This is a genomic window from Parafilimonas terrae (genome assembly GCF_900115755.1).
In the GTDB taxonomy this organism is placed as follows: domain Bacteria; phylum Bacteroidota; class Bacteroidia; order Chitinophagales; family Chitinophagaceae; genus Parafilimonas; species Parafilimonas terrae.
The window spans coordinates 57,672-98,545 of record NZ_FOXQ01000017.1 but is presented as its reverse complement, the minus strand read 5'-3'; the positions used below and the strand labels follow the sequence as shown (position 1 = coordinate 98,545).

33 protein-coding genes (1 of these 33 only partly in view) are annotated in these 40,874 nt (G+C 40.7%); 10 read left to right on the top strand and 23 right to left on the bottom strand.

What is annotated here, in order from left to right; genetic code table 11:
* Positions 1 to 364 precede the first annotated feature (364 nt).
* From BM015_RS19920 to BM015_RS19895, 6 genes are all read right to left on the bottom strand, one after another.
* A complete protein-coding gene (locus BM015_RS19920) occupies positions 365 to 6,685 on the bottom strand; it encodes a fibronectin type III domain-containing protein (RefSeq protein WP_090662870.1) in 6,321 nt (2,106 codons plus the stop codon).
* 329 nt (positions 6,686 to 7,014) lie between these two features.
* The gene (locus BM015_RS19915) at positions 7,015 to 7,524 is read right to left on the bottom strand and encodes a GNAT family N-acetyltransferase (protein WP_090662868.1); all 510 of its coding nucleotides are present in this window, start codon (positions 7,522 to 7,524) and stop codon (positions 7,015 to 7,017) included.
* Between the two features lie 27 nt (positions 7,525 to 7,551).
* On the bottom strand, positions 7,552 to 7,758 hold the full coding sequence (locus tag BM015_RS19910; protein ID WP_090662889.1) for a putative signal transducing protein: 207 nt from the start codon (positions 7,756 to 7,758) through the stop codon (positions 7,552 to 7,554).
* Between the two features lie 7 nt (positions 7,759 to 7,765).
* Positions 7,766 to 8,023 carry a hypothetical protein gene (locus tag BM015_RS19905; protein WP_090662866.1) on the bottom strand — a complete coding sequence of 86 codons (258 nt, stop codon included), beginning with the start codon at positions 8,021 to 8,023 and terminating at the stop codon, positions 7,766 to 7,768.
* Between the two features lie 114 nt (positions 8,024 to 8,137).
* Positions 8,138 to 9,520, bottom strand: coding sequence for a sugar porter family MFS transporter (locus tag BM015_RS19900; RefSeq protein ID WP_090662864.1), 1,383 nt, complete (start codon positions 9,518 to 9,520; stop codon positions 8,138 to 8,140).
* Between the two features lie 165 nt (positions 9,521 to 9,685).
* Positions 9,686 to 10,012: a hypothetical protein gene (locus BM015_RS19895; RefSeq protein WP_143075930.1), complete on the bottom strand. Its 327-nt coding sequence runs from the start codon at positions 10,010 to 10,012 to the stop codon at positions 9,686 to 9,688.
* A 239-nt stretch (positions 10,013 to 10,251) separates the two neighbouring features.
* Here BM015_RS19895 and recA point away from each other — a divergent pair, with 239 nt between their 5' ends.
* Positions 10,252 to 11,283, top strand: coding sequence for a recombinase RecA (recA, locus tag BM015_RS19890; protein WP_090662860.1), 1,032 nt, complete (start codon positions 10,252 to 10,254; stop codon positions 11,281 to 11,283).
* Positions 11,284 to 11,423: 140 nt separating this feature from the next.
* On the opposite strand, the gene BM015_RS19885 is transcribed toward recA, so the two are convergent.
* The 9 genes from BM015_RS19885 to BM015_RS19845 all read right to left on the bottom strand — a co-directional run bounded on the left by BM015_RS19885 (position 11,424) and on the right by BM015_RS19845 (position 19,734).
* Complete coding sequence (locus tag BM015_RS19885; RefSeq protein WP_090662858.1) at positions 11,424 to 11,894, bottom strand: RrF2 family transcriptional regulator; 471 nt, start codon at positions 11,892 to 11,894, stop codon at positions 11,424 to 11,426.
* A 68-nt stretch (positions 11,895 to 11,962) separates the two neighbouring features.
* Positions 11,963 to 12,523 carry a BrxA/BrxB family bacilliredoxin gene (locus BM015_RS19880; RefSeq protein WP_218148576.1) on the bottom strand — a complete coding sequence of 187 codons (561 nt, stop codon included), beginning with the start codon at positions 12,521 to 12,523 and terminating at the stop codon, positions 11,963 to 11,965.
* Between the two features lie 145 nt (positions 12,524 to 12,668).
* On the bottom strand, positions 12,669 to 12,980 hold the full coding sequence (locus tag BM015_RS19875) for an SUF system Fe-S cluster assembly protein (protein WP_090662885.1): 312 nt from the start codon (positions 12,978 to 12,980) through the stop codon (positions 12,669 to 12,671).
* A 116-nt stretch (positions 12,981 to 13,096) separates the two neighbouring features.
* Positions 13,097 to 13,534 carry a SufE family protein gene (locus BM015_RS19870; protein ID WP_090662855.1) on the bottom strand — a complete coding sequence of 146 codons (438 nt, stop codon included), beginning with the start codon at positions 13,532 to 13,534 and terminating at the stop codon, positions 13,097 to 13,099.
* 270 nt (positions 13,535 to 13,804) lie between these two features.
* On the bottom strand, positions 13,805 to 15,049 hold the full coding sequence (locus BM015_RS19865; RefSeq protein ID WP_177191975.1) for an aminotransferase class V-fold PLP-dependent enzyme: 1,245 nt from the start codon (positions 15,047 to 15,049) through the stop codon (positions 13,805 to 13,807).
* A gap of 177 nt (positions 15,050 to 15,226) precedes the next feature.
* Positions 15,227 to 16,528 (bottom strand): Fe-S cluster assembly protein SufD, encoded by a 1,302-nt coding sequence (gene sufD / locus BM015_RS19860; RefSeq protein ID WP_090662851.1) that lies wholly within the window; start codon positions 16,526 to 16,528, stop codon positions 15,227 to 15,229.
* A 98-nt stretch (positions 16,529 to 16,626) separates the two neighbouring features.
* Positions 16,627 to 17,385: a Fe-S cluster assembly ATPase SufC gene (sufC, locus tag BM015_RS19855; RefSeq protein WP_090662849.1), complete on the bottom strand. Its 759-nt coding sequence runs from the start codon at positions 17,383 to 17,385 to the stop codon at positions 16,627 to 16,629.
* Positions 17,386 to 17,496: 111 nt separating this feature from the next.
* Positions 17,497 to 18,945 carry a Fe-S cluster assembly protein SufB gene (sufB, locus tag BM015_RS19850; RefSeq protein WP_090662847.1) on the bottom strand — a complete coding sequence of 483 codons (1,449 nt, stop codon included), beginning with the start codon at positions 18,943 to 18,945 and terminating at the stop codon, positions 17,497 to 17,499.
* 66 nt (positions 18,946 to 19,011) lie between these two features.
* On the bottom strand, positions 19,012 to 19,734 hold the full coding sequence (locus BM015_RS19845; protein WP_245751515.1) for a DUF72 domain-containing protein: 723 nt from the start codon (positions 19,732 to 19,734) through the stop codon (positions 19,012 to 19,014).
* Between the two features lie 145 nt (positions 19,735 to 19,879).
* On the opposite strand from BM015_RS19845, the gene BM015_RS19840 reads away from it, so the two are divergent.
* A complete protein-coding gene (locus BM015_RS19840; protein WP_090662845.1) occupies positions 19,880 to 20,206 on the top strand; it encodes a DUF6496 domain-containing protein in 327 nt (108 codons plus the stop codon).
* A gap of 94 nt (positions 20,207 to 20,300) precedes the next feature.
* On the opposite strand, the gene BM015_RS19835 is transcribed toward BM015_RS19840, so the two are convergent.
* Together BM015_RS19835 and proS are read right to left on the bottom strand one after the other, a co-directional pair.
* The gene (locus BM015_RS19835) at positions 20,301 to 22,043 is read right to left on the bottom strand and encodes an alpha-L-arabinofuranosidase (protein ID WP_090662881.1); all 1,743 of its coding nucleotides are present in this window, start codon (positions 22,041 to 22,043) and stop codon (positions 20,301 to 20,303) included.
* 102 nt (positions 22,044 to 22,145) lie between these two features.
* Positions 22,146 to 23,624 (bottom strand): proline--tRNA ligase, encoded by a 1,479-nt coding sequence (proS, locus tag BM015_RS19830; protein ID WP_090662843.1) that lies wholly within the window; start codon positions 23,622 to 23,624, stop codon positions 22,146 to 22,148.
* A 77-nt stretch (positions 23,625 to 23,701) separates the two neighbouring features.
* Here proS and BM015_RS19825 point away from each other — a divergent pair, with 77 nt between their 5' ends.
* On the top strand, positions 23,702 to 24,439 hold the full coding sequence (locus BM015_RS19825; protein ID WP_090662840.1) for a hypothetical protein: 738 nt from the start codon (positions 23,702 to 23,704) through the stop codon (positions 24,437 to 24,439).
* Between the two features lie 52 nt (positions 24,440 to 24,491).
* The gene (locus BM015_RS19820; protein ID WP_090662838.1) at positions 24,492 to 26,036 is read left to right on the top strand and encodes a hypothetical protein; all 1,545 of its coding nucleotides are present in this window, start codon (positions 24,492 to 24,494) and stop codon (positions 26,034 to 26,036) included.
* A gap of 93 nt (positions 26,037 to 26,129) precedes the next feature.
* Here BM015_RS19820 and BM015_RS19815 read toward each other — a convergent pair whose 3' ends face one another.
* The 5 genes from BM015_RS19815 to BM015_RS19790 form a co-directional block, all read right to left on the bottom strand.
* Complete coding sequence (locus tag BM015_RS19815; protein ID WP_090662836.1) at positions 26,130 to 26,732, bottom strand: c-type cytochrome; 603 nt, start codon at positions 26,730 to 26,732, stop codon at positions 26,130 to 26,132.
* Between the two features lie 100 nt (positions 26,733 to 26,832).
* Complete coding sequence (locus BM015_RS19810) at positions 26,833 to 27,705, bottom strand: fructosamine kinase family protein (RefSeq protein ID WP_177191974.1); 873 nt, start codon at positions 27,703 to 27,705, stop codon at positions 26,833 to 26,835.
* A 183-nt stretch (positions 27,706 to 27,888) separates the two neighbouring features.
* Positions 27,889 to 29,700: a translational GTPase TypA gene (gene typA, locus BM015_RS19805; protein ID WP_090662878.1), complete on the bottom strand. Its 1,812-nt coding sequence runs from the start codon at positions 29,698 to 29,700 to the stop codon at positions 27,889 to 27,891.
* 606 nt (positions 29,701 to 30,306) lie between these two features.
* Positions 30,307 to 30,807 (bottom strand): thioredoxin-dependent thiol peroxidase, encoded by a 501-nt coding sequence (bcp, locus tag BM015_RS19795; RefSeq protein ID WP_177191973.1) that lies wholly within the window; start codon positions 30,805 to 30,807, stop codon positions 30,307 to 30,309.
* 5 nt (positions 30,808 to 30,812) lie between these two features.
* On the bottom strand, positions 30,813 to 32,519 hold the full coding sequence (locus BM015_RS19790) for a peptidoglycan DD-metalloendopeptidase family protein (protein WP_090662831.1): 1,707 nt from the start codon (positions 32,517 to 32,519) through the stop codon (positions 30,813 to 30,815).
* Between the two features lie 87 nt (positions 32,520 to 32,606).
* Here BM015_RS19790 and BM015_RS19785 point away from each other — a divergent pair, with 87 nt between their 5' ends.
* The 3 genes from BM015_RS19785 (at position 32,607) to BM015_RS19775 (ending at position 36,813) form a co-directional block, all read left to right on the top strand.
* Entirely contained in the window at positions 32,607 to 33,677 is a 1,071-nt protein-coding gene (locus BM015_RS19785; protein ID WP_090662830.1) for a mechanosensitive ion channel family protein, read from the top strand.
* An 89-nt stretch (positions 33,678 to 33,766) separates the two neighbouring features.
* Positions 33,767 to 35,221 carry a Gfo/Idh/MocA family protein gene (locus tag BM015_RS19780; RefSeq protein WP_090662828.1) on the top strand — a complete coding sequence of 485 codons (1,455 nt, stop codon included), beginning with the start codon at positions 33,767 to 33,769 and terminating at the stop codon, positions 35,219 to 35,221.
* Positions 35,222 to 35,391: 170 nt separating this feature from the next.
* A complete protein-coding gene (locus tag BM015_RS19775; protein ID WP_090662826.1) occupies positions 35,392 to 36,813 on the top strand; it encodes an ammonium transporter in 1,422 nt (473 codons plus the stop codon).
* A gap of 86 nt (positions 36,814 to 36,899) precedes the next feature.
* Here the strand turns inward: BM015_RS19775 and BM015_RS19770 are convergent, their stop codons facing one another.
* Positions 36,900 to 37,823: an alpha/beta hydrolase gene (locus BM015_RS19770; protein ID WP_090662824.1), complete on the bottom strand. Its 924-nt coding sequence runs from the start codon at positions 37,821 to 37,823 to the stop codon at positions 36,900 to 36,902.
* A gap of 140 nt (positions 37,824 to 37,963) precedes the next feature.
* On the opposite strand from BM015_RS19770, the gene BM015_RS19765 reads away from it, so the two are divergent.
* The 3 genes from BM015_RS19765 to BM015_RS19755 all read left to right on the top strand — a co-directional run.
* Entirely contained in the window at positions 37,964 to 39,256 is a 1,293-nt protein-coding gene (locus BM015_RS19765) for a flexirubin biosynthesis putative acyl-CoA ligase FlxY (protein ID WP_090662822.1), read from the top strand.
* A 64-nt stretch (positions 39,257 to 39,320) separates the two neighbouring features.
* Positions 39,321 to 39,743, top strand: a complete 423-nt coding sequence (locus BM015_RS19760) for a hotdog family protein (RefSeq protein WP_090662820.1) — start codon at positions 39,321 to 39,323, stop codon at positions 39,741 to 39,743.
* Positions 39,744 to 39,862: 119 nt separating this feature from the next.
* A protein-coding gene (locus BM015_RS19755; RefSeq protein ID WP_090662818.1) for a beta-ketoacyl-[acyl-carrier-protein] synthase family protein crosses the window boundary here: on the top strand, positions 39,863 to 40,874 show its 5' portion. The gene runs 116 nt beyond the window's last position; 1,012 of the gene's 1,128 nt are visible here — the first part of the coding sequence; its start codon is at positions 39,863 to 39,865; its stop codon lies off the right edge, out of view.

Genomic DNA, 40,874 nt, shown 5'->3' with positions numbered 1-40,874 from the left:
GCTTTATTGATCGCACCCAACTCTTAAAACTCGCTGACTACTACTCCAAAAGCGGTTATGGAGAGTATTTGAAAAAATTGAAGCCCTGATTGGTGGTCTGGCTTATTGCTATGAGGTGTGATTAGCTTTACGCTAACGAAGCAGTGATAAAAAGCCACTTTATACCATCATGACATGATTTGGTTTAATCTCCGTCTACATCGTTGTGGTACTAAATCTTGATTCAAGCCTTTTCCAAGCAGTCAGTGCTTGCTATCGTCCATAGCCTGGAACTTGCATTTTCTTTCCCATCTCTGATTTAAATTGATTTGTCCGTTGTAAAAAGGATGGGCTACCTAAACATTGGCAGCCCATCCTTTTTTATTTATTGCTTGAGAAGCTTCATGTACTCAACCTTCTGTGAATTCCTGTAAATAATCTTCAGCATATACACCCCGGAAGTAAGGTTACGACCTGGCGTTAACTGAACGGTATAGTTACCTTTGGGCACCCTGCCTATATTATGCGCAAAAACCGGTTTTCCATTTACATCATACAATTGAACTGTTACCTCATCTTCTTTTGGAGAAGATAGTGATAATGTGAAATTATACAGGAACGGGTTAGGATAAACCGATAAATGGTTACCTTCTGCAGCTTTCGCTGTATTTACCTGGTTAAGAGATGATGCGGTTTTGCTGCTGCTCACAGTGGCCGCCTGGCTTACAGGTGACTGCGGTGGCGAGGGAATATCGTTTGTTGAGGATTCGGTTTCCTGTATCACCAAAGCGCCTAATAAGCCAAACTGGGAATAAATACTATTGGGTGCAATGGTAATGATCGCTTCGCCGTTGTCATCCGGTACCACATCATACAGGGTTACAGTACCATCCGTATTAAGCGAGGCATTTAATACCACTTTTTTATTATTCACTGTATAGGATGTATTCACATCACCACCTATATTGGCGCTGGCAAAAAAGGTCAGGTCATATTTTTTATTCAGGTTTAACCCTTTGAGCTTCATGGTTGCGCTGCCTCCTGCAAATAGGCCATAACAATCAGCTAGCACTTTATCGGGATATACACCGGAATTATTGCCGGTAACTGTTCCAGGCCCATAAATACCTGCAAATAAGCCCGTTTCCTCCAATCTAATACTGGATGGGATACCGGTATCATCCATCAGGTTATTCCATTTGATGCCGATATCCGGTAAAGCGGCAGTATTGTTCCAGGGAGCGCCTGCCAGGTTTGTAAAAGTGAAGTTTACATACACTGCCTGGGTATAGGTGGTTACGGCAACAGGATTGCAGTAGGCAGATTGTGCGTCGGTTTTAACTGCCCTTACAGTGTAATAGTAAGTATGCCCTGCTAATAAACCTGAATCGGCATACCTGGTAACATTGCTGCCCACACTCGCTATCAAAGTATAATGCAGATTGATAGTGTCCTGCGCCCGCCATATTTCAAAACCTGCTTCATCAAAGCTTCTGTCAGCCCATTGAAGGCTGGCGGTAGCCTTTGTCTTGCCGGTAACCCGCAGGTCTGCGGGGGCAAGTAAAGCCTGGCTGCTATTATAACCTTGTATCACTAAGCTGTTCAGGTAAGCATAATCAGCCCCCGCAGCTTTTGCTACTTTGATCATCACGATGCCATTGACATTGGGAATAATGCCATTGATGGCCGCCGTAGTATTGATATTATGCGTAGCATTGAGGTTTACAGTCTGCCCGTTGATCGTGAAATTGGTATTGCCCTTCAGGCCGTCATCATGACTGTTGAAGAATACGAAATTGTATTTTTTATTCTTGTCCAAACCGGATACCTGTATGGAATCTGTTTTTGTGCCGCCTTCGTAAAAACCGGTACGCATCACCGTTTCAGGATAAACCCCTTTGTTATTGCCGGGTTGCATGCCGCCTGCAAAATTTCCCTGGAAACCGTTCATGATTTTTATAGACGCTGCAGTAGTGCTTCCATTATCATTCCTGAGATTGGATAAGGTGGCGCCAGGGGATGGCCATGCTGTAAAATTATTCCAGGGCAACGGCGCCTGGCTGCCATCGGAAAAATTTATATAAACCGATTCCATATTGGCATCGGTAACGGTAATATTGAAGGAAACAGTACTGCCTGAACCGCTGTTATCAGTGGCAGTTATTTTTATATCTTCAAAAACACCGGTTGTGCCGGCAGAAGGTGTTATGGTAATAACCCCGTTGCCGTTGCCGTTATCTGTAAAGCTGGCAAAAGACGGCAGATTAGACACTGTTAATCTTATCTGGTTGGTTATATCGTCATTTGCAGTGATATATACTGTTTGCTGCTGGTTATTTTTAATCAATATGTCTGCAACCGGGGTGATCACCGGCGGTTTATCAGGCGTAAGAATCCCGGCAACATTAGAGGCATCAGAAAGCCCGCTGGAGTTAGCAGCCTTTACGATGTAATAATACCGGGTATTTCCGGCGGCAGAAGTATCTGTATAACTGGTTGAATTATAGGGCAGGCCATCCCTTATGAGAATGAAAGGGCCCGTTGCATTTTCTGAACGGTACACCTGGTAAGCAGTTTCGTTATAGGCTGCATCATTCCAGGTCAGCTCAACGCCGTTTCCGCTGCCGGCTGCAGCAATCAGGGATGTGGGAGCAGACGGCTTCACACTGTCCGCATAAATGTATTGTACTACGATAGCATTAAGATAGCCTACCGGTGTATTATTCCCTTTGGACATTGTGAATGTAACGGTTCCGTCAGTTGAAGGTTGAATATTGCTGAAGTCTGCGGTATTGGTTATATTATTTTGTACGGCCAGGGATTTGGACTGAGACCCAACGGTAAACACAGTGCTGCCATTATTCTCTGCCCCTATCCAGCTACTGCCGGCATAAAAGCTGATACGGTATTGTTTGGAAGCATCTAAACCTGTTAGCTTGCCGGTTACCGTTTCCGGCCCGCCGAATATGCCGAAATAATAATAATCCTTTAATACAGGGTCGGGATATATCCCGGAATTATTACCGGTTTGCGGTCCCTCATGCCAGGTGGCCCACCAGTCGGTTGGCAGGGACAATCCAACAGAAGTTATCCTGTCCAGTTCATCCTTAAACCCTGAAGAAACCGGGCCCGTTACATTATTCCAGGGTGAACCTACCGGGTCGTTTTCCTTAAAACGTATATAAACGGTTTGGGAAGGATCTACATCATTTACCCTCAGGTTGAATTGCCGGGTAGCTGAACCACCATTACCATCGTTAACAGTCACCTGTATGGTATAAGTTCCTGAAGCCCCATAACCAGGTTGCAAAACCAGGTTAGCTTTGCCATGACTCTCAGGTACAATGGAATAAGTGGGAGAACCTGTTACATTAAAGGATAAGCTATCTTCTATATTTTGATCCGTTGCGGTTAAGGGAATGCCCAGTGTCTCACCCTCGTTCATGGTATAGTTGTTTATACTGTCGAGCAAGGGATAATAATTATCATTCACGGTTAGGTTGAAAATAGTACTGTCCTGGCCACCATTCCCATCTCCTACCTTTATTTTGATATTATTATATACTCCCTTTTGTCCTGAGGAAGGATTAAGAATTAAGTATGCCGTGTCTGTTCCATTTTTAATTAAGGTAGCAAATACAGGCAATTTCTGGACGAAAAAGCGTAAAGAATCTGCCTCTGCATCAAAAGCTGTAATGGGTATAATTGTTTGAATTCCAGCTGGTATAATTACATTAGAAAACTTGGCAATTATTGGCGGGTTGTTTTGTGTTTTTGCTCTTCTTGCAGGCTTGTCGGCAGAAACGGAAGCTGCAATGCTAATCGTTCTCACTTTGTAGTAATAGAATGTATTCCCATATAAGCCGGTATCGGTAAAGGAAGTCGAATTGGCGGGCAATACTGCCGCCGGTTTAAAATGAGCAGAATCAACCGCAGAACGGAATACCTGGTAATTGATCTCGGCCGTATCCACATCATTCCAGGTAATTTGTATGGAGGAAGGGGAAAGCGATAAGGCTTTAATATTGGTCGGAGGTTTGGGAACACCCAATTTTAAAGTCTTAATCTTTACATAAGCAGTAAATGCCGAAGTGCCATAATGGTTCACGGCATTTATCTTATAAAAATAAGCCGTATTAGCTTTTAAGCCAGTATCAGTAAACTGAGTAATGTTAGAATTTGCAGTATAAACGATATTATAATCTGTATTAACCTTTGTTGATCTATATATCTGGAAAGCAGTTTCATTATTGCCTTTATCTTCCCAATTAAGCTTTATTTTGTTCCAAGCTACTGCCTGGGCTATAAGGCTGTCCGGCGTTTTTGGGGGAGTGCCAGCAGGTGTATCATCGTCTGAGAAGTATTGATCTTCTATTATGTGAAAATCAGCGTCACCAAGAAACTGCTGATTAGACCATTCTAACTGTATCCTCTTATTATTCTTATTTTGAAAAAAGCCAACAGCAATCGGATAATAGCCTTTTATTAAGCGTATAAAAGCAGTTTTGCTTTTTGAGCTGTTTAAATGGTCATTATTGATTAATGGTATTGAATCAGGATTGTATTTACTTAACCATAATTTGCTGCCATCATCCGAAGTGAGCCTAAATTTATAATTACCAGTGACGGGGGCATAAATAACCCCCTGCCACAGAAAGGAAAATTGAAAATCCCTTTGCTTTGGGTTTAAAGTCAAGTTGGCTGTCACTCCAGTTTTTGCTGGTGTGAGGGCATCAAAATCCGGGAGGCTTGTCCAGGAACCTTCATAATACTTATAAAATAACCCCTTTAAAATGGCAGGTGCACTTACCAGGTTGCTTTGTACGGAATAATTGCCACTTGTGTCAACAGCCTTTACGTAAAATGAATAAATTTTGCCTTGCTCCAGACTGTTAATAATAATTGTTGTGTCAATACTACTGTAGCTCTTAACGCCATTCATATAGACTACATATTTTGCTACCCCTACATTATCCGAGGAACTATTCCATTGCAGTAGCATGGAGGAATTGGTAGTATATATAATTTTTAATGAACCTGGTGCAGTGGGAGGCATTGCGTCTGCACTTGTGGTTGCGCTGGCAATATTTGACATCAAGCCTGCACCGTTGTTGTTAATAGCTCTGATTTTATAGTAATAAATTGTCCCTGGTGTTAACTGTCTATCTCCGAAAGAAAGCGAATCAGCAGGAACCTTTCCTATAAACGAATAATCATCTTCCTGCCTGGTGCTTCTATAAATCTCGAAAAATGTTTCATTGTTCCTCGGGTTAGGATTATCTTCCCAACCAAGCAGGATTTCGGTAACTGATAAAGTAGTTGCTGTTAGTTTTGTAGCCGCATCCGGCGCATTAGAACCCCCTGCATCAATTACATTAAAAGGCTGACTATATATACTGGAGCAACCATATTTTTCCGTAACGGCTGCAATATACTGCCCAGGTTGCGCTGCTTTAAATATTCTCTCTGTCCCTGTCACGGCATCACTTCCCAGCTTCTTCCAAGCATAGCTGGTATAACCGCTGTCCGGCACTTCGAGATTTACATAATTCTTCCCGTCACCCGAAGCCAGCGCATTACTCATTAAACCCGATATAGTTATAGGAGGCGTTACCGTTGGCGGAGTAATATGTATAATCGCCGGGGTATGCGACCAGTCAGACCAGGTAGAACCGCGTAAGACCCTGGCTTCATATTTGCCGAGTGAAGTAACATGGAGAGAATTACCTGTTGCCCCTGCAATCACAACGCCGTTTCTTCGCCATTCATAGTCATTAAACCCGGGCGCCACGCCAATAGTAACATCAATGTGATTGCTGTCACAAAACCCGGTCCTGCCATACAGAACCCAGGGATTGGAAGAATAGGCCCGCAGCATAAAAGGGAAAAAATCCGGTTCGGCGAAAGCGCTGTTCCAGGTACCATGTCCTGCATCAGAATATTCGGTATAAGTATAGTTACTACCTGCTATTAACATGGCGTTATTTACCTGTTGAGCAGTGGAAGCTGCAGGCGAGCCGTCCAATCCTCCCTGGAAATCCCATATAGGAGTAAATTTGACCTGGTTGACAACCGGTGCTTCTTTATACCCGATGGAAATGTTTGACATAGGTAAGGCCGAACTTACATAAGTGTTATAATTAATAACCATATCCCAGCAGGCTTGTCCGCCTGAAGATGGGCCATTTACACTAATATGAAATGGATCAGCCTTATTATTATCCACCATATAATTGATGAGATCAATAATTCTTGTATAAGAAACATTTCCCCAGAGGCCCTGGCTCTGGGGAAATAGGACGTATCCGTCAAAAGTACCGTTATCCACGGCATCCATATAGGGCTGGCCACCATGGTAAAGCTGGCTTTCATTGTCGGTGATAGGCCCGGATTCTCCCCCGCCATGAAACACGATAGCCAAAGGATATTTTTTCCCATCGTTAGCTGCTGGGTTATATGTTTTGGGAAACTTCAGGCGGAAACACATGCCCTCATAGATATAAGCTTTATAGGAATCTGTATTCCACGATACGCCTTTTGTTCTTACCCATTTTCCTATTTGTCCATAAGGCGGTTCTACAGGCGGATTGGAGGGGTCATATTCAACCACCGGGTCATTAGGGTCTAATACAGACTGGGCTGCGGTTTGTTTTTGGCAAAAAACGGCAAAATAAAGCAACAGGGAAAAAAGGTAAATTTTTTTCATCGGACACGATTAATCAACAAATATTCAGTAGTAAGGCAAACCGGTGAACAACATTATCCTGGCGGATACACCACAATAGTTCCGGTAAGACAGACCGGAAGGAAGACCAGGGCACGGATGTTACAATACTGGTTTTACACTTTACGCAATAAAAGTAAGCCTTAGTATTTTTTAGGGTTTGGCAGATTGGCGAGTTAGCGATATTAATCCGTAAACGTGCGATCTGAACCGGTAAATGGCTGGGTTGCCAGTTTGTAAGGAGTGTAGGTAAGGGGCCGGCTATTTTGATTGGATTATTTAAATCCGGGCTCGTCTGATATTTAAGATAATCATCTGTCTAACAATTTCACCCAAACATAATCATCCATTATCATGTTGTTTTTTATAACTCCTTTGCGGCGGATATTTTCAAGATAAAAACCATTTTTGTGCAACACCCGCATGGATGCTTTATTAAATTCAAATACTTCGGCAAATACACGCACAACATTAAATTCTTTTTCAATATAGTTAAGCAGGACGCGCACCGCCCTGCCGGCAATGCCTTTATTCCAAAATGGTTCTCCTACAAAATACCCTATTTCCATGTTTTTACGATGTATATCTGTTTGAGGGGTACAGCCAATACTGCCCGCAAGCTTTTCATTATAAATAATTGCAAAGTTCAATTGCGGTTTTTGCCGCCTGCAATGCGATATCCATGCCTCGGCATCTTTAAGTTTGTAAGGATGCGGCAGGCTGTCCCTTACATTATTCCAAATATTCCTGTTGTTGGCGATTAATGTTAGTTGTGAAGCGTCTTCTTTTCTCCAGGGGCGTAAGTAAATTTCAGAATTCATCAGTTTGGTCCGCTTATATGAATTGAGCTAATTCAACAAAGCATTGTTTAATAAATGCAACGCTATGTCTTTTAAATGCAAAGGCACATATATTTCTATATCACCAAAGGAAAGATAACTGCTGTCCTGCCTGTTTAAAATTACGGCCTGAATGTCATTTTCTTCAAGCTTGCCTTTAATAATATTCGCTTCAAGATAATTTCTTGTACTATATAATTTAAACCAGCCCTGCATAATTTTTTTATGCAATATTCATCATTAAAAGGAAGAACAGGTCAAGAATAATTAAAAATAAAATTATAAGGCTTAATTTATTTTGCGATTTCCTCACTTTAATAAGCTTTTCGCCACGTGTGGTATAAATGCTGTATTGGCTGAAATAAAACCAATCGGCCAGGCTGTTAAATTGTGATTTGGCTAAAAAAAAATAGGTTTTGATAATGATGAAAAATCCAATAATTGCAGAGGTTATGTAGAAAATTGTATAATAGGCGTTCATATAAGCGGTTACATTTTTTCAATTAAACGCAAAGCTATCTATTAGCAGCATATACAATACTAAAGTTTTGAAAAACATTCTTTTAATATTCTGAATACGGAGGAAGGCATTCAGTTATTCAATTCCCAAATCCTTCTGTATCTGTTCCAGCGCCCTTCCTTTAGTTTCGGGCACTTTGGTTAAAACCCAGATAAGCTGCAGCACCATCATAAATGAAAAGAAAGCAAAAATTGGCCAGGGGTTATCCTTAAAAACCCCTTTTTTATCATCAATAAAAATAGGCGATATTAAGGTAATAACGGCAGCGCAAACCCAATGTGTTCCTGCCCCGAAAGACTGGCCCATTGCACGGATTTTGTTCGGAAAGATTTCTGAAATAAAAACCCATATCACTGCGCCTTGCCCTATTGCGTGCGATGCAATAAACATCGCTAAAAATGTAACCAGCAAGCCTGCACTTAAATGGTTATAAAAACACCATGCAACTGCCGCTAAACTTATAATATACCCGATTGACCCGATTAACAGCAAAGTCTTTCTTCCAATGCGGTCAATAAAATATAAGCCCACAAAAGTGAATACAAGATTGGTACCGCCAATTGTAATAGAGCTTTTTAAAGAGTCGTTCGCCGCCAGGCCTGCACTTTCCAAAATGCGCGGCGCATAATATAAAATAAAGTTGATGCCTGAGAACTGGTTAAAGAAAGCAATGAAAAAAGCAAGGCTTAAAATAGTTACATGCTTTTTGCTGAGAAACGGCGTTTTTTTGCCACCGTTATCTTCATGCTGAACGGCATTCCTGATTTGTTTTATCTCTTCGTCTGCATTACTTATACCCAGCTTCGATAATATTTTCCTGGCATCATCATCTTTTCCTTTTGTAACAAGCCAGCGCGGGCTTTCCGGAATGCCTATCACTAAAATTGAATAAATAAGTGATGGTATTGCCATAACGCCAAGCATCCAGCGCCAGTCGTTGCTTCCGCCCACACCTTTTAAAAGATAGTTTGAAATATAGGCTATTAATATTGCAAACACAATATTAAACTGGTACATCGCAACCAATTTTCCTCTTGATGAAGCTGTGGAAATTTCTGAAACATAAGTTGGGGCTGCAACAGATGATGCGCCAATGCCAATACCGCCAATAAAACGAAAGAAAGAAAAAGTGTATGGGTCAGGCGCCAATGCAGAACCAAACGATGATACGGTAAAGAGAATCCCGATCCATATCAATACTTTTTTTCTTCCGAATTTTTGAGTGGGGATGCCGCCGCCCAATGCGCCCAAAACCGTTCCCCACAAAGCCATCGACATAATAAAAAAGCCATGCTGCCACGGCGTTAAATGCCAAAGCTCCTGTATGGGTTTATCAGCGCCGGATATAACCACTGTATCAAACCCAAAAATAAAACCCGCTAATGCCGCGACTAAAGAAATACCAAATAAACTTTTTCCTTTTGCTGAAATACCGGGAGCATCAATATTGGCTTGCATAAAATTTAATTAATGGCTGTAAGCAATATGGTTTGTAAAAGTGCTTTGCCAAAATACAATGTTATTCGCAGCCGGAAATATTTTTTCAATAATAAACAAAATAAAAAACCCGGCCTGGAAAAGCCGGGACATATTTAAATGAGAAAATTGCCTATGTAAAAAAATTTAATTGTAACAATAATTACCGAGCCATGCATGCGGGTCAAGAGAAGTCGTGTTTTTTATGGTTGATGGAAACACACTGTACAATAATTGTATAAAAGAAAAGCCTGGCCTTATCTGCCACAGGTAAAGCTTTGGGTTTTCTGCCGCTTCAAACACTTCCGGTAAAATTTCACTGATCAAACCATTGGCACAAATTTCTTCCATTTGCTCCTGCAACGTCATGTTTGCTGAAGGCTGTATTTCTTTACTGCACCATTCCCGCTGGGCAAAAGAATTATTGGTAACCAGCAGGATTTCTTTTTGTGTAGCATTCGTTTTCATCTTCATGCATTTTATTTATTCGCTAATCAAATTTCATTTTCACGGCCGGCCCGCGAAGCGGTTTGGCCGGGTTCTATAATTCTGTCTGTAAAAATTCAAACGCTTTATTCATTAGACGCTGATTTGTATAAAAGGATACATCAGCAATAAAAAAAATGCGTTAAAAAACAGGTGGTTGTTTGCTAAACTTATGTATGTTTGAAAACTAAATTTCTTAGCTTTGTAATCTTTAAATAATACTACGAATGAAGAACGATAAAGAGAAAGACCTTAGTTCAGATAAACTAAAAGCGCTTAAACTAACAATTGAAAAAATTGATAAAGACTTCGGTAAAGGCAGCGTGATGATGATGAATGAACGCGGCGAGCAACAAATGGAAGTCATTTCAACCGGATCTATTGGTTTGGATATTGCCCTTGGTGTTGGCGGCCTTCCACGCGGCCGTGTAGTTGAAATTTATGGCCCTGAATCAAGCGGTAAAACAACTATTGCCACGCATGTAATTGCACAGGCACAAAAGAAAGGTGGTATTTGCGCCATCATAGATGCGGAACATGCATTTGACAGTGCCTATGCACAAAAACTCGGCGTTGATATTGACAATCTTTTGATCTCTCAACCTGATTATGGCGAACAGGCTTTGGAAATTGCAGACCGCTTAATTCTTTCAGGCGCATTGGATGTAGTGGTAATTGATTCTGTGGCAGCGCTCGTGCCCAAAGGTGAACTGGAAGGTGAGATGGGCGATAGTAAAATGGGTTTACAGGCAAGGTTAATGAGCCAGGCTTTGCGTAAGCTTACTGCCACCATCAGCAAAACCAATACGGTGTGTATTTTCATTAACCAGTTGCGTGAAAAAATAGGTGTGATGTTTGGTAACCCGGAGACAACAACCGGGGGCAATGCTTTAAAGTTTTATTGCTCTGTGAGGTTGGATATACGGCGTACTTCCCAAATTAAAGATGGCGATGAAGCTATTGGTAACCGCGTGAAAGTAAAGGTGGTTAAAAATAAAGTTGCCCCGCCATTCCGCAGTGCGGAGTTTGATATCATTTTTGGTGAAGGCATTAGCAAGGTTGGTGAAATTATAGATATGGGTGTAGAAATGAATATCGTTCAAAAGAGCGGGAGCTGGTTTAGTTACGATGGTAATAAACTTGGCCAGGGCCGCGATGCGGTAAAAAACCTGCTTTCTGATAATGAAGGGCTGGCTAACGAAATTGAAGGAAAAATAAGGGCGCGGCTTATAGAAATGCAAACCGGCGCTGCTGAATAAAAACAATATATCTTTTTATAAAAAACGCTGCAGGCATAAACTGTGGCGTTTTTTTATGACTGTTTATTGCTAATAATAGCATTGATGCTAAAATGTATGCTGAATTATACGCAGTTTATAAAGATGTAGATATGCAAAAATTATTGCTGCAACATTAATTCAGCTTCCAACAAAGCCTGCAGTTTAATTACAGACTCCTCTTTACCGCAGAGATCGGCAAGCGTCATTTTATTTAACACCTGGTCAACTGTAAACTGAATTATTTTCCAGAGAGAACGGGCGGAACAATCAACAGAATTGGTGCAGAGGTTTAAGGCGCCGATATGAGTAGCACAGAATTTATCATCAAACAAAGCGCCGCCCAATGTTTTTAAAACTTCGTTGATATTTATTTCAGGTGTGGGTCTTGAAAGCACATAACCGCCTTTTTGGCCAGGTGTGCTTTTTAAAAAACCACCTAACCGCAACTGCCTCGTGAGCTTGGCAACATAATGCGGTGTTAAGCCTTCCGCTTCACTTATCTGCGGAATACTTAAACCATTTTCATCGCCGCATCTTGCAATGCGTATTAAAATGCGGATGCCATATTCTTCCTGTGCGGTTATTTTCATTTTGTTGAGTTGATTTGTTGAATGGTTGATTAGTTTAAATGTTACTAATCAACCATTCAACTTATGAACTACTGCTGTTGCTGTTCCAGCGAAAGCGGATCAACATCATACGTTGCAATAAAATATTGTCTTAATGCTTCAACGGCAGCATCATCATTCTCTTTTGTACAAATCTTATTGTATTCCTGGATTAATGCATCGGCTATATCGCCGGCTGCACTTCTTTCAATCTGGTAACGGTGTAAAATGAATACCAGTTCTCCATCTTTAAACAAAGAAATGGTTGGCGAACTTGGTGTAATGCCTGGCAAATATTTTGAGCGGAACAGTGCAACTGCATCTTTTTCCATACCTGCAAAAAGCGTAAGCTTTTCATCAGGAACTACCTTGCCAAATAATGATAGCAAAGCACCCGGCCTTGCCACTCTTGCGCCGCAACCGCAAACAGAATTTAATACAACCATTTTTACCTTACCATCGGTTACGCTCAAAGCTTTATCTACTTCTTCTGCAGTAAGCAATTGTGTAAACCCATTATCTGTAAGTTCTTTACGAAATGGTGCGGCTATTTGTTCAGGATATGAAGGGCCGTTATTGCCCATCAAACTATCTACGCTTATCTGTGCCATAAATTTATGAAGCTCATCCTTAAATCCCTTTCCTGCATGAAGAGACTTTGAAGAGCGTTTTGTTTTTATTGTTTAAAAATATATGTAAGAACTTATTCTGCTTTTTAATAATCAGGTCCCTTAAACTCCCTTTCAGGGAATGGGATTACATAAAACCCAGTTCCAGCGCTGCAGCTTCACTCATCATACTTTTATCCCAGGGCGGTGTCCACGTTACCGAAACATGCACATCATTCACACCTTCAATTTCACGTATTTTCTGATCCACTTCAACAGGTATTGTTTGTGCGGCCGGACAACTCGGCGCAGTCAATGTCATTGTTATCTGCACGTTGTTGATGGGCAATACATCTACATTATAGATCAGGCCCAGGTCATAAATATTTACCGGTATTTCCGGGTCATATATTTCCTGGAGTTTTTCTATTACTTTTTCTTTTAACTGTTCTTCGTTCATAACCATCTTCGTTTCCTCTCTGCAAGCCAGAGGTTAAGTTTTTGCTTTTCAATTATCTGTTCCTGCTACCTGCCTGGGCCTTCAAAGCGTATGGGCATGCTCAACCTTTCAACCGATTAACCATTCAACTTCACGTTATACGCTAAAGCATAATGCTTCATCTGTTTCACCATTGAAAGCAAACCGTTGCTGCGGGTTTGCGCCAGATGATTTTTCATTCCAATCTTATCAATAAAATCAAGCCTGGCATCTAAAATTTCCTGTGCTGTGTGGCCGGATAAAACCCTTATCAGCATGCTTACCAAACCACGAACAATCACTGCATCACTATCTGCTTTAAAATAAATCCTGCCTTCTTTTTCATCTGCTATCAGCCAAACCTGGCTTTGACAACCTTTTATTTTATTCTCATCAATCTTAAATTTTGCATCCAGCGGTTCCAGCTTTTTGCCAAGATCAATGATGTATTCATATTTATCTTCCCAGTTATCAAACAATGAAAACTCATCAACAATTTCATCTTCTGTTTCCTGTATCGTTTGAACTGCTTGCATTATCAACTACAAATATTTTAATCTTCAATTTTTTACTCAATCTTCGATTCGTCATGTCGAGGTAACGAGACATCTCATGAAATGAAGTTGTAAAACTTCGGGAGATTTATTTCGGTCATTATTGTTTTTCAATTGTCTTAATGATGCTTCGCATTCTCCTATCGTCGAAATGACGTTCTAAATGATTTATTCTTTCTAAGAACTTAATTATATATACGTTTCAATTTATCAACTGCTTAACCTTTAAACTAATTCCAAATTACCAATTCCTTACTTAAGCATCCCAATCGCCTTCGCTACACCCTTCACCAATTCATCCACTTCTTCTTTTGTATTATACATCGCAAACGATGCGCGTATTGTTCCCGGAATTTCAAACCTGTTCATCAACGGCTGGCAACAATGATGTCCTGTTCTTACCGCAATGCCATAGTTATCTAAAAGAATTCCCATATCCTGCGGATGCACGCCATCAACTATAAATGATACCACGCTGGTTTTATGTTTGGCCGTTCCAATTAAACGCACGCCATCAATTCCTGAAAGCTGTTCCATTGCATATTTTGTAAGTGCTTCTTCGTGCTTTCGAATATTCTCTTTGCCAACTTCAGTTACAAAATCAAGCGCTGCTTTAAATGCAACTGTATCTGCAATGTTTGGCGTGCCAGCTTCAAACTTGTATGGCAATTCGTTATAGGTTGTTTTATCGAATGTTACTTCTTTAATCATTTCGCCACCGCCCATATATGGCGGCATCTCTTCCAGCAATTCTTTCTTACCATATAAAACGCCCACGCCGGTTGGGCCATACACTTTATGGCTTGATATAACGAAGAAATCACAATCCATTTCCTGCACATCAATATTTAAATGAACAGAAGATTGCGCACCATCCACCAATACAACAATGTTGTGCTGATGTGCTATATCAATAATATCTTTTACAGGGTTAATTGTTCCCAGTGAATTAGATGCATGAACAATAGAAACGATCTTTGTTTGTGGCGTGATAAGTTCTTCAAATTCGCTCATCACCAGTTCACCGTTATCATCAACCGGAATAACTTTTAATACAGCCTTTTTTTCCAAACACAATATCTGCCAGGGAACAATATTGGAATGATGTTCCATGCCGGAGATAATGATCTCATCGCCTTCTTTAATATTTTGCCTTCCGTAAGTGGCCGCTACCAGGTTGATGCCTTCTGTTACGCCGCGTGTAAAAATGATCTCTTCACGATGCCCCGCATTAATAAATTCTTTTACCGTATCTCTTGTGGCTTCAAACGCCGCGGTTGCTTCTTCCGCCAATGAATGAATGCCGCGATGAATATTGGCATTGTATTGATGATAATATCTCACCAATGCATCAATTACAACCTGTGGCTTTTGCGCTGTTGCCGCATTGTCAAAATACACCAGGTTCTTTCCTTTTACTTTTCTTTCAAGCACAGGAAATTGCCTGCGTATTGCAGCAACATCAAAAGGTTTTATATCGGTGTCAATTGAAGTCATAATTCAATTGTTATATTTTGTGAACGTCATTTCGATGATAGGAGAATGCGAAGCATCATTAAGACAATTGAAAAACAATAATGACCGAAATAAATCTCCCGATAATCACTTTGCTTCAATTTATAGAGATGCCTCGTTGCCTCGACATGACAATTAATTTCTTAATTCAAAACTTATTTAAAGAACTTCAATATCTAATCTTTCATCTATCTTCTTTTCCAGATAATTTTTCAACACATCAATCTTTACTTGTTCCAAAATATCTGCAGCAAAAGCATGCAGCAACAAAGCCTTTGCTTTCTTTTCACCAATGCCTCTTGCACGCAAATAAAACAATGCATCTTCATCTAACTGGCCAACGGTGCAACCATGCGAACACTTCACATCATCAGCAAAAATTTCTAATTGCGGTTTTGTATTTACAGATGCATTATCACTTATCAATACGTTTTTGTTGCTTTGATAGGCATTTGTTTTTTGTGCATCCTGCCGCACAAAAATCTTCCCGTTAAAAACGCCGGTGGAATTGCCATCCATAATGCCTTTATAAAATTCATTACTGAAACAATTAGGCTTCAGGTTATCAACAATGCTATGATTATCCACATGCGTTTTGCCATTCACCATATACAAGCCATATAAATGGCCTTCGTTGTTTGGCGCTTCCAGGATCATGTTGATGTTATTGCGGATCGTTCCGCCATTCAGCGTAATGGTTACACAATGCGTAAAACATTTACCAACCTGTTGCACATGCGTAGTGCCTACGTGATGACAATTTTCATTTTCATCCTGCACTTTATAATATTCAAGCCTTGCATTTTCCTGCACTGCTATTTCAATAACTTCATTGGTAAAGCTTTCGTGCAAACCATTGTTTTTATATAATTCAACCAATTGCACCTGTGCATTTTCTTCAACCACCAGCAGGCTTCTTGGCTGCACAAAAACGTTATCGTTTTCAGTGCCTGTTATATGATAAATAAAGATTGGATGTTCAACAACCTTATTCTTTTTTACCAGCACAAACAAACCGTTAGCGGTAAATGCGGCATTCAAAGCATTCATTCCATCTTTCATGTATTTGCTGCTCTGGTTTAAATGTTGCTGCACATAAGTTTTATACTCGCTATCTGCAGCTTCATGTAAACTCAAAACAACCAATGCATCGTTTGTAAAAGTTGAAATCTCTTTTACAAAAACACCATTCACAAAAAATAATTCAGCAGCAAATTCAGATTGCAAACGCACATTGTTCAACATTTCTTTTGTTGGTACAACAGCCGTTGTATGCACTGCAAAATTCTTGTTTGTTAAACCTGTCAACCGGGTGTATTTCCATTCTTCATTGCGTGAAGTGGGAATACCCGATTTATTATATAATTCAAAGGCCTTTGCACGGATTGAACCCAGCAAACCATTACCAGCCGCTGCATTCAGTTCGTTGTATTTATCCTGTATCGTTTCTGTTAAACTCATTTTTATTATTATGTTACCAGCTTTTATTTTTATGGCATCACGGTTGTGTCACTCACTTCAACTGATGCATTTCAATCAGCATTGAAACTCCTGAACTCTTAAACTCCTTCCGCAATTGTTTGCTTAATGAAATCGTAACCTTTTTCTTCCAGTTCCAAAGCCAATTCTTTACCGCCCGATTTTACAATGCGGCCTTTATATAAAACATGTACAAAATCAGGCACGATATAATCCAGCAAACGCTGATAGTGTGTAATAACAAGTGTTGCATTGTCTTTACTGCGCAAAGCATTCACACCATCCGCAACAATGCGCAATGCATCAATGTCCAACCCGCTATCTGTTTCATCTAAAATAGCAAGCTTAGGTTCAAGCATGGCCATTTGAAATATTTCATTACGTTTCTTTTCACCACCGCTGAAGCCTTCATTTAGAGAACGGCTCAAAAGCGATTGGTCAATCTTCACCAGCTTCATTCTTTCTTTCATCAGCTTTAAAAAAGAAACTGCATCCAATGCATCCTGTCCGCGATGTTTGCGGGCTTCGTTTACGGCTGTTTTAATAAAGTTCGTTGTGCTCACACCCGGAATTTCAATCGGGTATTGAAAGGCCAAAAACAAACCTTCCCTTGCCCTTTCTTCGGGCGACATTTCCAGTAAATCAACGCCATCGAATTCAACAGTGCCATCAGTAACTTCATAATCGCTTCTGCCTGCGAGTACCGATGCTAAAGTGCTTTTGCCAGAACCATTTGGCCCCATAATAGCATGCACTTCACCGGCATTGATTTGCAGATCGATACCATTCAATATTTTCTTGTCTTCAATCTGTGCGTGTAAGTTGTTAATCGTTAACATAAAAAAAGCCTCTCACTAAATCCTTCTCCGAAGGCGAGGGACTTCGAAGAACGTTTATAATTAAATCTGTAAATAAATTCAAGAACTTGTTAAAGGTTTGGATGGGCTGCTTTATCCCACACTTCCTTCTAAACTAATCGCCAAAAGCTTTTGCGCTTCTACTGCGAATTCCATTGGTAATTGATTCATCACTTCTTTTGCAAAACCATTAATAATTAAGGCAACAGCAGTTTCTGTATCAATGCCGCGTTGGTTGCAATAGAATATCTGATCTTCTCCAATCTTGCTGGTTGTGGCTTCGTGCTCAACTATAGAAGTACTGTTTTTTGTTTCTATATAAGGAAAAGTATGCGCACCGCATTTATCGCCCAATAACAAAGAATCGCATTGCGAAAAGTTGCGGGAGTTATGTGCATTTTTACCCACCTGCACTAATCCGCGATAACTATTCTGGCTTTTGCCGGCTGAAATACCTTTGGAAACAATGCGGCTGCGGGTGTTTTTGCCTACATGCATCATTTTTGTTCCGGTATCGGCCTGCTGATAATTATTGGTAACGGCAACAGAATAAAATTCGCCTGTTGAATTATCTCCTTTTAAAATAACGCTTGGATATTTCCACGTGATAGCGGAACCGGTTTCCACCTGCGTCCATGAAATTTTTGCATTGGCGCCGCAAATGCCGCGTTTGGTAACGAAGTTGTAAATGCCGCCTTTACCTTCTTTATCGCCGGGGTACCAGTTCTGAACTGTAGAGTATTTTATTTCGCCACCATCAAGCGCAATCAGTTCCACAACGGCGGCATGCAACTGGTTTTCGTCACGCATCGGCGCTGTACAACCTTCGAGATAGCTTACATAAGCGCCCTCATCGGCTATTAATAACGTTCTTTCAAACTGCCCGGTATTTTCAGCATTGATGCGGAAATAAGTTGACAATTCCATCGGGCAGCGAACGCCTTTGGGAATATAGCAGAATGAACCATCGGTAAAAACGGCTGAATTCAATGCAGCAAAGAAATTGTCTGTCATTGGCACCACGGAACCGAGATATTTTTTCACCAAATCCGGGTGATCATGAATAGCTTCTGTGATGGAGCAGAAAATAATACCCTGTTCTGCAAGTTGTTCTTTAAAAGTTGTGGCTATAGAAACGCTGTCTATAACGGCATCAACGGCAACGCCTGTTAAACGTTGTTGTTCTTTTAATGAAATACCCAGCTTCTCGAAAGTTTCACGCAATTCAGGATCTACTTCATCAAGGCTTTTTGGCTTAGCTTTTTGCTTAGGCGCCGAATAATATTTTGTGGCCTGGTAATCGATTTTTGGGTAAGAAATATTTGCCCAGGCCGGCTCTTTATCTTCAATACTTCTCCAGTAACGGAAAGCCTTTAAACGCCATTCAAGCATCCATTCGGGCTCTTCTTTTTTTGCTGAAATAAAACGGATAATATCTTCATTTAAACCGAGCGGGGCTTCATCTGCCTCGATATTTGTAACAAAACCATATTTGTAATCACTGAGAGCGGTTTGCTCTAACGTTTCTATCATTTCGCTCATGCTGCAAAAGTACAAATGAATTTGTACAAAAAAGTATAAATTAAATTTATGGCGCTATAAAGCGCGTCAATCAGCCAAAAAATTCTTTAATTCGAAAGCGTTATGTATGGCAGCCATAGTTGCTGTATTATTAAAAAAGATGTAAGCTGTTTTATTGATGGCCTTCTTTTTAAGCTTCATCGCAAAATCCTTTATTTCCTGTTCTGAATATTGGGAGAAATATAATTTTGGAATACCATGAAACCGGTAATAAACCGTAGGGGTGTTAACGACAATCTCATCCGGCAAATTTTTGATGCTGATGCCACAGAAACTGATATTGTAATTTGAAAACACATTTATAACGTGCTGGTTCCACCAGTTAGCTTCTCTTAACTCAACAACGTTAATGAATGAAGTATTTAGGTTTTGCGTAATACGTTGCAAAAATTCCTCATTATAAGCGGTTTTTGCCGGAAACTGAAAAAGCACCGGGCCGAGCTTTTCTTTTAATCCTTCTTTTATTGTACCGTAAAAATCATCCAGTAATTGTTGGCAATCATTCAACTGTTTATAATGTGTAATTAACCTTGGCGCTTTCACTGAAAACTTAAAATCAGCCGGGCTTTTGTTATACCATTTTTGCAGCAGTTCCCCTGTGGGAAAACGGTAGAATGTAGTATTTAACTCAAGGGTGTTGAACCGGGTGCAGTAATAGTCAAACCATTTGCCCTGCGGCAGGCCTTCGGGATAAAAAGTTCCTTTCCATCCCTTATTATAAAACCCTGAACAACCAATATAATACTGCATAATAAAGTTATTCAAAAACAACTCCATTTTAAAGATAACTTTAGGGTAACCTGCCATCGGCAGATTGTACATAATATTGCATGGGCAGAGATGGCAGATATTTTGATGGGTTAGGATATTACTAACCTGTTTAAATTTAATAAAGATGGCTAAATATGGAAAAAAAGCCCAAAGCAAGGTAAAACGTGCAATGGACGAAATGAAAGAAGGAAAACTGAAAAGCGGCCGGAGCGGTAAAAAAGTTACAAGCCGCAAGCAGGCAATTGCAATAGGTTTATCTGAAGCGCGAAAAGAAGGCGGCAAGGTGCCGAAGAAGGCTGCAAAGAAGAGCTCAAAGAAAGCTGCTCCGAAAAAATCAGCTCCAAAAAAGGCAGCGAAAAAAACGGCTACCAAAAAGACAGCAAAGAAGGCTGCACCTAAAAAGACAGCCAAGAAATCAGCAAAAAAATCGGCAAAGAAGAGCTCTAAATAGAATTATTAAATAAATTGCTCCCGGTTTAACTTCTTGGATTGCTGCTTAAAACAATCCTTTTAAAGGTCACAATGTGCTGTGGCCTTTACTTTTTTTATAGCTTTTCAACCACCAGGAAAACCACGCCCATAGGCGGCAGGTTTACATAAACCCCGTTTGCTGCACTTGCGGAATAAGCTTTTACAGCAGCATAATTTAAGGGGCCTCCTGCCGGCAAACTTGTTCCCCGGCTGTTTACATAAACTTTTCTCGAAAAACTGTTGTTATTTGTTCCGCCGGTTAAAGTGTACCAGTAAAATTTGCTGCCGGCATTAAAATTTTTATAGGCAAGTTTTATTGTTTGAGAGGATGAGGACTGGTTAACCAGGGTTACGCCAATTTCTCCCGAACTAAACGTAGAAGCATAAGCATTAATATTATTTCCGCCTGAAACACTGGCATTTATACAACGGTCACCCAGCATTTTTTGAAGAAAATAATAGTAATAGAATGCGGGCCTGGGGTTCCACTTAGGCACACCCGGCTCATCACCCTGGCTAAACATGCCATGGTCATTTCCTTCTTCCCATGCATTGGCAAGGTCCCAGCGGCTGGCAAAGCCGAACTTATTCTTCATCAATTCATTTAATACGAGCACGGCATGCATGCCCGAAACCTGGGAAACCTGCTGCTGTGAACCTTGAGAGAATATATTAAATTCAGTTAAAGCAATTGGTTTTGAAGATAAACCGGCGTTTTGCTGGCTTTGATTCAAATAATTCATTATTGCAGAAGGCACACTGGTGGCGCTTGCCAGCACTTCAGCAGGTGGGGCATCTGTTTGGTATGCCGTGAAATAATCATGGGTGATTAAAAAATCAGGCATGTTGCCTGCCGCGGTAAGCACACCATTATTCCAGTTCTTTTCTGTTTCTGTTTGGTAAGATTGCGGCGGCTGGCTTATAAGCAATGCGCCTATATAAATGGTTGCCCCAATTTCACTGGCTGCTTTGCGCATGGAATCAGCAAAAATTTTGAAATGTTGCCCGTATAAAGTCCCGGTTATAATTTCAGGCTGATCATCTTTGTTTTGGGAAAGATCAATGCGGTAACCTGCCTCCCAATTGCCGTGGTTTTCATTACCAATCTCCCAGTATTTTGTGCGGCCATTATCATACCGCACCCAGTCTGCAGCAAGATGTGCAGCCGCCGCAACCGGGTTTGAAGATGTGCCATAACGGGCGTAACCATAATTAACGGTTATCATACCTTCATTACCGGTATTTTGAAGCATCTGGTAATATTTATCAACCGAGCATGTCCAGTTATCATTATTCATTCCACTCCAGTAACCGGCAGGCGCTGCAACGCCATCTGCATTCAGCAAATTATCAGGTGTATCGCCAGGTTTAGAATTGGCGGATTGGTTCCAGAAATAAATATCACTAATACTTCCGCCGGGAAACCGTATAACTTTTGGCTTTAAATCTTTAATGTACTGTAATAATGCTGCGTCGGTAAAATCGCCCATCCAGGAATTAGCATTATTACCAAATAATAGGGGTGATATTTTTGTAAGAACAGTTGATGCATCCACTGTAACAGTGATGCCTGCCGAAGCAGGTACAGTTGTATCTTTCGCATCCGGTGCAGTAAAAGTTTTAGGCTGCCAGTCATTCATAAAAAAACCGATGGAGTTGGCAAGCGTTGGGTCTGCAGGTGTTACTATTGCCGGAATAGTATCATCAGGTGGTGAGAGCGTACCGCCATTATCATCATCGTTGCCGCCAATTTCTTTTTTGCAGAAACTAAACAATACACATATTGCAAAGCCAAGCAGGCACATCATTCTTTTCATACCGGCAAAATTCATTTGTGCAAAAATAAAAACCGGCGAAAAGCACCGGTTTTTAATACATATTTTGACAAGGATCGGATAAGTTAATACTATCCAACCTTATTAATAAGCTTTTGCAAATAACACCCTTTGTTTGGAAGGTTTTCCTGTCAGCACACAAACGCCTTCTTCCTGTTCGGCATCAAAAGGTATGCAGCGGATAGTGGCTTTTGTAAGCTCCTTGATTTTTTCTTCGGTTTCGCCTGTGCCATCCCAGTGTGCGCTTACAAAGCCGGTTTTGTTTTCAAGCACATCAACAAATTCTTCCCACGTATTTACCCTGGTGATGTGATCATCAAGGTGTTTTTTTGCCTTATTGAAGATATTGCTTTGAATATCAGTGAGCAGGTAAATAACCTCGCCCATTATATTATCGAGGCTTATGGTTTTCTTTTCCTTCGTATCCCTCCTGGCTATTTCTGCAGTATTGTTTTCCAGGTCTTTCGGGCCGATAGCGATACGCACAGGCACACCTTTCATTTCATATTCTGCAAACTTCCAGCCTGGCCTTGCATTATCTGAATCATCGTATTTAACCCTTATACCCAACTGTTTAAGGCTTGCCGTAATTTCATTTACTTTATGGGCAATAGCAGCTCTTTGTTCATCATTTTTATAAATAGGCACAATTACCACCTGGTGCGGTGCAATTTTTGGCGGAAGAATAAGCCCGTCGTCGTCGCTGTGCGCCATAACCAATGCGCCAATAAGTCTTGTGCTTACGCCCCAGCTTGTGGCCCAAACATATTCGAGTTTATTATTCTTATCACTAAACTTTACATCGAAGGCTTTGGCAAAATTCTGCCCGAGAAAATGCGATGTTCCGGCCTGTAAAGCTTTACCATCCTGCATCAGCGCTTCAATACATAACGTGTCTTCGGCGCCGGCAAAACGCTCATTTGGCGTTTTGGAACCTTTGATTACCGGTACGGCCATGAAGTTTTCTACAAAATCGGCATAAACATCCAGCATTTGCCTGGCTTCAAACAAAGCTTCTTCTTTTGTAGCATGAGCCGTATGGCCTTCCTGCCATAAAAATTCTGCGGTGCGCAAAAACAGGCGGGTGCGCATTTCCCAGCGTACTACGTTTGCCCACTGGTTGATTAAAATAGGCAGGTCGCGGTAGCTTTGAATCCAGTTTTTATAAGTGTTCCAGATGATGGCTTCACTTGTGGGGCGAACGATTAATTCTTCTTCCAGCTTTGCTTCTTCATCAACGATCAGCTTCCCCTTTTTATCCGGATCTGATTTTAGCCTGTAGTGGGTTACTACGGCGCATTCCTTGGCAAAACCTTCGGCATTTTGCTCTTCGGCCTCAAACAAACTTTTCGGCACAAACAGCGGGAAATAGGCATTAACATGGCCTGTATCTTTAAACATTTTATCAAGTGCATCCCGCATGTTTTCCCAGAGTGCATACCCGTAAGGTTTTATAATCATGCAGCCCCTTACCGCACTGTAATCTGCCAGTTCGCTTTTTAAAATAAGATCATTGTACCACTGTGAATAATCTTCATTTCTCGCTGTTATTGCTTTGCCCATACCGTTTGTAAAAAAGACAAGTTAATTTAAATGATAAACGCGGCAAATGTAATAACTTAGCATACAAACATGTGAGAATGAAAAATAATTTAGTTTGCCTGCTATGTGTGATAACGATTTTTTTTAGCTGTTCGCCTGCCTATAAGGCTTCGCAAACGCCTGATGACGTTTATTATTCACCCGCTAAAAATATTGAAGCACAGGACAGGTATGAAGCCTATAATGACAGGTATGATACATACGCTTCTGCCAATGAAGATGATTATTACCTGCGCATGAAAGCAAGGAATTATACTAAATGGAGCGGCCTGGATGATTACAGTTACTGGTATGACAGCCGTTATTTTTATAATAACTGGTATAGCCCATATACTTCTTATATGTCGTTGAGCCTGGGTTACGGATTAGGCTGGGGCGGGTATGGTTATTATCCTTACTATGGTTATAGTTCCTGGTATAATCCATGGAGCTCATGGTATAGCCCTTATTATACGGTGGTGTATTATAAAAACCCTGATGTTTACTATAAGCCGCTTCGAAATAATGCAAACTTTTCCGGCTACAAAAACAGGAATTATAACACCTACAATATGCCTATGCAAAATGGCAACCGCAACAGGTCGTATAATAACAGTAACCTGAATACAAACAACAGGCGAAGCAACGATACATATAATTCAAACCGGTATAATAATTCAAATAGAAATAACAATTCAACGCCTGTTCGCACGTTTAACAACAGCAGCAGCGGCAGCAGCATGAGTTCAGGCGGCGGCGCCAGAACAAGCGGCGGTGGTTCCCGTACACGTCCATAAAATGAATTCAGAAATCAATAATCCTCATCCATAAAAATCATTTCGATTGTTTATGCGGAAAGTTTTGCTTTTAACGATAGGCGCATTTATATATAGTTACAGCTTTTCACAATTTGTAGACGATATAACCAAAAATGCATGGTTTGTTCCCTATGGCACCGCCCGCAGTGTTTCTGTTGGAGGTGCTATTGGCGCTCTGGGCGGCGATATCACTTCGTCTTCTGTGAACCCCGCAGGCCTTGGCTTTTATAAAACAAGTGAGTTTGTGATTTCCCCTTCATTTTTAATGAACAATAATAAATCTGATTACAGGGGTTCTGTATTGGATAATATTAAAAAATCAACATTCCAGTTAGGTACTACAGGCGTTGTTATTGGGGGGAAGATGAGCAGGCCAGGCCGTTCTTCTGCGTTTTCAATTTCAATAAACCAGTTGGCGAGTTATAATAATAAAGTTTCTTACAGCGGGCTGAATGACTACAGTTCTTATTCTGAACAATACCTTGAACAGCTTGTGGCAGATAATGCCAATATTCAGTCAGCATCCAATGACTATCCTTTCGGTTCGTCCCTGGCTTTTTTTACTTATTTGATTGATAGTATTTCAGGCCCTTCAGGCAGTCTTGAGGGTTACAGGAGCCTTGTGCCTGTTGGCAATGGCAACAGCGTGCAGCAACAATATGATGAAACAACCGGCGGCGGCATATACGAAATTTCATTTGGCTTTGCCAGTAATCACAACGATAAATTAATGCTTGGCGCCAGCATAAACGTGCCTTTATCTTTTTACACCCAGGATATTACCTATACAGAAACAGATCCTGCGAATAATGCAAACAATGATTTCGCTTATTCAACCTTTACGCAAAACCATACCTTAAATGGTATAGGTTTGAATGCACGCTTCGGCCTTATTTATCGCCCGGAACAATCTTTAAGATTAGGCCTTGCAATACATACGCCCTCTTTTATGAGTTACACCGATAAATTAAAGGCTGCTATAACAACCGATACAGAAGGTTACGCCGGTGTACAAACATCCAAGAGCAGTGATTTTTCAAATGCGGTTGGTGAAACGCGCTATAACGAAATAACGCCTTATAAAATAGTGGCAAGTGCTGCTTATGTTTTTAAAGAAGTGGAAAATGTAAAATTGCAGAAGGGGTTTATTACTGCTGATGTGGAATATGTAAATCATCGGGGCTCACGTTTTCTTCAACAGGCCGATGATAACGGATATTATAACGATGCAACCGATGATTATTATCGCTCTTTAAATGAGGTTATCAAATCCTATTATAAAGGCGCCCTGAACTTCAGGCTTGGTGGTGAAATTAAATTTTCACCTTACGCTATCCGCTTGGGCGCAGCTTATTACGGAAGCCCCTATGATGATAAGCAGTTAAAAGCAAACCGCATTATGGCTGCAGGCGGGTTAGGCTATCGCAATCATGGCTTTTTTATTGATCTTACCATAGCAGCAATTTTTAATAAAGATGTAAACTTTCCTTACCGTTTAAGTGACAAAGCAAACACATTCGCCGAACTGAAAAATCAACGGCTTAACGTATTGCTTACAGCCGGTTTTAAATTTTAAAGCAGCAGATAATTTATTTAAAAAAAGGATTGAACCTAAAAACGTTCAATCCTTTTTTTATTTGGTAACATTAACAGTGCGTAGCTAAACTTACTAATGCGTTGCCGGCGGCTGGTAGTCTGGCACAACATTATGAACAGGCTTAACGGTTTTCAGATAAGCAAAAATGGCTTTTAATTCATCATCTGTCATATTATTTACGCCTGCTACAGGCATGGGCGGCATAAGCGGCCTGGAGCCTTCAATACCTTTAAAAATACCTTTACGGAGACAGTTTATAAATTGTTCTTCCGTCCATTCTCCTATACCGGTAGAATCTGGTGTAAGATTGGCTGCATAAGAATGTCCCCACGGGCCGTGCCACGCTGTATTGTCATAAGTGGCGCCCATGCCCTTTGCCACCTGGTCGGGCAAAAGCTGCGGAACCGGCCCTTGCGCAAAATGGCCTGCCAGCATAACGCTTGTATCATCCACAGGGCCTTTATCTGTCATCTTTTTTGAAGTATGGCAATCATTGCAGCCTGAAATAGCTACGAGGTGCGATCCCCATTCCACCTGGCTTTTAAAGCCTCCATATATATTCACATCAGTTAAAGTACTGTCGGCTGCAGGAGTAGTTTTAGTAGATGTTGTGCACCTGTAAGAGAGCAGCCCGGCAAAACATGCCATAGCAATGAGCGCAGTTTGTTTTTTCATTTTGTTTGTTTTGATATAGTAAATAGGTTAACAGTATTATTTGATATGAAAGTAATCCTGTCTTAATGCGTTTAAAGCACGTTAGTATTGCGCTGTAAATTTATATATATGAATTGATAATATTCATAACTGAATTATAATAATGCCCGCCAAATAAAATCAGATGCACAATAAGCGGGTAAAGCTGGCAAAGTTCAATCCTCTCTTTCCAGCCGGGTTGTAAAGGGAAAGCCTCATTGTAATAATTATAAAAGCTGCTGTTGAAACCGCCAAAGAGCAGGCTCATGGCAATATCCATTTCACGGTTACCATAGTAAACTGCCGGATCAAAAATTACCGGTTCGTTGTTATTTCCGGCCATAAAATTGCCACTCCAAAGATCTCCATGTATTAAGGCAGGGCTTTCTACAGGGAAAACATCATTTAAACGCTTACAAAGCTTTTCTGTTTTTGTAACATCTTCTTTACTGCATTTATTTTGGCTGAAAGCAAGCTGCATAAGCGGCAGTATGCGTTGCGATGTATAAAATTCGTTCCATGTTTCACAGTATGCATTGGGTTGATGAAGTGAACCGATATAATTATTTTCGTTTAAGCCAAACAATTCATTGGAATGTTTGTGAAGGCCTGCCAGTTGCTGCGCAAAGGTTTGCCAGAAGTTTTTGGAAGAGCTGCCTTTCTCTATAAATTCCGTTATAAGAAAAATTTTATTATCAATTATCCCGTGAAAAATTGGTTCAGGAGTTTTAATAGTTTTGGTTTGATGCATGAGCAGCAGGCCATTAAATTCTTTTTCAAACATATCGTTCGGCTTTCCATTGTTAAGCTTTAAAAAGAAAGGGCCGATATTCGTTTGCAGCCTGAAAGTTTGATTAATGTCGCCGCCAAAAGCCTGCCGCTGCCCCTGCAATTGAACCGGTTGATTAAAATGCGAAGAAAGTTTTTCAGCAATATGCTTTAAAAGATCAGTCACTATAGCAATCTTTTTCTATGTTAGCCCAATTACCTCTGCGTGATATATTTTCACGCAGAGATAACGAAGAGTACAGGGGTTTAAAAATAAAAAACCTGCCAGATTGTAAATCTAACAGGTTAAATATAAGTTTAAGGTTTATTGCGTCAGACACCTTTGAGGTGTCAGGCACATAAAAACTGTTTATACTTCTTCAGCAGCCATTCTTTTCTGCTGGCGCTTTCTTTCTTCTTCGTCTAAAATTACTTTACGCATACGGATGAAGTTCGGCGTTACTTCTATGCACTCATCAAACTGAATATATTCCATACATTCTTCTAAAGTCATCAATGTTTTAGGTGCAATGTTCGTTGCCGCATCGCTGCCGCTTGCACGCATATTGGTAAGCTTTTTACCTTCATTCGGATTAATCACCAAATCGCCGGGTTTATTGTTTTCGCCTACAATCTGGCCTTTGTAAACCGCCTCGCCCGGATCAACAAAGAAGAATCCCCGGTCCTGCAATTTATCTAATGAATAGGCTGTGGTGGTACCGGCATCTTTTGATATTAATACACCGTTATTCCTGCCCGGAATGGCACCTTTCCATCCTTTATATTCGCTAAAGCGGTGCGCCATCACGGCTTCGCCGGCAGTGGCGGTAAGCATTTGCGTACGCAAACCAATAAGCCCGCGGGAAGGAATTTCAAATTCCAGGTGCTGCATTTCGCCCTTGGTTTCCATTACGTGCATTTCGCCTTTACGACGTGTAACCAGGTCAATAACCTTGCTGGCAAATTCCTGCGGCACATCCACCACCAGTGTTTCGTAAGGCTCGGTTTTTCTGCCGTCAATTTCTTTAATAATAACCTTTGGCTGGCCTACGGTTAACTCGTAACCTTCGCGGCGCATGGTTTCAATTAAAATGCCCAGGTGCAAAATACCGCGGCCATATACCAAAAAGGCATCGCCGCTGTCCGTATCTTCCACACGCAGCGCCAGGTTTTTCTCGGTTTCTTTAAAAAGCCTGTCGCGTATATGACGTGAGGTTACAAATTTTCCATCTTTACCATAAAAAGGTGAGTTATTTATGCCAAACATCATATTCATGGTAGGCTCATCCACGCTTATAACCGGTAAAGCCTCAGGGTTTTCGGCATCGGCAATAGTGTCGCCAATATTAAAATCTTCCAAACCCACTACGGCGCAAAGATCGCCGGCGAGCACTTCAGTTACTTTCTTCTTGCCCATTCCTTCAAATACATATAATTCCCTCACGCGGGCTCTTTTTACCGTGCCGTCTGTTTGCATTAAAGCAATCGGCTGGTTTTCTTTTATGCTGCCGCGGGTAACTTTACCCACCGCAATCCTGCCAAGAAAAGATGAATAGTCGAGTGAAGTTATCTGCATTTGCAGCGGGCCTTCGCTCACTTTAGGCTCGGGCACATATTTTAAAATACCATCCAATAATGGCGTAATATCTTCAGAAGGCGTTAATGAATCGTTGAACCAGCCCTGTTTGCCGCTGCCGTAATAGGTGGGGAAATTAAGCTGCTCTTCAGTAGCATCAAGGTTAAAGAATAATTCAAAAACGGCATCATGCACTTCATCCGGACGGCAGTTAGGCTTGTCCACTTTATTAATTACCACTATTGGGTGCAGGTTTAGCTGCAATGCTTTCTGCAGCACAAAACGTGTTTGCGGCATGGGGCCTTCAAAAGCATCCACCAGCAGAATAACGCCATCGGCCATTTTCAATACACGCTCCACTTCGCCGCCAAAATCGGCGTGGCCCGGGGTATCTATCACGTTTATTTTAACGTCATTATAGGTTACCGCCGCATTTTTAGAGAAGATAGTAATGCCGCGTTCACGTTCCAGGTCGTTGCTATCCATTATTAGTTCGCCTGTTTCCTGGTTGTCACGAAAAACCTTTGTTGCGCGTAGAATATTGTCAACGAGGGTGGTTTTACCGTGGTCAACGTGAGCGATTATCGCTATGTTCCTTATCTGCATTTTCAAAATTTGAGGCGCGAAGGTACGGCAATCTGGCGGCGTGGCAAAGTGCGATTTGTTACGGTATTGTTGTTTATGCAAATACAATACAATGGAAAAAACACTTGCATTAATACCCCTTTTATGCATGGGGTTGAAGAAATTATTGCAGAAAGAATGCATAAAACGGACAGAATATTCAGTAAAACGGACAGAAAATCCAATAAAACGGACAAAAAATTGAAAAAGACGGACAAAATTCCTGAAAAGACGGACAAAACACTGAAGAAAACAGACAAAAAATTCAGTAAAACGGACAAATAAGAGTAAAAAATGGAAAGAATATTGGGAAAAATGGAAAAAAATATGAGTTAAATGGAAAAAATATTGAAGAAAATGGAAAAAAACATGAGTTAAATGGAAAGAATACTGAGGAAAATGGATGAAATGTTCAAAGAAATGAATAAAATATTCAAAGAAATGAATAAAAAAGTCGGATAAATGAATGAAAAAAAGCGAAAAATGAATAAAAATTTAAAGTAAAACCTCAAAACATCCCGGTAAAAAACAAAACCGTTGCCGTAACTGAATACGGCAACGGTTTTTATGAAAAAAGCTTTAAATAAATCAGCCTTTGCGGGTTGGTTTTACCTGCTGTTGCTCCATTTCTTTCCAAAACTTCACTATATCTTCTGCGTGCTGCTTATTGCGGGGTTTTAAATATACCTTTTGAATAACGCCTTTTTCGTCAACCAGGAAGGTTGTGCGGTGCAGGCCCATAAATTTTCGCCCATACAATTGCTTTTCGCCCCAAACGCCATAAGTGTTTATTATTTTATGATTAGGATCGGCAATTAAAGTGAAAGGCAGGCTAAACTTTTCTTCAAATTTCTTATGGCTTTCAGTGTCGTTTGGGCTTACGCCAACCACTTCAAACCCTTCCTTTCTTAATAGGGCATAGTTATCCCTTAAATTACATGCCTGCACAGTGCAGGTGGGCGTATCGTCTTCAGGATAAAAATATAATACCAGCTTTTTGCCTTTATAATCTGCAAGCGAAACGGTGTTGCCGTTTTGATCTTTGCCTTTAAATGCCGGGGCCTTCATGCCGGCAGCCAATGTTATCATATAAACTATTGTTTTGTAAAATTATAGGTTTCAACAATGGCATTGCCGGCCACATCCATGGCGGTTATGGTTAAAGTGTGTTTTCCGGCGGGGCAATGCTCATCAAAAGTATAAGTAAAATAGTCGCTTTTTTTGGCAAACATGAGCCAACTGCCATCTTCAAGCGTTGCGGTAAAGCTGGCAATGCGGCTTACATCGTCAACACACTTTACCGTTAATGTTTTCTGGCTAATGAAGGTGGAGCCATCCTTCCAGGAAATGGGTGTAACCACCGGCGGCACTTCATCTATCAATAACCTCACGTTTCCTAACTCGTTAAAGCTGCTGAGCATCCAGCTTCCCTGCCAAACGCCTTTTTTTACAGTGGCAGATGAGCCGCTTTTCAGCTCCATCACCACTTTATTCTTCTGGTTGCCGGTAAGTGCAGCCGCTTTTACCATTACATTGTAATCGTTATGAACAGGAATGGTGTAATCGCCTATATGAATGGTTGGCGACACCTGTTTTGAATACGCAGAAGCGGTTTCAAACACGCGTAAAGGCAGGGCATCGTAAAAAGCATTTGAATCGAAGCTGATGCTGGCGTTATCTGTTTTAATATTATTGGCACTGTTAGTATCGCAGATAAATGCATCGGCCGGAATGGAGTAATCTTTCTGCAAAGCTTCGTCATACTTTAAAGAAAAACTTATGGTAGTGGTGTTTTTCTTTTCATCGCTCAACACAATCTTTATTTTATGGGTTTGATCATCATTTAACGAGATATTTCCATCGCTGTCAAGTGGCGAAAAAACGCTGAGTTTGTTGCCGGGCAATAAAGAAAGGTATTGAATGCCCTGTTTATTCACCACCCATCTTTTATAATCCATGCTGGCATTTACATAACGGCTGGTGGGGTACAGGAAATCGTTTAATTTAAATTCAAACTGCAATACATCATCCACATATAAGGCTGCATGGTACACGCCAAATTTAAAAGAGGAGGCATTATTCATGTCCTGCATCCTCACGCCAAGCGAAATAATGGGCGAGCCTACTCTTACAACGGGCGTGGTGGTAGTATAAATGCCATTTTTTTTGATAATGGAAAGCGATTGCGGCGAAACGGTGTAAGCGCTGTACCTTCTGTCGTACCAGTAAAGGCCATATACGATAGGCGCAATATGATCTGTTAGCGGCATTCCAAATAATAAGGGGTTTAAATTGTTGCCGGTTTTTGTATCGCGTATTTCAAAGTGCAGGTGCGGCCCCTGCGAGCCGCCGGTGTTGCCGCTGTTGGCAATAAACTGGCCTTTGGTAACCGGGAATAAGTTGGCAGGCAATTCAAAGTCCTGTTCCCAGCTTTGATCTTTATATTGTTTATCGCGCAGGTATTTTTCAAGCGCAGGATAAAACGAATTTAAGTGACCGTATAAAGTGGTGTAGCCATTTGGGTGGGTAATATAAATGGCGTGGCCGTAACCATACTTTTCAATCTTTACACGGCTTACATATCCATCGGCAGCGGCGTGCACGGGAAGGTTTTCGCGGGCCTGGGTGCGAATGTCGAGGCCCATGTGAAAATGATCTGTGCGCAGCTCGCCAAAATTGGCGGCAAGCTGCATGGGAATATTTAACGGGTTCCTGAAATAGCCCTGCGGATAATTATTTTGAGCGTTAGTAAAGCAGGTTATCGAAAAAAGCAGCGTTAATGTAAGGATGAATTTTTTCATTGTATGTGGTCAAAAGTAATACGTGTGTTTTTAAAGTTTAGTTAGATTTTAGTTTGTATTTATACAAATACTTTTGCAGCATTAATTATGGAAGAATATTTAGACCAGGTTTGGATGGGTAATACAGTAAAGGTGTATGCAATAGTATTAGCGCAGATTATTGTTGTGTGGATATTATTTAAGCTGCTGCGAAAGTTTATTATTGCGGCTTTAAAAAAGTTTAGTGCCCGCACACATTCGCAGGTAGATGACGCCATAGTAGAAGCTGCGGAAAAATTTATTATACCATTTATTTTCCTGATGATTAATTATGGTATAATCCAGCAGTTAAATCTTTCTGTAAAAGTTGATCATGTTTTAAAAGTTGCAGTTGCCGTTATAACGGCCTATTATTTTGTGCGGTTTATTAATCATGCCATGCAATTATCGGTAAACCTGTATATGCATAGCAAGAATGAACCGCCAGAACGCATTAAGCAGGTTACAGGTATTCTTTCCATATTTAAAGCCATTGTATGGCTTGCCGGCATAGTAATGCTGATAGATAATTTGGGTTATAACATCACCACGCTTATTACCGGCCTTGGCATTGGCGGTATTGCTATTGCTTTGGCAGCACAAAATATTCTTACAGACCTCTTCAGCTATTTTGTAATATTCTTTGACAAACCTTTCAGCATTGGCGATGCTATTTCTATAAATAATGCTGCGGGCACCGTGGAGCGCATAGGGATTAAAACATCTCATGTGCGCAGCCTTACCGGCGAACAACTGGTTATTCCCAATGCTGACCTGGTAAAATCGACTATAAAAAATTTCAAGCGCCAGCAACGCCGTGGTATAATTTTTAAAATGAATGTGCGGTACGATACCCCTGCAGAAAACCTGGATGCCATTCCGCAATTTGTTGAACAAATAATAAAAGCGCAGCCCGATATAACTTTCGACAGGTGCCATCTTGTGGCCTTTGCCGATTATAGCCTCACATTTGAAACGCTGTACTTTGTGGAATCCACAGATTATAAATTATATCTCGACAGGCAGCAGCGGATTTTCCGTGAAATATTAAAGGCATTTTCAGAAAGGGGAATTGCATTTGCTATTCCCGGCCAAACTTTTATTTTACAACAGTCACCCGCTGTTGGTGAAAAGAAATAACCGGTTTTTAAAATTTCTGATTTTTTCTTTTCAAGGCTGATTAATACTTTCACGCACGTTAAAAACATTCACTCATAATTTTAAGCTATATGGAAAGTAACAGCAATTCGAAACAAAGCTCCCGCAGAAATTTTATTAAAAACGCCTCGCTTGCAACCGCCGGTTTTTATATTGTACCCCGCCATGTTTTAGGAAAAGGATATGTGGCTCCGAGCGACAAGCTTGTCGTCGCGGGAATTGGTGCTGGTGGTAAAGGAGAGAGTGATATAAAGAATTTTTTCGACAGCGGTAAAGCTGAAATTGCTGTGTTATGCGATGTGGATGACAGGCAGGCTGCCAAAACGAGAAGCCGTTTTCCCAAGGCAAAATATTACAAAGACTTCCGGGAAATGCTGGATAAAGAGCATAAAAATATCGATGCCTGCTCTGTTTCCATTCCCGATCATAACCATGCTGTTGCTGCCATGGCAGCCATGCAGCTGGGCAAGCATGTATATGTGCAAAAGCCGTTAACACATGATATTTACGAAGCAAGAATGCTTACGGAAGCCGCCAGGAAATATAAAGTAGTAACGCAAATGGGCAACCAGGGCGCCAGCGGCGATGGTGTGCGCCAATTAATAGACTGGTACAAAGCAGGTATAATTGGAGACGTAACGGAAGTGTATTGTTATACAGACAGGCCTGTGTGGCCGCAAGGCATTGCATGGCCAACAGAAAAGCCAACCGTTCCCAAAGAACTTAACTGGGATTTATGGCTGGGAACTGCTCCTTATAAAGATTATGTAGATCATCTTGTGCCGTTTAACTGGCGCGGCTGGTGGGATTACGGCACCGGCGCCCTGGGCGATATGGCTTGCCATATTATGCAACCTGCTTTTGCAGTGCTGGACCTTGATTACCCGGTTGGCGCAGAATGCAGTGTTTCTACAAGATATGTTGAGAACTGGCAGCAGGCCTATTTTCCTGACAGTGGCCCGGTATCTTCACACATCATTCTAACTTTTAAACAGCCCAGCGGCAAACCGGATTTAAGGCTGCATTGGATGGATGGCGGCATTCAGCCACAGCGCCCCTTGGAATTACAGCCAAACGAAACTATGGGAGATGGCGGCAACGGTATTATATTCTATGGAACAAAAGGTAAAATGATGGCAGGCACTTATGGTATTAACCCGCAGTTATTGCCAACCTCCAAAACAAAGGAAACAACGGTGCCGCAAACCATTGCCCGTGTGCCTAATGGCGATGATGGCCACTATGCTGCCTGGGTGGAAGCGGCGATTGCCGGTTATGGAAGCGATGCCGCCAACAATCTCAGCTCCCGGTTTGATTTGGCAGGCCCGCTTACAGAAAGTGTTTTAATGGGTAACCTTGCTATTAGAAGTTATAATATTCAGAAAAAGAATGGGAATGATATTGATTACCCCGGCCGCCATATTCAATTAGTTTGGGATGGCCCAAATATGAAAATTACAAATTTTGATGAAGCCAACCAGTTTGTAAAACGCACTTACAGGCAAGGATGGACACTGGGCGTATAAATTAATTCCAGTTTATCAACTAACAGGGCTAATTCAGAAATGGATTAGCCTTTTTTATATAAGCCTGTTCATATTATTAATAAAATAATGTAATAAATATTTGGTTAATGATATAAATTATTTAATAAATTGCATTTAATATAAATATTATTTTATTTTAAATTTGTCAAATGCCGAAGCCAACTTTCAAAGAAATTGCTCCTTTTACAGTTCTAATTCTTATTGCGGCAGGTTCAGTTTTTGTTCCTTCAGCCGTAGATTTTACTGACAGTAGCAAATATAATTTTGCCGACATAGCCTGGATGCTTGTTGCCACTGCCCTTGTTTTTTTAATGACCCCTGGGCTCGCCTTTTTCTATGGCGGTATGGTACATCGTAAAAATGTAATCTCCACAATGATTAAAAGCGTGGTGGCTGCGGGCGTCGTAACCGTTCTCTGGATTTTTGTTGAGTATGGTCTTTGTTTTGGTAAATCAATTGGCGGTTTTATTGGCAATCCCACTTCAAACCTGTTTTTTGAAGGTGTGAATTCAGGTGCGCCATGGGGGCTTGCACCAACAATACCGCTAACCTTATTTGCCATCTTCCAGTTGATGTTTGCTATTATTACGCCCGGCCTCGTGGTTGGTGCAGTAGCAGAACGTATTCGTTTTACTTCTTATATATTATTTATTGTACTCTTTAGTTTGCTTGTATATGCCCCAATCGCTCACTGGACATGGAACCCCGAAGGTTTCCTCTTTAAAATGGGTGCTTTGGATTTTGCAGGCGGCACAGTGGTGCATATTTCTGCTGGTTGCGCTGCCTTTGCCGGTGCCCTTGTTTTAAAACAAAGACAGGTGCGTAAAGAACATAAAGAAATTCCACCGGCAAATATTCCTTATGTTTTAATGGGAACAGGTTTGCTCTGGTTTGGATGGTTTGGCTTTAATGCCGGTTCTGCATTAGGCGCCAACTCACTGGCAGTTTCTGCATTTGCTACTACCAATACTGCCGCCGCTGCCGCCGGTTTAACCTGGTTGCTGTTTGATGTAGCTAAAGGCAGAAAGCCCTCTGTGGTTGGATTTTGCGTAGGTGCTGTTGTCGGTCTCGTTGCTATTACACCTGCCGCAGGTTTCGTTGCTATTCCCCAAAGCATATTTATCGGGTTTATAGCAGCGGTTATTTCCAACATAGCGGTGCAGATGAGGGCTAAAACAAGGCTGGATGATACGTTAGATGTGTTCCCCTGCCATGGACTTGGCGGCATGGTAGGCATGTTAATGACAGGCATTTTTGCTACCAAAACAGTAAACAGTGCCGGTGCAGATGGCTTATTGTATGGCAACGCAGATTTCTTCTTTACACAGGTTAAAGCCCTTGCAATTGTTGTGGTGTATAGTTTTTCCGTATCCTTCGCCATATTCAAATTCATCAATTTTATTTTGCCTTTGCGGGTTAGTGCCGAAGATGAAATGCTTGGACTCGATGCTTCCCAGCATAACGAAAAGTACTTCCAGGGCAGTCTTGTTGTGCAAACAACAAATGGTAACGGTAACGGCCACAGTGAAGAAGTATTGGTGGATGCAGAAGAAATCCTGGTAATTAAATAAATTTTATGGGTTAGCAACGTAAGAGCTTAACCCTAAAAGCAATACAGCAGTGGCAAGTTGCTGTATTGCTTTTTTTATTTGCATAATTATTCTCCCTTAAAAAAATTATATAAGAAATCACAAGCAAACTGGGCTGCTTCTTTATGCCTTTGTTTTACTTTCCGGGGATAAACCAGTGGGTTAAAATGTTTATGCAATTCGTGCGCATAACCTTCATAAACCTTAATGCTGTTTGGTATATGCAAAGAATCAGCTTTTTCGTGTATTGACTGGCTGCCAAAAAATACTACACCTTTATTATTAACAGGTACAATTCTATCTTTTGAGCCATGAACACTTACAATGGGAACCTTTGCCCGGAGAAGCCAATCTTTATTAAATAAAGCTCCCCAAAAATTTATGATGGCAGCTACTTTTTGTGTATTGTAGTTATTATTTGTATTGGCAACAGTTTTATTGCTGTCAAGAATGTATTTAATATCTGCGGAATTACTATACACTGTTTGTAACGCTATGACAGCGCCTGCCGAATTACCGCCAAGAATTATTTTACCGGTATCAATATTAAATCTTGATGCATTGGCTTTAAAGAATGTAATTGCATTGTTTACATCTTCAACATTATCGTAACAAGCTTCTACCAGGTCTTTGAATTTAAATAATGGATTTTTTTTACTCAGCCTGTAATTAATGGCGGCAAATGCATAACCACGTTTGGCAAATTCATCGCCCCATAGTTTTATTTCAGCAGCATTCTTTGTTCCGAATTTAAAGCCGCCGCCATGCATCCAAATAATTAAAGGGCTTTTTTGCAGTGCTGAATTTGTTGCAGGCTGATAAAAATCCAAACACCTGTATTTTTCTTTAATGCTGTCAGCAAAAGAATAAACAATATTTTTTTGAATATTCACTTTATTAAATGATATGTCTTTATATAAAACAGGTGTGTTTTGGCCGGAGCATGCAGTAGTTATAAAGAAGGAAATAAAACAGTACAAATAATATTTCATGAAATAATATGCTTTGTAAAACACGAAGCAGTTTTAAATGTATTGAATTTTACCGCTTTGGCAATAGATTAAAATTTTGGTTTCTTTGTTGCTGTTACGTTATAGAGCTTGCAACGCCAGCTTGAGTTATAGTGAATAATATGAATGAAACCCCGGTATCGCATAAGCCAAAAGATGAAATAAAAAAATTGCAGGAAAGAAAGCTGCAGGCGTTATTACAATATTTAAACGCTAATTCACCTTTTTACAAAAAGCTTTTTCTGCAACATGCAATTGATGTAAATGCTGTAAAAACACTGGAAGATTTAACCAAACTTCCAATAACCACAAAAGACGACCTGCAAAAGAATAACGCAGATTTTTTATGTGTTGATAAGCATGCAATCATTGAATACACTGCCACTTCGGGCACTTTGGGAAGCCCGGTTTCAATAGCGCTTACAGAAAATGATTTACAACGATTGGCCTGTAATGAATACAACTCTTTTATAACGGCAGATGGTTCAGCCGAAGATGTTTACCAACTTATGCTTACGCTCGACCGGCAGTTTATGGCAGGTATTGCCTACTATTCCGGTATTCGCAAAATGGGTGGTAAAATTGTTCGTGTCGGGCCTGGTATTCCTGCTTTGCAATGGGAGAGCATTACGCGGTATAAACCAACAATAATTGTTGCGGTTCCATCATTCATACTTAAACTTATTCAGTATGCGGAACAACATGATATTGACATCAACAACACCTCTGTAAAAAAAGCGGTTTGTATTGGTGAAAGCATTCGGAATGCAGATTGTTCACTTAACATTCTTGGCAGAAAAATTACAGAAGCATGGAAAATACAATTGTATTCAACCTATGCTTCTACTGAAATGCAAACAGCATTTACAGAATGCAGCGCCGGTAAAGGCGGCCACCTTCAACCTGAATTAATAATTGTAGAACTGCTGGATGAAAACAATATGCCCGTGCCCGCAAATACAGAAGGTGAAGTAACTATAACAACGCTTGGCGTGGAAGGCATGCCATTGCTGCGTTATAAAACAGGCGATGTATGCATGTATTTTGATGAGCCATGTGCCTGCGGCAGAAATACATTGCGGTTATCGCCACTGCTGGGCCGCAAAAAACAAATGATAAAGTTTAAAGGCACAACATTATATCCTGCAGCTTTATTTGATTTGCTGAATGAAATAAATGAAGTGCGTGATTATGTGGTGGAGGTTTCAACCAATGATGTTGGTTTGGATGAAGTGTTGCTTTATATTCATGCGGCAGATGAAAGTGCGGAAAACGATCACAGGATACGTTCATACATACAGGCTAAACTTCGCGTTAGCCCTTTTGTGCATTATGTTTCTGAAGATGCTATTAAGAAGATACAGTTCAGCGAAGCCAGCCGCAAGCCGGTTAAATTTATAGATAAGCGCAAATAAAAATCACTGTTTATATTCGTATTGAATGATTTTCTATGCGTTTTGTGCATGATAACCTGTAATAATGATTACGAAAGATATATTACCATTTATTCCGCAACGTGCTCCGTTTGTGATGATTGACGCTTTATTATATGTTGACGATACAACCGCACGTACTTCGTTCAAAGCAAAGGCTGATAATGTGTTTAATGAAGACGGTTTTTTGGCGGAGGCCGGGCTGCTTGAAAACATTGCTCAAACAGCAGCTGTAGGTGCAGGCTATAACGCCTTGAAGCAAGGTAAGCCTGCTCCGTTAGGTTATATTGCTGCGGTTAAAAACTTTGAAGTATTTTCTTTGCCGGCAATAAATAGTGAATTCATAACAGAAATTGTAACCACAGGCCATGTAATGAATATGCAATTGATAAGCGGAAAAATTGTATTGAAAGAAGAATTAATTGCGCAGTGTGAAATGCGCATATTTATTGAACCGGAGGTTAGTTGAGGAGTTTAATGGTTGATTAGTTGAAAGGTTGGAGAATCCGGAATTTGTAATTAGCGATTAGGGGTTAAAATAAACCCGTGAACTTTTGAACAAACAAAGATTGAAATGTGAGAGAATAAATGAAAGACGTTTTTATTATTGCTGATAATATTTTTTCTCCTTTAGGAAGCACAACAAAAGAAAATTTTGATGCGTTGCTGCATGATATTTCTGCAGTGAAAGAACATCATAACGCCTTTGCTGATGAGCCTTATTATGCAGCTTTGTTTAACAATGATTTTTCATTGCCTGCTTCTCCTGAAAAGAATTATACAAAGTTTGAAAAACTCATTATAGCATCTGTTGATGAAGCGCTCAAACAGTCCGGTATTAATGTAAAAGATGATAAAACCCTGCTTATAATATCAACAACAAAAGGCAATATTAGTTTGCTTGAAAGCGAAGTATATGATGAACAGTTGCAAAAAAAAATTGCACTGCACACTTCGGCAAAACTTATTACTGCCCATTTTGGATTTATAAATCAGCCATTAATTATTTCCAATGCCTGCATTTCGGGCTCACTGGCAATCATAACAGGTATGCGGGTTATTCAATCAGGTAAATATGATAATGTGGTTGTTACAGGAGCAGACATTATTACAAAATTTATATTGTCCGGGTTTAAATCCTTCCAGGCTTTGAGCAATGGTTTATGTAAACCATTTGACGCCGACCGTAATGGTATTAACCTGGGCGAAGCAGCAGCAACCGTTGTACTTTCATCAAACAGGAAAAACGCAGATGGTATTAAAGTAATAAGCGGCGCTGTAAGCAATGATGCCAATCATATTTCAGGGCCATCGAGAACAGGCAATGAATTATATCAATGCATCGCAGCGGCAATGGATGATGCCCGGTTATCAAAAGAAAATATTGACTTCATTTCAGCGCATGGCACAGCTACTATTTACAATGATGAAATGGAAGCAAAAGCTATTGCGTTAGCAGGTTTAACATCGCAGCCTGTAAACAGCCTGAAAGCGTTTTATGGCCATACATTAGGCGCTGCAGGTTTGGTTGAATCTGTTATTTCAATTGAATCTTTACAACAAAACACAATCTTACCAACAAAAGGTTTTGAGGTGCATG

Bases quoted from the DNA above. Each gene is read 5' to 3' on its own strand.
- BM015_RS19920 (WP_090662870.1), bottom strand. From the start codon at position 6,685: ATGAAAAAAATTTACCTTTTTTCCCTGTTGCTTTATTTTGCCGTTTTT.
- BM015_RS19915 (WP_090662868.1), bottom strand. From the start codon at position 7,524: ATGAATTCTGAAATTTACTTACGCCCCTGGAGAAAAGAAGACGCTTCA.
- BM015_RS19910 (WP_090662889.1), bottom strand. From the start codon at position 7,758: ATGCAGGGCTGGTTTAAATTATATAGTACAAGAAATTATCTTGAAGCG.
- BM015_RS19905 (WP_090662866.1), bottom strand. From the start codon at position 8,023: ATGAACGCCTATTATACAATTTTCTACATAACCTCTGCAATTATTGGA.
- BM015_RS19900 (WP_090662864.1), bottom strand. From the start codon at position 9,520: ATGCAAGCCAATATTGATGCTCCCGGTATTTCAGCAAAAGGAAAAAGT.
- BM015_RS19895 (WP_143075930.1), bottom strand. From the start codon at position 10,012: ATGAAGATGAAAACGAATGCTACACAAAAAGAAATCCTGCTGGTTACC.
- recA (WP_090662860.1), top strand. From the start codon at position 10,252: ATGAAGAACGATAAAGAGAAAGACCTTAGTTCAGATAAACTAAAAGCG.
- BM015_RS19885 (WP_090662858.1), bottom strand. From the start codon at position 11,894: ATGAAAATAACCGCACAGGAAGAATATGGCATCCGCATTTTAATACGC.
- BM015_RS19880 (WP_218148576.1), bottom strand. From the start codon at position 12,523: ATGGCACAGATAAGCGTAGATAGTTTGATGGGCAATAACGGCCCTTCA.
- BM015_RS19875 (WP_090662885.1), bottom strand. From the start codon at position 12,980: ATGAACGAAGAACAGTTAAAAGAAAAAGTAATAGAAAAACTCCAGGAA.
- BM015_RS19870 (WP_090662855.1), bottom strand. From the start codon at position 13,534: ATGCAAGCAGTTCAAACGATACAGGAAACAGAAGATGAAATTGTTGAT.
- BM015_RS19865 (WP_177191975.1), bottom strand. From the start codon at position 15,049: ATGACTTCAATTGACACCGATATAAAACCTTTTGATGTTGCTGCAATA.
- sufD (WP_090662851.1), bottom strand. From the start codon at position 16,528: ATGAGTTTAACAGAAACGATACAGGATAAATACAACGAACTGAATGCA.
- sufC (WP_090662849.1), bottom strand. From the start codon at position 17,385: ATGTTAACGATTAACAACTTACACGCACAGATTGAAGACAAGAAAATA.
- sufB (WP_090662847.1), bottom strand. From the start codon at position 18,945: ATGAGCGAAATGATAGAAACGTTAGAGCAAACCGCTCTCAGTGATTAC.
- BM015_RS19845 (WP_245751515.1), bottom strand. From the start codon at position 19,734: ATGCAGTATTATATTGGTTGTTCAGGGTTTTATAATAAGGGATGGAAA.
- BM015_RS19840 (WP_090662845.1), top strand. From the start codon at position 19,880: ATGGCTAAATATGGAAAAAAAGCCCAAAGCAAGGTAAAACGTGCAATG.
- BM015_RS19835 (WP_090662881.1), bottom strand. From the start codon at position 22,043: ATGAAAAGAATGATGTGCCTGCTTGGCTTTGCAATATGTGTATTGTTT.
- proS (WP_090662843.1), bottom strand. From the start codon at position 23,624: ATGGGCAAAGCAATAACAGCGAGAAATGAAGATTATTCACAGTGGTAC.
- BM015_RS19825 (WP_090662840.1), top strand. From the start codon at position 23,702: ATGAAAAATAATTTAGTTTGCCTGCTATGTGTGATAACGATTTTTTTT.
- BM015_RS19820 (WP_090662838.1), top strand. From the start codon at position 24,492: ATGCGGAAAGTTTTGCTTTTAACGATAGGCGCATTTATATATAGTTAC.
- BM015_RS19815 (WP_090662836.1), bottom strand. From the start codon at position 26,732: ATGAAAAAACAAACTGCGCTCATTGCTATGGCATGTTTTGCCGGGCTG.
- typA (WP_090662878.1), bottom strand. From the start codon at position 29,700: ATGCAGATAAGGAACATAGCGATAATCGCTCACGTTGACCACGGTAAA.
- bcp (WP_177191973.1), bottom strand. From the start codon at position 30,807: ATGATAACATTGGCTGCCGGCATGAAGGCCCCGGCATTTAAAGGCAAA.
- BM015_RS19790 (WP_090662831.1), bottom strand. From the start codon at position 32,519: ATGAAAAAATTCATCCTTACATTAACGCTGCTTTTTTCGATAACCTGC.
- BM015_RS19785 (WP_090662830.1), top strand. From the start codon at position 32,607: ATGGAAGAATATTTAGACCAGGTTTGGATGGGTAATACAGTAAAGGTG.
- BM015_RS19780 (WP_090662828.1), top strand. From the start codon at position 33,767: ATGGAAAGTAACAGCAATTCGAAACAAAGCTCCCGCAGAAATTTTATT.
- BM015_RS19775 (WP_090662826.1), top strand. From the start codon at position 35,392: ATGCCGAAGCCAACTTTCAAAGAAATTGCTCCTTTTACAGTTCTAATT.
- BM015_RS19770 (WP_090662824.1), bottom strand. From the start codon at position 37,823: ATGAAATATTATTTGTACTGTTTTATTTCCTTCTTTATAACTACTGCA.
- BM015_RS19765 (WP_090662822.1), top strand. From the start codon at position 37,964: ATGAATGAAACCCCGGTATCGCATAAGCCAAAAGATGAAATAAAAAAA.
- BM015_RS19760 (WP_090662820.1), top strand. From the start codon at position 39,321: ATGATTACGAAAGATATATTACCATTTATTCCGCAACGTGCTCCGTTT.